Origin of the sequence: Streptomyces thermocarboxydovorans (genome assembly GCF_039524635.1) — a bacterium.
GTDB classification, from domain to species: Bacteria; Actinomycetota; Actinomycetes; order Streptomycetales; family Streptomycetaceae; genus Streptomyces; species Streptomyces thermocarboxydovorans.
Genome location: NZ_BAAAGU010000043.1, coordinates 1 through 55,615 on the forward strand (window position 1 = coordinate 1; position 55,615 = coordinate 55,615).

General features: G+C 71.3%; 57 protein-coding genes and 3 pseudogenes (1 of these 60 cut by a window edge). 30 read left to right on the forward strand and 30 right to left on the reverse strand.

The features are described from left to right. The first annotated feature begins 298 nt into the window (after positions 1-298). Positions 299-763, forward strand: a complete 465-nt coding sequence (locus ABD198_RS20245; protein ID WP_344003742.1) for a hypothetical protein — start codon at positions 299-301, stop codon at positions 761-763. 419 nt (positions 764-1,182) lie between these two features. On the opposite strand, the pseudogene ABD198_RS20250 reads toward ABD198_RS20245, so the two are convergent. Both ABD198_RS20250 and mshA read right to left on the reverse strand, forming a co-directional pair. Then, positions 1,183-1,698 (reverse strand): annotated as a pseudogene (locus ABD198_RS20250) (type III secretion system chaperone family protein); the annotation flags it as partial. Further along, positions 1,691-3,028: a D-inositol-3-phosphate glycosyltransferase gene (gene mshA, locus ABD198_RS20255; RefSeq protein ID WP_344003745.1), complete on the reverse strand. Its 1,338-nt coding sequence runs from the start codon at positions 3,026-3,028 to the stop codon at positions 1,691-1,693. The gene mshA and the pseudogene ABD198_RS20250, both read right to left, overlap by 8 nt. Before the next feature lie 289 nt (positions 3,029-3,317). On the opposite strand from mshA, the gene ABD198_RS20260 reads away from it, so the two are divergent. From ABD198_RS20260 to ABD198_RS20270, 3 genes are all read left to right on the forward strand, one after another. Further along, complete coding sequence (locus tag ABD198_RS20260) at positions 3,318-4,109, forward strand: class I SAM-dependent methyltransferase (protein ID WP_344003747.1); 792 nt, start codon at positions 3,318-3,320, stop codon at positions 4,107-4,109. A 471-nt stretch (positions 4,110-4,580) separates the two neighbouring features. Continuing rightward, positions 4,581-5,702 (forward strand): C40 family peptidase, encoded by a 1,122-nt coding sequence (locus tag ABD198_RS20265; protein ID WP_344003750.1) that lies wholly within the window; start codon positions 4,581-4,583, stop codon positions 5,700-5,702. A 331-nt stretch (positions 5,703-6,033) separates the two neighbouring features. Next, the gene (locus tag ABD198_RS20270) at positions 6,034-7,443 is read left to right on the forward strand and encodes a PP2C family protein-serine/threonine phosphatase (RefSeq protein ID WP_344003753.1); all 1,410 of its coding nucleotides are present in this window, start codon (positions 6,034-6,036) and stop codon (positions 7,441-7,443) included. A 91-nt stretch (positions 7,444-7,534) separates the two neighbouring features. Here ABD198_RS20270 and ABD198_RS20275 read toward each other — a convergent pair whose 3' ends face one another. The 3 genes from ABD198_RS20275 to ABD198_RS20285 all read right to left on the reverse strand — a co-directional run bounded on the left by ABD198_RS20275 (position 7,535) and on the right by ABD198_RS20285 (position 9,313). After that, a complete protein-coding gene (locus ABD198_RS20275; RefSeq protein WP_344003937.1) occupies positions 7,535-7,864 on the reverse strand; it encodes a DUF2516 family protein in 330 nt (109 codons plus the stop codon). Between the two features lie 224 nt (positions 7,865-8,088). After that, positions 8,089-8,742 carry a hypothetical protein gene (locus ABD198_RS20280; protein ID WP_344003756.1) on the reverse strand — a complete coding sequence of 218 codons (654 nt, stop codon included), beginning with the start codon at positions 8,740-8,742 and terminating at the stop codon, positions 8,089-8,091. Between the two features lie 79 nt (positions 8,743-8,821). Next, positions 8,822-9,313: a helix-turn-helix domain-containing protein gene (locus ABD198_RS20285; RefSeq protein WP_344003759.1), complete on the reverse strand. Its 492-nt coding sequence runs from the start codon at positions 9,311-9,313 to the stop codon at positions 8,822-8,824. A 248-nt stretch (positions 9,314-9,561) separates the two neighbouring features. On the opposite strand from ABD198_RS20285, the gene ABD198_RS20290 reads away from it, so the two are divergent. From ABD198_RS20290 to ABD198_RS20305, 4 genes are all read left to right on the forward strand, one after another. After that, complete coding sequence (locus ABD198_RS20290) at positions 9,562-9,972, forward strand: VOC family protein (RefSeq protein WP_344003762.1); 411 nt, start codon at positions 9,562-9,564, stop codon at positions 9,970-9,972. A 94-nt stretch (positions 9,973-10,066) separates the two neighbouring features. Further along, the gene (locus tag ABD198_RS20295; protein WP_344003765.1) at positions 10,067-10,261 is read left to right on the forward strand and encodes a hypothetical protein; all 195 of its coding nucleotides are present in this window, start codon (positions 10,067-10,069) and stop codon (positions 10,259-10,261) included. A gap of 5 nt (positions 10,262-10,266) precedes the next feature. Beyond that, complete coding sequence (locus tag ABD198_RS20300) at positions 10,267-10,923, forward strand: glyoxalase (protein ID WP_344003768.1); 657 nt, start codon at positions 10,267-10,269, stop codon at positions 10,921-10,923. Further along, positions 10,920-11,432 carry a pyridoxamine 5'-phosphate oxidase family protein gene (locus ABD198_RS20305; RefSeq protein WP_425580514.1) on the forward strand — a complete coding sequence of 171 codons (513 nt, stop codon included), beginning with the start codon at positions 10,920-10,922 and terminating at the stop codon, positions 11,430-11,432. The genes ABD198_RS20300 and ABD198_RS20305 overlap by 4 nt, the downstream gene beginning before the upstream one ends. Positions 11,433-11,615: 183 nt before the next feature. Here the strand turns inward: ABD198_RS20305 and ABD198_RS20310 are convergent, their stop codons facing one another. From ABD198_RS20310 to ABD198_RS20325, 4 genes are all read right to left on the reverse strand, one after another. After that, positions 11,616-13,796, reverse strand: coding sequence for a phosphotransferase family protein (locus ABD198_RS20310; RefSeq protein ID WP_344003771.1), 2,181 nt, complete (start codon positions 13,794-13,796; stop codon positions 11,616-11,618). A gap of 256 nt (positions 13,797-14,052) precedes the next feature. Then, on the reverse strand, positions 14,053-14,943 hold the full coding sequence (locus tag ABD198_RS20315) for a GntR family transcriptional regulator (protein WP_344003773.1): 891 nt from the start codon (positions 14,941-14,943) through the stop codon (positions 14,053-14,055). Between the two features lie 397 nt (positions 14,944-15,340). Then, complete coding sequence (locus ABD198_RS20320) at positions 15,341-16,060, reverse strand: HAD family hydrolase (protein ID WP_344003776.1); 720 nt, start codon at positions 16,058-16,060, stop codon at positions 15,341-15,343. A 29-nt stretch (positions 16,061-16,089) separates the two neighbouring features. Next, positions 16,090-16,995 (reverse strand): winged helix-turn-helix domain-containing protein, encoded by a 906-nt coding sequence (locus tag ABD198_RS20325; RefSeq protein ID WP_344003779.1) that lies wholly within the window; start codon positions 16,993-16,995, stop codon positions 16,090-16,092. 196 nt (positions 16,996-17,191) lie between these two features. On the opposite strand from ABD198_RS20325, the gene ABD198_RS20330 reads away from it, so the two are divergent. Then, on the forward strand, positions 17,192-17,380 hold the full coding sequence (locus tag ABD198_RS20330) for a hypothetical protein (RefSeq protein ID WP_344003782.1): 189 nt from the start codon (positions 17,192-17,194) through the stop codon (positions 17,378-17,380). Positions 17,381-17,417: 37 nt separating this feature from the next. On the opposite strand, the gene ABD198_RS20335 is transcribed toward ABD198_RS20330, so the two are convergent. After that, the gene (locus ABD198_RS20335) at positions 17,418-18,335 is read right to left on the reverse strand and encodes a FadR/GntR family transcriptional regulator (protein WP_344003784.1); all 918 of its coding nucleotides are present in this window, start codon (positions 18,333-18,335) and stop codon (positions 17,418-17,420) included. A 174-nt stretch (positions 18,336-18,509) separates the two neighbouring features. On the opposite strand from ABD198_RS20335, the gene ABD198_RS20340 reads away from it, so the two are divergent. Beyond that, complete coding sequence (locus tag ABD198_RS20340; protein WP_344003787.1) at positions 18,510-18,695, forward strand: hypothetical protein; 186 nt, start codon at positions 18,510-18,512, stop codon at positions 18,693-18,695. Positions 18,696-18,922: 227 nt separating this feature from the next. Here the strand turns inward: ABD198_RS20340 and ABD198_RS20345 are convergent, their stop codons facing one another. The 3 genes from ABD198_RS20345 to ABD198_RS20355 all read right to left on the reverse strand — a co-directional run bounded on the left by ABD198_RS20345 (position 18,923) and on the right by ABD198_RS20355 (position 22,055). Beyond that, positions 18,923-20,179, reverse strand: coding sequence for a GNAT family N-acetyltransferase (locus ABD198_RS20345; protein WP_344003790.1), 1,257 nt, complete (start codon positions 20,177-20,179; stop codon positions 18,923-18,925). Between the two features lie 152 nt (positions 20,180-20,331). Continuing rightward, entirely contained in the window at positions 20,332-21,333 is a 1,002-nt protein-coding gene (locus ABD198_RS20350; protein ID WP_344003793.1) for an asparaginase, read from the reverse strand. Between the two features lie 89 nt (positions 21,334-21,422). Beyond that, positions 21,423-22,055 carry an RsiG family protein gene (locus ABD198_RS20355; RefSeq protein ID WP_344003796.1) on the reverse strand — a complete coding sequence of 211 codons (633 nt, stop codon included), beginning with the start codon at positions 22,053-22,055 and terminating at the stop codon, positions 21,423-21,425. 178 nt (positions 22,056-22,233) lie between these two features. Here ABD198_RS20355 and dtd point away from each other — a divergent pair, with 178 nt between their 5' ends. After that, a complete protein-coding gene (gene dtd, locus ABD198_RS20360) occupies positions 22,234-22,659 on the forward strand; it encodes a D-aminoacyl-tRNA deacylase (RefSeq protein WP_344003799.1) in 426 nt (141 codons plus the stop codon). A 45-nt stretch (positions 22,660-22,704) separates the two neighbouring features. On the opposite strand, the gene ygfZ is transcribed toward dtd, so the two are convergent. The 3 genes from ygfZ to ABD198_RS20375 form a co-directional block, all read right to left on the reverse strand. After that, positions 22,705-23,670, reverse strand: a complete 966-nt coding sequence (gene ygfZ, locus ABD198_RS20365; protein WP_344003802.1) for a CAF17-like 4Fe-4S cluster assembly/insertion protein YgfZ — start codon at positions 23,668-23,670, stop codon at positions 22,705-22,707. Between the two features lie 10 nt (positions 23,671-23,680). Then, on the reverse strand, positions 23,681-24,118 hold the full coding sequence (locus ABD198_RS20370; RefSeq protein WP_344003804.1) for a Fur family transcriptional regulator: 438 nt from the start codon (positions 24,116-24,118) through the stop codon (positions 23,681-23,683). 99 nt (positions 24,119-24,217) lie between these two features. Continuing rightward, positions 24,218-24,793, reverse strand: a complete 576-nt coding sequence (locus ABD198_RS20375; RefSeq protein WP_344003807.1) for a heme-binding beta-barrel domain-containing protein — start codon at positions 24,791-24,793, stop codon at positions 24,218-24,220. A gap of 253 nt (positions 24,794-25,046) precedes the next feature. Here ABD198_RS20375 and ABD198_RS20380 point away from each other — a divergent pair, with 253 nt between their 5' ends. Further along, on the forward strand, positions 25,047-25,409 hold the full coding sequence (locus ABD198_RS20380; protein ID WP_344003810.1) for a DsrE family protein: 363 nt from the start codon (positions 25,047-25,049) through the stop codon (positions 25,407-25,409). 27 nt (positions 25,410-25,436) lie between these two features. Here the strand turns inward: ABD198_RS20380 and ABD198_RS20385 are convergent, their stop codons facing one another. The 8 genes from ABD198_RS20385 to ABD198_RS20415 form a co-directional block, all read right to left on the reverse strand. Beyond that, positions 25,437-25,709 (reverse strand): DUF3099 domain-containing protein, encoded by a 273-nt coding sequence (locus ABD198_RS20385; RefSeq protein ID WP_344003813.1) that lies wholly within the window; start codon positions 25,707-25,709, stop codon positions 25,437-25,439. A 133-nt stretch (positions 25,710-25,842) separates the two neighbouring features. Continuing rightward, complete coding sequence (locus tag ABD198_RS20390) at positions 25,843-26,130, reverse strand: DUF1416 domain-containing protein (RefSeq protein WP_028421436.1); 288 nt, start codon at positions 26,128-26,130, stop codon at positions 25,843-25,845. A 42-nt stretch (positions 26,131-26,172) separates the two neighbouring features. After that, a complete protein-coding gene (locus ABD198_RS20395; RefSeq protein WP_344003822.1) occupies positions 26,173-27,018 on the reverse strand; it encodes a sulfurtransferase in 846 nt (281 codons plus the stop codon). A 119-nt stretch (positions 27,019-27,137) separates the two neighbouring features. Continuing rightward, a complete protein-coding gene (locus ABD198_RS30745) occupies positions 27,138-27,218 on the reverse strand; it encodes a putative leader peptide (RefSeq protein WP_350310325.1) in 81 nt (26 codons plus the stop codon). A 288-nt stretch (positions 27,219-27,506) separates the two neighbouring features. After that, a complete protein-coding gene (locus tag ABD198_RS20400) occupies positions 27,507-28,247 on the reverse strand; it encodes an LmeA family phospholipid-binding protein (protein ID WP_344003825.1) in 741 nt (246 codons plus the stop codon). 378 nt (positions 28,248-28,625) lie between these two features. Then, complete coding sequence (locus ABD198_RS20405) at positions 28,626-29,885, reverse strand: hypothetical protein (protein WP_344003828.1); 1,260 nt, start codon at positions 29,883-29,885, stop codon at positions 28,626-28,628. A gap of 8 nt (positions 29,886-29,893) precedes the next feature. Beyond that, entirely contained in the window at positions 29,894-30,148 is a 255-nt protein-coding gene (locus tag ABD198_RS20410) for a MoaD/ThiS family protein (protein ID WP_344003831.1), read from the reverse strand. A gap of 38 nt (positions 30,149-30,186) precedes the next feature. Next, positions 30,187-31,011: an alpha/beta hydrolase gene (locus ABD198_RS20415; RefSeq protein WP_344003833.1), complete on the reverse strand. Its 825-nt coding sequence runs from the start codon at positions 31,009-31,011 to the stop codon at positions 30,187-30,189. Between the two features lie 207 nt (positions 31,012-31,218). Between ABD198_RS20415 and ABD198_RS20420 the strand changes: the two genes are divergently transcribed. The 5 genes from ABD198_RS20420 to ABD198_RS20440 all read left to right on the forward strand — a co-directional run bounded on the left by ABD198_RS20420 (position 31,219) and on the right by ABD198_RS20440 (position 36,773). Beyond that, a complete protein-coding gene (locus ABD198_RS20420) occupies positions 31,219-32,031 on the forward strand; it encodes a response regulator transcription factor (protein WP_344003836.1) in 813 nt (270 codons plus the stop codon). Positions 32,032-32,103: 72 nt separating this feature from the next. Beyond that, positions 32,104-33,126 carry a LacI family DNA-binding transcriptional regulator gene (locus ABD198_RS20425; protein WP_344003839.1) on the forward strand — a complete coding sequence of 341 codons (1,023 nt, stop codon included), beginning with the start codon at positions 32,104-32,106 and terminating at the stop codon, positions 33,124-33,126. A gap of 220 nt (positions 33,127-33,346) precedes the next feature. After that, positions 33,347-34,381 carry a S1C family serine protease gene (locus ABD198_RS20430; RefSeq protein ID WP_344003843.1) on the forward strand — a complete coding sequence of 345 codons (1,035 nt, stop codon included), beginning with the start codon at positions 33,347-33,349 and terminating at the stop codon, positions 34,379-34,381. A gap of 173 nt (positions 34,382-34,554) precedes the next feature. Further along, positions 34,555-35,313 (forward strand): response regulator transcription factor, encoded by a 759-nt coding sequence (locus tag ABD198_RS20435; protein ID WP_344003846.1) that lies wholly within the window; start codon positions 34,555-34,557, stop codon positions 35,311-35,313. Next, positions 35,310-36,773, forward strand: coding sequence for a sensor histidine kinase (locus tag ABD198_RS20440; protein WP_344003849.1), 1,464 nt, complete (start codon positions 35,310-35,312; stop codon positions 36,771-36,773). Before ABD198_RS20435 ends, ABD198_RS20440 begins: the two co-directional genes overlap by 4 nt. Here the strand turns inward: ABD198_RS20440 and ABD198_RS20445 are convergent, their stop codons facing one another. Then, positions 36,774-37,148 (reverse strand): DUF6177 family protein, encoded by a 375-nt coding sequence (locus ABD198_RS20445; RefSeq protein ID WP_344003944.1) that lies wholly within the window; start codon positions 37,146-37,148, stop codon positions 36,774-36,776. Further along, positions 37,132-38,360: pseudogene (locus tag ABD198_RS20450) on the reverse strand (FtsK/SpoIIIE domain-containing protein); the annotation flags it as partial. The gene ABD198_RS20445 and the pseudogene ABD198_RS20450, both read right to left, overlap by 17 nt. A gap of 411 nt (positions 38,361-38,771) precedes the next feature. Here ABD198_RS20450 and ABD198_RS20455 point away from each other — a divergent pair. Continuing rightward, entirely contained in the window at positions 38,772-39,107 is a 336-nt protein-coding gene (locus ABD198_RS20455; protein ID WP_344003852.1) for a hypothetical protein, read from the forward strand. 127 nt (positions 39,108-39,234) lie between these two features. On the opposite strand, the gene ABD198_RS20460 is transcribed toward ABD198_RS20455, so the two are convergent. From ABD198_RS20460 to ABD198_RS20470, 3 genes are all read right to left on the reverse strand, one after another. Next, positions 39,235-39,660 (reverse strand): hypothetical protein, encoded by a 426-nt coding sequence (locus ABD198_RS20460; RefSeq protein WP_344003855.1) that lies wholly within the window; start codon positions 39,658-39,660, stop codon positions 39,235-39,237. 73 nt (positions 39,661-39,733) lie between these two features. Beyond that, on the reverse strand, positions 39,734-41,089 hold the full coding sequence (locus ABD198_RS20465) for a cytochrome P450 (RefSeq protein WP_344003859.1): 1,356 nt from the start codon (positions 41,087-41,089) through the stop codon (positions 39,734-39,736). Between the two features lie 726 nt (positions 41,090-41,815). After that, positions 41,816-43,636, reverse strand: coding sequence for a bifunctional metallophosphatase/5'-nucleotidase (locus ABD198_RS20470; protein WP_344003861.1), 1,821 nt, complete (start codon positions 43,634-43,636; stop codon positions 41,816-41,818). A gap of 171 nt (positions 43,637-43,807) precedes the next feature. On the opposite strand from ABD198_RS20470, the gene mshD reads away from it, so the two are divergent. From mshD to pstB, 12 genes and pseudogenes are all read left to right on the forward strand, one after another. Then, a complete protein-coding gene (gene mshD / locus ABD198_RS20475; RefSeq protein WP_344003864.1) occupies positions 43,808-44,734 on the forward strand; it encodes a mycothiol synthase in 927 nt (308 codons plus the stop codon). A gap of 49 nt (positions 44,735-44,783) precedes the next feature. Beyond that, positions 44,784-44,903: pseudogene (locus ABD198_RS30750) on the forward strand (transposase); the annotation flags it as partial. A gap of 114 nt (positions 44,904-45,017) precedes the next feature. After that, the gene (locus ABD198_RS20480; RefSeq protein ID WP_344003867.1) at positions 45,018-45,335 is read left to right on the forward strand and encodes a hypothetical protein; all 318 of its coding nucleotides are present in this window, start codon (positions 45,018-45,020) and stop codon (positions 45,333-45,335) included. Between the two features lie 343 nt (positions 45,336-45,678). Next, a complete protein-coding gene (locus tag ABD198_RS20485; RefSeq protein WP_425580515.1) occupies positions 45,679-45,891 on the forward strand; it encodes a hypothetical protein in 213 nt (70 codons plus the stop codon). Further along, complete coding sequence (locus ABD198_RS20490; protein ID WP_344003870.1) at positions 45,888-46,022, forward strand: hypothetical protein; 135 nt, start codon at positions 45,888-45,890, stop codon at positions 46,020-46,022. The genes ABD198_RS20485 and ABD198_RS20490 overlap by 4 nt, the downstream gene beginning before the upstream one ends. A gap of 367 nt (positions 46,023-46,389) precedes the next feature. Beyond that, entirely contained in the window at positions 46,390-48,624 is a 2,235-nt protein-coding gene (locus ABD198_RS20495) for an RNA degradosome polyphosphate kinase (protein WP_344003873.1), read from the forward strand. Further along, entirely contained in the window at positions 48,605-49,828 is a 1,224-nt protein-coding gene (locus ABD198_RS20500; RefSeq protein WP_344003876.1) for a CHAD domain-containing protein, read from the forward strand. The genes ABD198_RS20495 and ABD198_RS20500 overlap by 20 nt, the downstream gene beginning before the upstream one ends. Positions 49,829-49,947: 119 nt before the next feature. Then, positions 49,948-50,412, forward strand: coding sequence for an NUDIX hydrolase (locus ABD198_RS20505; protein ID WP_344003879.1), 465 nt, complete (start codon positions 49,948-49,950; stop codon positions 50,410-50,412). Positions 50,413-50,601: 189 nt separating this feature from the next. Then, positions 50,602-51,729: a phosphate ABC transporter substrate-binding protein PstS gene (gene pstS / locus ABD198_RS20510; RefSeq protein WP_344003882.1), complete on the forward strand. Its 1,128-nt coding sequence runs from the start codon at positions 50,602-50,604 to the stop codon at positions 51,727-51,729. Positions 51,730-51,862: 133 nt separating this feature from the next. Then, the gene (gene pstC / locus ABD198_RS20515) at positions 51,863-52,867 is read left to right on the forward strand and encodes a phosphate ABC transporter permease subunit PstC (RefSeq protein ID WP_344003885.1); all 1,005 of its coding nucleotides are present in this window, start codon (positions 51,863-51,865) and stop codon (positions 52,865-52,867) included. After that, positions 52,864-53,922, forward strand: a complete 1,059-nt coding sequence (gene pstA / locus ABD198_RS20520) for a phosphate ABC transporter permease PstA (protein ID WP_344003887.1) — start codon at positions 52,864-52,866, stop codon at positions 53,920-53,922. The genes pstC and pstA overlap by 4 nt, the downstream gene beginning before the upstream one ends. A 75-nt stretch (positions 53,923-53,997) precedes the next feature. After that, a complete protein-coding gene (pstB, locus tag ABD198_RS20525; RefSeq protein ID WP_344003889.1) occupies positions 53,998-54,774 on the forward strand; it encodes a phosphate ABC transporter ATP-binding protein PstB in 777 nt (258 codons plus the stop codon). Positions 54,775-54,904: 130 nt separating this feature from the next. Here the strand turns inward: pstB and ABD198_RS20530 are convergent, their stop codons facing one another. Then, positions 54,905-55,615, reverse strand: the 3' portion of a protein-coding gene (locus ABD198_RS20530) for an inorganic phosphate transporter (protein ID WP_344003892.1). Its footprint extends 288 nt past the window's final position; only the last 711 of its 999 coding nucleotides appear in the window; its start codon lies beyond the right edge, outside the window; its stop codon occupies positions 54,905-54,907.

Genomic DNA, 55,615 nt, shown 5'->3' on the forward strand with positions numbered 1-55,615 from the left:
CGCGGGCCTTCCGATATCGTCACACCGCCGTGACCTGCACACTCACGACGTCACCGCGACTTTGCAATCGCCCTGCGAGGAGGAGCGGCGAGCAGAGGGCCGTCACGAGGGCCGCGGCCGCGGCGAGTGCGGTGCGTGAGGAGGACATGATTCTCCGTGGTCCTGGAAAGCGTCCTGGGGGACGAACGCTGAGCTGCGATCTTGGATGCGCCGGGATCACGGATGGTTGTCCTCGGTCAAGAGCAGTCAAGAAGCGTGCTGCGCGACGGCGACGGCGCACACGGGGGGGCGATGCACTGTGCAGTGGACGGACGAGGTGGAAGCCGTCGCCACGGCCGTGGGAAGTACGGCCGCGCTCATCGGTCTTGCCGCGCTGATCGTGCAGCTGCGTCACCTCGCTGAAGGGCTCCGGGCGTCCGCCCGTCGGGCCACTTACGACATCGGGGTCCAGATCAAGCTGATCCTCATCGAGCACCCCCATCTGCGCCCCTTCTTCTTCGACAACATGCCGGTCCCGCCCGGTCACCCCGACGCCAGCCGGATCGCCTCGCTCGCGGAGCTCTACTGCATCTACTTCCAGGAGATCGCGGAGCAGTGGCACAACGTGAGCCCGCGGAACCGGGCCGCCTGGGAATCGCTCGTGCGGTCCATGTACCGGTCGAGTCCCCCCATCCGGGAGCAGTTCGGCCGCCGGCTCTCCTGGTACTCGGCGGAACTGCGGGAGTTCGTGGAGCTGTTGCAGCGTGAGCCGGCGCCGGGGTGAGCCAGGAGCAGCTGCGTGGCAGGCCCCAGGGGCACGGCTTGGCGAGGCCGCTGCCGCTGGGGCCGCCGACCACGGGCACGCACAGCCGGGCGCGCAGTCCGGGACGCTCGGCGAGCAGCACGGCGACCGCGCGGAGCAGGGTGAGATGCGCCTGGTCGTAGAAGCCGGCCGCCACCGCCACCTCCATCTCACCCGGCACTTCCGCAGGCTGGTGGGGGTCACTCCGGGGCGTTATCGCCCGCGGGGGCGCTGGCGTCCTCGGGAGCGGTGCCGTCCTCGGGGGCGCTGGCGTCCCCAGGGGCGCTGGCGTCCTCGGGTGCGGTGCCGTCCTCGGGGGCGGTGGCGTCCTCAGGGGCGCTGGCGTCCCCAGGGGCGCTGGCGTCCTCGGGTGCGGTGCCGTCCTCGGGAGCGGTGGCGTCCGAGCGCCGGGTGAGGTGGGCGAAGGCCTCCAGGTTGCGGGTCGGCTCGCCGCGGGAGACCCGCCACTCGTACTCCTTGCGGATGGCGGTGGCGAAGCCCAGCTCCAGCAGGGTGTTGAAGGCGCCGTCGGCCGCCTCCAGGACCTGGCCGAGCAGGCGGTCGATCTCCTCGGCGGTGACCGCGGCCAGCGGCAGCCTGGCGGTGACGTACACGTCGCCCATCTGGTCCACGGCGTAACTGACGCCGTAGAGCTTGAGGTTGCGCTCCAGCAGCCAGCGGTGGACGCCGGACTCGTTCTCGTCGGGGTGGCGGATGACGAAGGCGTTCAGCGACAGCGAGTGGCGTCCGACGATGAGGGAGACCGTCGTGGACAGCTTGCGGGTGCCGGGGAGGGTCACCACGAAGGAGCCGGGAGCCGTGCTCTCCCATTCGAGGCCGGCGTCCTTCAGGGCCGCCTCGATCACCTGCGCCGCTCTCTGGTCGTCCTTCTGAGCGTCCTTCTGATCGTCAGCCATGGTGCGAGCGTACGTGACGGCGGTGCGCGTGGGTCGCGGCCGTGTACACGTCGGCGGTGGCGGCGGCGGCCCTGTCCCAGCCGAAGGACTGGGCGTGCCGGGCGGCCGCGGCGCCCATGCGGGAGGACAGCTGGGGGGCGTCGGCGAACCGGCGCAGGACGCGGGCGTAGGCGGCCGGGTCGTGGCCCTGGATCAGAAAGCCGGTCTCTCCGTCCCGCACGGCGACCGGCAGGCCGCCGACGGCGGCGGCGAGCACCGGTGTTCCGGTGGCCTGGGCCTCTATGGCGACCAGGCCGAAGGACTCGCTGTAGGAGGGCATGACCAGCACGGAGGCGGCGCGGAACCAGTCCGCGAGCTGGTCCTGGCCGACCGGCGGTTGGAAGCGCACCACGTCGGCGATCCCCAGGCGGGCGGCCAGCTTCTGCAGCCCTTCCGGCTTGGCGAGGCCGCTGCCGCTGGGGCCGCCGACCACGGGCACGCACAGCCGGGCGCGCAGTCCGGGGCGCTCGGCGAGCAGCGCGGCGACCGCGCGGAGCAGCACGTCGGGGGCCTTGAGGGGCTGGATGCGGCCCGCGAAGAGCGGGATCAGCGCGTCCTGGGGCAGGCCGAGGCGGGCGCGGGCGGCGGCGCGGCCGTCGGCGGGGCGGAAGCGGGCGAGGTTCACGCCGGGGTGGACGACGGCGACCTTGGCGGGGTCGGCGCCGTAGTGGTGGACGAGTTCGCCGGCCTCCTCGTCGGTGTTGGCGATCAGCCGGTCGGCGGCGGCGACGATCTGGGTCTCGCCGATGACGCGGGCGGCGGGCTCGGGGGTGTCGCCGTCGGCCAGGTTGGCGTTCTTGACCTTGGCCATGGTGTGCATGGCGTGCACCAGGGGCACGCCCCAGCGCTGGGCGGCGAGCCAGCCGACGTGGCCGGAGAGCCAGTAGTGGGAGTGGACCAGGTCGTAGTGGCCGGGGCGGTGGCCGGCCCAGGCCTGCATGACGCCGTGGGTGAAGGCGCACAGCTGGGCGGGCAGGTCCTCCTTGGCGAGGCCCTCGTAGGGGCCGGCGTCGACGTGCCGGACGAGGACGCCGGGGGCGAGTTCCACGGTGGGCGGGAGGGCGGCGGCGGTGGCGCGGGTGAAGATCTCGACCTCGATGTTGATGGCGGCGAGGCGCTGCGCGAGTTCCACGATGTAGACGTTCATGCCACCGGCGTCGCCGGTGCCGGGCTGGTGCAGCGGTGAGGTGTGCACCGAGAGCATCGCCACCCGGCGCGGCCTGCGGTGCAGGCGCAGCCGGGGGTGGGCGGTGGGGGAACGCCTGCCGAGCCTGGCGATGTACTGGCTCACGGGCGTTCCTCCTCGCTGCGGGCAGGCCTGGCTGCGGAGGGGGCACGGCTCCTCCGGTGGGTGAACAGCGGAAGGGCTCCGTCCCATTTCCGTGCAGCCACCACGGAACGCTTCTTTGCCGAATCATTACCGGTCATCGCTCAACCGTTCGAGATCGGGGTGCGTAGCGCCGGAGGCAGAGGGCGGGCGCTCCGCCCGGTCCGCGTACCCCCATACCCTCGTACGTATGACAGCCCGCGCCCTTCCCCTCCCCCACGCCCGGCTCCGGTCGCGCGGGAGGGCCCCCGTCGTGGGGAATGTGACGCGGGGGACCACCAGCCCCAACCGGCTGCGCCGCATGGACCGCTGGATCGTGGCCACGCACGGCGCCGAGCTGCGCCGCGCCGCCGATCCGGTCGCCGTCGACCTCGGCTACGGCGCGGCCCCCTGGACGGCGGTCGAGCTGCTGCACCGGCTGCGCGGGGCGGCCCCACGCACCCGTGTGGTGGGCGTGGAGATCGAACCGGCCCGGGTCGCGGCGGCCCTGCCGTACGAACGCGAAGGGCTGCGCTTCCGGCACGGCGGCTTCGAGATCCCCGTCTCCGGCCGGCCGGTGCTGGTCCGGGCGGCGAATGTGCTGCGCCAGTACGACGAGTCCGAGGTGGCCGGCGTGTGGCAGCGCCTGTGCGCCCGGCTCGCGCCCGCCGATCCGGCGACGGGCTCCCGCGGCGGGCTGCTCGTCGAGGGAACCTGCGACGAGATCGGACGCCGGCACGTGTGGGTCGCCCTCGGCCCGGAGGGACCGCGCACGGTCACCTTCGCGACCCGGCTCGCCTCCCTCGACCGCCCCTCCGACCTGGCGGAACGCCTGCCGAAGGCGCTCATCCACCGCAACGTCCCGGGCGAGCCCGTGCACGACTTCCTGCGCGACTTCGACCGCGCCTGGGCCGCCGCCGCGCCCTACGCCTCCTACGGCGCCCGCCAGCGCTGGATCCGCGCGGTGCACGACCTGTCGGCCGACTGGCCGGTGACGGACCGGCCGGTGCGGTGGCGCCAGGGGGAGGTCACGGTGCGCTGGGATGCGCTGGCGCCGTGCGCGTGAATGCTCCGGGGGCGTGCGGGTGCGCGAACGCTCCGCGGGTGTGAGGTTGCGCGAACGCTCCGCAGGCGTGAGGTTGCGCGCGCGTCGGACTCCGCGCACATGAGGCTCCGCGCGCCAGACCTGCCCGGACCGCCCAGTCCGCCCGGTCCGCCCGGTCCGCCCGGTCGGCAACGTGCGTGACACCTGCGAACGGCACCCACAGGCAACACCCATCGGCAGCAAGCGCCGCACACCTGCGGGTGAATGGCGGGAACGATCTCTGTGAGTCGTTCGTCACACCCGCGGGGCGATCACCGCTCACGGGTGTGCGACAGGCGAACAGGCGGGCAGGTACGGGCAGCGGAGCCGGAGAGTCGGTCCGGAGCGCAGGGCCGGACAGGGCGTCCTCTGTACGCGGGACGCATCCCCGTGGCAGCATCCCCCCGGCGACCAGAAGTTACTGACGGTTAATCAGTTTGGGGGACTGAGGGCATGAGGACGGGCAAGGGCAGCTTGCTCACCGCGGCGATCGGCGTGGTCTGCGCGATCACCGTACTGGCGGCGCCGGGCACGGCGTTCGCGGACCCCGGCCCGTCCCCGAGCGCCACCGCAAGCCCGTCCGCGAGCGGGTCGGCGAACGCGTCGGCGAACGCGTCGGCGGACACCCCGGTCACCAACGCCGAACTCGAGGCCGTGCGCAAGAAGCTCGCCCGCCTCTACCGCGCCGCGGCCCGCGCCACCGAGGAGTACAACGCCGCCGAGGAGAAGGCGAAGAAGCAGAACGCCGAGATCGTCCGGCTGGCCAAGAAGATCGTCAAGGGCGAGGAGAAGCTCGAGGAGCTGAAGAAGCGCGCGGGCGCGGCCGCGGCCGCCCAGTACCGCGGCGGCGGGCTGCCGCCCGAGGCGCATCTGATGCTGAGCGACGATCCGCAGGAGTTCCTCGAGGGCACCGACCGGGTGCGCCAGGGCCAGCACGCCGCCAAGGGCCTGCTCGGCGAAATGACCCGCACCCAGGAGGACTTGGAGCGGTACGCCGGGGACGCCCAGGCGCGCTGGCGCAAGCTGGAGGCGGGCCGCAAGGCCAAGGCCAAGGCGCAGAAGAAGATCGAGAAGCAGATCGCGGCGGCGGAGAAGCTCGAGTCCACGCTGGAGAAGGAGGAGCGCGAACGCCTGGCCCGGCTCGAGGAGCAGGCCGCCGAGCGGGCCCAGAGCGCCTGGCTGAGTTCCGGCATCCTGGACGACATCAAGGGCGAGGCCACCGCGCAGGGCAAGAAGGCCGTCGCCTACGCCACCGCCCAGATCGGCAAGCCCTACAAATGGGGCGCCGAGGGCCCGAAGGCGTACGACTGCTCCGGACTCACCTCACAGGCCTGGCTGTCGGCGGGGCGGGGCATCCCGCGCACCTCGCAGGAGCAGTGGAAGCAGCTTGAGCACGTGGACATCCGTCAGATGCGGCCCGGCGACCTCATCATCTACTTCGACGACGCGAGTCATGTGGGGATGTATGTCGGGAACGGGACGATTGTCCACGCTCCGCGCCCGGGGCGGACGGTGACGCTCGCCGGGGCCGGCTCGATGCCGGTCCTCGGCGTGGTCCGGCCGGACGCCGACTGACCGACCGACCGCCCAACGCCCTGGTGACATGGGCCACGTGACACAGTGCACGGCGATCACGCTCCCAAACCCGGCGGGGACGTGACGTTCGTCATCCTCGGCGCGTCTCCGGCCTGTCCAACTGCGGTAGCAAACGCGGCATATGACAATGGCCGGTGGCCAGGCGGCGTGCCTCGCACCATTCCGTTGCGGTGGTGACACCCGCTATGGTCCCCGTTCGAAGGGGCATCCCCTGGCCCGTACGACACGCAGTCGCGGCGTACGCCCCGGGGAAGGGCCGCGATCCCTCGCCCCCGCCATGCCCTCGGGGGGAGGGAAGGAACCCGGAACAATGCCCGTACCCGTACCGCGGCAGAGAGCGATCCCGGCCGCGGAAGGCGGTCAGGCGCACGCCGCTTCCCACAACGGCGGAACCACCCAGGTCTCCGTGGAGGCCCAGGCAGGCGCCCCGCGCACGGCAGGCCCGGCCGGGAGCATCACGGACCAGGCCAGGACCACGCCGGGGAGGGCCGAGACGACCGCCCACACCAACCTCACACTGCTGCTGATCGAGGACGACCCGGCAGGGTCCCCGATCGTGCCGGACCTGCTCGACCAGGCCGGCAAGCCGATCCGGGTCCGCACCGCCCGCAACCTCACCGAGGCCGAGCGGCTGCTGACCGACGACGTGCACTGCATCCTGCTGGACCTCGCGCTGCCCGCACCGGGCCGGACCAGGAACACCGACACCCCCGCCGACGGCAGCGGTGACGCGGACGACCACGACGAGCTCGCCGTGCTCAAGCACGTGCTGCAGCTCGCGCCCCGGCACGCCGTGCTGGCGCTGACCGCGTCCGGCGACGCGGAGCGCGGCGCGGAGGCGGTGCGCGTGGGCGCCCAGGACTACCTCTTCCGCGACGAACTGGACGGCCGGCTGCTCAGCCGCGCCATCCGCTACGCGGTGGAGCGCAAGCGCTCCGACTCCGCGGAGCGGCGGCTGGCCGAGGGCCGGGTGCGCGCCCAGGAGAACCGCCGCCTGGAGCGCGGTCTGCTGCCGACGCCGCTGCTGGAGGGCTCCTCGCTGCGCTTCGCCGCGCGCTACCGCCCCGGCCGCTCCCGCGCCCTGCTCGGCGGCGACTTCTACGACGTGGTGCGCACCTCGGACGGCACCGTGCACGCCATGATCGGTGACGTCTGCGGGCACGGCCCCGACGAGGCCGCCCTCGGCGTGGAGCTGCGGATCGCCTGGCGGGCGCTGACGCTCGCCGGCCTGTGTGGCGACGAGCTGCTGGGGACGCTGCAGCAGGTGCTGGAGCACGAGCGGACGAACGACGAGATCTTCGCGACCCTGTGCACGGTGGACATCGAGCCGGACGGGCGCCGGGCCGGCCTGTGCCTGGCCGGCCACCCCTCCCCGCTGCTGGCCCGGCCGGGCCTCCCCGCGCAGCTGCTCCCCTACGACGACAACGGCCCAGCTCTCGGACTGCTGCCGGGCGCTCGCTGGCCGCGGATGCAGGTGGAGCTGGGCTCCGAGTGGAGCCTGATGCTCTACACCGACGGGCTGATCGAGGGCCGCGTCGGCGACAGCGGTGAGCGGCTCGGCCAGGACGGCATGGTCGAGATGGTGCGCCGGCAGATCGCCTCCGGTCTGCGCGGCGAGCGGCTGCTCCAGGCCGCGGTGAACGAGGTCAGGGAGCTCAACGGGGGCGAGCTGACCGATGACGTGGCGGTGCTGCTGCTGGACCGGGCGGACACCCCCTGAAACCTGGTGGCGGACACCCCCTGAAAGCCTGATGCTCCCCTGGAGCGACTCATCCCCCCTCTGGTGGAGCGCCGCGGCGCCGCGGCTGCGGTCAGCGGCCGTTGTACGGCCCGTAGGGGCCGTCGCTGCTGGAGCCCCTGGTCCTGCGGCCGCCGCCGGGCAGGCCGCGGAGGGCCGGGCGCACGTCGACCATGTAGACGATGATCGCGATCAGGCCGATGATCGGCAGGAGCGACAGGATCGGGAAGATCAGGTTCACCACGAAGGCGAGCCCCAGGATGATCAGCCAGAACGGCTTGGTCTGCTTGTCGGCCGCCCGGTAGGCGTCCTCACGCCGAGTGGCCGCGTCGATCAGCGCGAAGCCGCTGAAAACCATCAGGGCCATGCTCAGCAGCCACATCAACCCCGCGAAGCCCTGCATCAGCACAACATCCACCACCCGAGTCCGCTCGTCCTTACTCGGTCACCGTACCCGCAAGCGCCGGCCGGCTACCCGGAGAACGGGCCGGGCACCGCGAGAGTGCCCGGCCCGTCGCCCGTCATGAGCCCGTTGTCGGTCGTCATGAGCCCGTTGTCGTCATGAGCCCGTTGTCGTCATGAGCCCGTCGTCGTGACGAACCCGTTGTCGTCATGGACCCGTGATCGTCACTTGGCCGGCGGAGTGGTCCTCTTCGCGGCCGTGCTCTTGCGCGCCGGGGCCTTCTTGGTGGCCGGCTTCTTCGCGTCGCCGTTGACCTCGGTCGCGGCGGGCTTGGCCTCGTCCTTCGCCTCGCTCTTCACCTCGGCCTTGGCCTCCGGCTTCGCCTCCTCCTTGACCTCGGGCTTGGCCTCGGTCTTCGGCTCCGCCTTGGGCTCGACGGCCACGGCGATGTCCTCGATGTTCTCCGCGGCCTCGCCGCGCCAGGTCTTCACGGCCTGCTCGCCGTGCTCGGCGACCTTCTCGTAGGTCTCGCGCGCCTTCACCGCGTACTCGGCGGCCACGCCCACGCCGCGCAGGGCGAGGTCCTGGGCGGTCTCACCGAGCTTCTTCAGGTCGGTGTCGAGGGAGCCCAGAATCTCCTGGATCTTGGCCTGGAGGGTCTCCTGGGTCTCCTTCACCCGGGTGGTCGCCTTCTCCTGGACCACCTTCGGGTCGGTCTTGCGCACGGCCTCGAGCCGGGCCGGGGCCTCGGTGCGCAGCTGCTCCACCAGGGCCGGCACCTTCTTGGCCTGCTGCAGAGCCAGGTCGGCGGTGCCGGCGGCGAAGTAGAGCGGCTTCGGGTCGCTGAAGGTCTTGCGCAGGTCGTCGGTGATGGCCATGGTGATGGTCCTCCCGGATATCGTTTTCGGCTGAGGGTTCGTGGTGATCCGCGGCGGGCGGCCGGTGCCCTGGACCGGCTCAGCCGGCCGTCTGCTGCGGATCGCTGTCGCTGCCGCCGCGGTCGCGGCGTCCGGCGGACGTGCCGCCCTTGCTGGTGGAGGAGTCACCCTCCGCTAGGAGCTCCGCCGCCGTCTCCGTCACCTCACCGGCCCCGGAGTCCCCGAAGCCGTTCTCCTTGCGGAACGACTCGTAGATCTGCAGGAGCACCTGCTTCTGACGCTCGGTCAGGCTCGGGTCGGCGAGGATCACAGCACGTGTCTCGACCTCGTCCCGGTCCCGCTCGGCGTCCAGGATCCCGGCGCGGACGTACAGCGTCTCGGCGGAGATCCGCAGCGCCTTGGCGACCTGCTGCAGCACCTCCGCGCTCGGCTTGCGCAGCCCGCGCTCGATCTGGCTCAGATACGGATTGGACACGCCGGCGGCATCGGCGAGCTGCCGCAGCGACAACTGCGCATTGCGCCGCTGCTCGCGCAGGTACTCACCGAGATTGCCGACGTTGAGCGATGCCATGCCTCCACCTTGCCGCGCATCGCTAACTTTTGCAAGCACCCTGCTTGCAAGAGTGCGCTATCCGGTCGGGCGGGGGTCGTGACACCGGGCGCCGGCCGCCCTGCCCCCGTCCTGCCTGTCGTGGCCAGGGCGACGTGCCGTGGACGTGCCTCACCGACCCGGAGGGCCACGAGTTCTGCGTCCTCGCTTGGCCAGGTCGGTCAGGAATCGAGAAGCGGCGCCGGTGGGGGCTGCCTAGCCTGACCGACATGGACATCACGATTCACACCACCGTTCTCCCGCACGACGACCCGGAGGCCTCCCTCGCCTTCTACCGGGACGTTCTCGGCTTCGAGGTGCGCAGCGACGTCGGCAAGGACAAGATGCGCTGGATCGTCGTCGGCCCGCCCCAGCAGCCCGGCACGTCGATCCTGCTGGCCCCGCCGGACGCCGACCCCGGCATCACCGAGGACGAGCGCCGCACCATCCGCGAAATGATGGCCAAGGGCACCTACGGCTGGATCATGCTGGCCACGGCGAACCTCGACGAGACGTTCGAGAAGGTGCAGTCCCACGACGTGGAAGTGGTCCAGGAACCCATGGATCAGCCGTACGGCGTACGCGACTGCGCCTTCCGCGACCCCGCGGGCAACATGGTCCGCATCCAGGAAGTCCGCTGAGCCCCCCGGTACATCGCACCCCTCGCCCGCCCCCGCCCCTGCCCGCGCCCGCGGGCGGGCGGCGGCGTCCCTCCGTCATCCGCAGGAGTCACGCATGTGCCAGCCCGAGTGGCGACGCGCCCGCACCGCGGCCCTCGCCGAGACCGGCCAGGACACCACCACCGACCAGGCCACGACCGGTCAAGGCACCCCCAGCCCACCCCCAGCCCGGCCCCGCCCGGCCATGACCGGCCCCGACCGGACCGGTCAGGAATCAAGAAGCTCCGCCCACCCGTCACCCCTAGCGTGAGAGCCATGACGACCATCGAATCCCTCACCCTCGAGGTGGCCGACACCGAGGCCGCCCACCGCTTCTACACCACCGCCTTCGGCCTGGACTCGCAGCTCCGGCTCCGTACCGCCCAGGCCCCCACCTCCGGCTTCCGCGGGTTCACGCTGTCCCTCGTCGTCTCCCAGCCGGCCGACGTCAACGCCTTCTTCGACGCCGCGATCACCGCCGGGGCCACCGCGCTGAAGCCCGCCGCCAAGTCGCTGTGGGGCTACGGCGGCGTCGTGCAGGCCCCCGACGGGACGATCTGGCAGCTCGCGTCCTCGTCGAAGAAGGACACCGGCCCGGCGACGCGCACCTTCGACGAGCTGGTGCTGCTGCTCGGCGTCGAGGACGTCCCGGCGAGCAAGCGCTTCTACGTCGAGCGCGGGCTCAGCGTCGCCAAGGGCTTCGGCAGCAGGTACGTGGAGTTCGCCACCGGCTCCGCCCCGGTCAAGCTGGCCCTCTACAAGCGCCGCGGGCTCGCCAAGGTCGCCGGCGTCTCCCCCGAGGGCAGCGGCTCCCACTGCCTCGCCGTGAACGGCGACCTCGGCTCCTTCACCGACCCGGACGGGTTCGTGTGGGAGGAGTCCGCCTCGGCGCCGACACTCGCGCAGATCACGGAAGGGATCGGAAGGAGGTGACCCCGGCCGACGCGACGACGAAGCCCGCCGAGCCAGCGAGCACGGATGCTTCGGCGCCCGCCGCCCCGCGCGACCGTGCGCAGCGTCTGCGGGACACCCGCGCCAAGCTGGAGAGCGAGGTCGACCTCTGGGTCGCGACCGCTGACCCCTCCGGCGGCGGCCCCCACCTGATCCCGCTCTCCTGCCACTGGGACGGCAGCACCTTCCTCATCTCCACCCCGCGCACCTCGGTGACCAGCCGCAACCTCCTCGCCGACCACCGGGCCCGCCTCAGCCTCGGCCCCACCCGCGACGTCGTCATCGTCGACGCCACCGCCGAGCCGGTGGACCTCGACGAACTGGGCTCCGAGGCCGCCGACGCCTTCGCCGCCCGCACCGGCTTCGACCCGCGCACCCTCGACACCCCCTACCAGTACTTCCGCCTCCGCCCCCACCGCATCCAGGCCTGGCGCGAGGCCGACGAACTCCCCGGCCGCACCCTGATGCGCGACGGCAACTGGCTCGACTGACCGTCCGCAGTGACGGCGGCAACGACATCACAGCGACCGGGGCGCGACGACAGAGACGACGTCAGAACGGCAACGGACGCGCCGCCACCACCTCCAGCCGCGACACCGCCCGCGTCAGCACCACGTACAGCCGGTGCAGCCGGAGGCGGAGACGTCCTCACCGGCGACGATCTCACCCTTTTCTCACGCCAGAGCCCGTGCGAGATAGGGGTTCACCGTCGAGCGGACCGGGAGGCCGAGGAAGCCGGTGGCCACGGCCAGGGTCACGGCGTAGGAGTCCACCGCGCGCTGGACGTTCGGGGCGTCCATGCCTGCACCCGTGACGATGCGGTCGAGGTCGACATAGGCGGAGCGGACGATCTCCAGTGAGCGGTAGAGCTGCCAGTCCTTGCGCCAGTCGCGGGTGTACTCGGGAGGCAGCCGGCGCTCCCACCGGCGGAACATGCGGTCGCGGATCTCGGGCCGGGTGGGGGTGAGGTGCATGTGGCGGACGAGGTCGTACAGCGGGTCGCCGACCAGGGCCATCTCCCAGTCGATGATGGTCAGCGCCAGGGCGTCGTCACGGCGGACCAGGTTCCACGGGTTGAGGTCGCCGTGCAGCAGCGACGGTTCGCGGTGACTGACCCGATGGCGGGACAGGATCTGGCGCAGGCGCGCGGCGTCCGGCAGCCCCAGATGCCGTGCCAGCTGCTGGGACTTCTTGGGCAGGTCCGCCACCAGAGTGACGAACTGGTCCGTCAGCCAGGAGTAGAAGCCTCGCTCGCCCGCGACGGGATCGAGCTGCCTGTAGTCCACTTTCGTCAGGGCGCACAGTTGGTCGACCAGTCCGTCCGCCTCGTGAGGCAGCAGGCCGTACACCGGATGCTTCGGCGGCCGGTCGATGTCGGCCCCCACATAGGTGTGGATGGCGAAGTGGTCGTCGGGGAAACTCACCCCGAGCGCCAGTGCCCGGGGGGCAGCCACGGAGACCGGTGTTTCCTCGATGGCGCGCAGGACGGCGTGTTCGCTGAGGAAGCTCCACTCGCGGCGGCTGGCCTCCGGCAGTTTGCGCCGGATGACGACAGGGACCTCGAAGCCCGGCACCCGCAGCACGGTGTTGAGGTGCGCGGTCCCCTTGAACACGCGCCCGGCCGGGGCCGCGCCCTCCAGCGCGAGAGCCTCCCGCACGGCGTCCTCGGAGAAGTCATCGGGCAGGGGGAGGCGACGATCCGGCTGCCAGGCAAGGGCTCCCACGGCCAGACGCCCGCCGTGACGCCCCGACCGGGAGGCCAGCCAACGGAAGAGAGCCCCCTCGATCTCCTTCTCTCCCGGCACGTTCCGCAGCCTCAGCGGGCCGGCCGCCGCCTCCAGCGCTCGGCTCACCTCGGCCGTGGCTTCTTCCATGGTCTTCTGGGTGTACGACACCTCCAGCGACCGCGCCGCCCTCATCACGTCCGGGAAGACGGACTGCGCTCGCTCGAAGGCCAGGTAGTGCCGCAGGTCCTTGCTGAGGCCGTTGACGGCGGCCGGACGAACGCGCTGCATCGCCTCCGCCCACGCCTCGACCACCTCGGGACGCTGGTCGAGCGGGTACTGCATCCTCACCAGATGGGTCGCGAGATCGTGCAACGGATCGCCGTATGTGGCCAGCTCCCAGTCGACGCAGATCAGTGGTGGGTCCCCGGCGTACGAGACGATCAGGTTGTCACGGTGGAGGTCGGCGTGGAGCAGGCTGTAGGGCCGCCTGGTCATCGCGGGTACGCAGGCGGCGAACTCGATCAGAGCGTCCTCGGGAATGCCCAGTGCCGCGAACAGTCCACCGAACGCAGCCCAATTGGGCTGCCTGATCTGCCGGTCGGCGAGGTGCGCCAGCGTTCGCAGAAACCCCTGGCTGTCGGTGTCGTTGCTGGGCCACCGCCGCGGAAGCGGCGGCAGCGCGCCCCGCCGCACCTGGGTCATCTGTGCCAGCAACCGGGCGAGCGCCTTGATGAGCAGCGTGTCCACGGGCTTGCCGTTGCCGCACACACTCGACAGGGGGACCCCTTCGACGTAGCTGTGGATCGCGAAGGAATCACCCTTGACCAGGCACTCCGGTGCGTGCGGCAGCACGCCTTTGATCGAGCGCAGGATCTCGGCCTCGTCCGGCCAGGTCCTGATCACCACGGGGAGTGCCTCGGTGCGGCGCAACCGCACCGTCACCGATGTGCCCGGCTCCCGCCCCAGCAGCCGGGCCTCCCGTTCGGGCAGGGCCACGACATAGTTGCGGTTGTGGTGGCCGTTGCTCGCCACCCCCTGCTCGATCGCGTGCCGGACGAGCGCACGGTAGTCGGCGCCGGTGGCGGCGCGTTCCCCGACGTCCGGTCGGGGAATAGGTGGTGCGCCCACGGGCCGCTCCGGGAGGGACGAGAAGAGTCACTGTCGACGGTATGCACGCCGGGCCGGGCACGCATGTCGGCCTGGTCGCATCGGGCATGCCTTATTCACCCGTCCGCGTGAAGACTACGCAAGCCCGTTCGGGTCCGGCTGGGTAAACCTCTATACGAACAGAAGCATGCGGAAGCTCATCGGTGCGCAGATGGTACAGCACTCAACTGGGGTCCCCAGCGCCTCCTGGGCATCCCTTGCTCCATGCGGGCTACGGTCACTTGCCCGGCTCACGCTCGCTGGCGAGCCGCTCCCACACGGAGTCGAACCACAGCCGCATGCTCTCGACGAATACGGACCCTGAGGATTGCGGATCCTGGTCCTTCACGTGATGGGTCAAGGTCGAACCGAGACCGATGACGTCGAGGGCCGTGACCACCTCGCCGCCCTCGAGCTGCATGGGACGTTCCACCACCTCGTACATGCCGTGCAGGGCCTCCATGCCGTTGAGGAGGTACAGCTTGAAGGCCGGCGGCAGCGGGACGTGACGAATGTGCACCTCGACCGACGGGACGAGCTTCTCCGTACGGAGGTCGTTCAACGCCGTCTGGAGCGAGGTGGTGTGCAGCTCGGTGATGGCGCGCAGGCGTTCAAGCGGGCGGGTGTCACTGCGGTCCTCCTTGGCACGGGGGTACGGCAGCGGCAGTGAGGCGTCCGGCAGCAGCATTCGCAGCGTGATGCGCTCGGGAGAGATGGAACCCCGCCGGATGCGCTGGGCCTGCAGACCGATGTGGGCACTGAGCGACTCCGAGGTCAACGTGTAGACGTCCAGGGCGACTTCGGGCGCCTCGAAGGCCTCGCTTATGAACAGGTCCAGCGTCACGCCACGGCTCAACCGGGTGGCCTTGGCGACCGTCGACTGGATGCGCTGAACCTTGATCACGCGAGAGCCGCTGCCCTGCCTGGACTCGATCCATCCCTCGTCGCTCAGTTCCCGCAGGGCTCGCTGCACGGTGTCGCGGGAGATCCCGAGCTCCTCGGCGAGGTCCCGCTGTGACGGCAGAAAGCTGCGCAGGGGGTACAGCCCGTCGGCTATCCGCCCGCGCAGTTCGTCGGCGATAGCACGGAAACCCTTGCCGGCGCCCTCGCCGGCCTCCTGGCCCTCCACGACTGGAACCTACCGCTCAAACGCCGGAGGCAAACGGGCTGCGCACCAACTGCCCGCGCAAATCGGCCGGTTGGTTAAGGGATCAATCAGGCCGGGCAGACAAACTTCACGGGATCCAGTCCAATTGGACCGCCAGTTGGGCGTCTCCCCGGAACTGGACGGGAGTTGGTGGACATGCCTTTGCTCAGCCGGATCGGCGGGTTATGTCTGAGCACGCTCGCGGAGACAAGACTCGGCACACTCGGTGTGGTGCTTCTGCTCCTGATCGGGGCAGCGGTGCAACTACGCCGGAGCGGACTGGCCGTCGGCGCGGCCGTGGTGTTCACGTGGTTGATGATCCAGGCCTAGGGACTCGACGGGCATCTTGTCACGAACCGTGCCCCCGGTCCCCGCACCCTCACCCCGATTCCCGCACCACACTCAGGACCGATTCCAACGACCTGACCACCACCTCCGCCCCCGCGTCCCGCAGCAGCTTGTCCTTGCGGTCGTTGCGGGCGTAGCCGAGGAAGGAGACGCCGGCCGAGCGGGCGGCCTGAAGGTCGGAGGGGGAGTCACCGATCATCAGCGCGGAGGCGGGGGCCACGCCCATGGCGTTGAGGGCTCGGGTGATGCAGCGGGGGTGGGGCTTGAGGTGGTGCAGTTCCTGGGTGCGGCCGTAGATGTGGGGGGCGAAGCAGGCGAGGAGGTTCCGGTCCTCGAGATAGGCGCGACTGACACGCGGTGAGTTGTTGGTGGTGATCGCCAGACGGACGCCCCGCGCGGTCCAGGTGCGGATGAGGGGGTCGGCCCAGGCGGTGGGAAACGCCGTCTTCGCCGCCAGCAGCTCCTCCTTGGTCAGCCGCTCCTCGAGCTCCGCGACCAGGTCGCTGCCGGGGTGACGGCGGTCGACGGCACGGAGGACGACGTGGGGATCCAGGGACTCGCGTTCCCGCTCCGAGAGCAGACCGTGCAGCCCGTTGCTCTCCAGCCACTCGACAAGGTCCCGCGCCACCCGTTCCGCCGAGTGCCCGGCGAACAGGCGGCAGATCGGCCCGTCGAAATCCCACAGCACGACCCGCGCACGCGTGATCAGATCCTGCAGCGCGTTCGGCTCCCTCTCGGTCTCGGCCGTCACCGGATCAGTCTGCGTCGTCTCAGAAGTCACTAGGAGAGTGTCAGGTCCGACGTGATGGTTTCCCAGAGGGCATCGAACCACTTCTGGGATTCCTCCACGAACGCCGCGTCCCTCGGCCCGGCCTGCTTGACGAAGGAGAACAGCAGGGACTTGGAGCCGAGCACGTCGTACATGTCCAGGGTCCGGCTGCCCCACTCCTCCTCACGGCGCACCAGCATGTAGTAGCCGAGCAGCGCCTCCTTCTGGTTGAGCAGGTAGAGCTTGGTGGGCGGGGTGAAGGGCAGGGCGCGGAAGCGGACCTGGACGTCGATGCCGTGGGTGGAGCGGAAAGCCCGCAGGTTGTGCTCCAGCACCTGGGCCTGGGCGTTGCGCATCTGCAGCCACCGCTCGTGCACGGGGTCGGGTACGGAGTCCCGCCCGGCCCCGTCCTCGTCGGCGTCCTGCTCGGCCAGCACTGGGAAGGCGAGATTGATCTTGCGGGACGGCAGAAGTATCCGGAAATCGATCGTCTCAGGCCGGAGGCGGCCCTCGTGGATCAGGCGGAGAGGTTCACCCAGGGCCAGCATCAAGGTCTCGGACGTGTGGCACACGACGTCGACCCGGACGTGGGGCGCGGAGAAGGCCTCCAAGAGCCGAGGGGTCAGGGCGACCATGGTGGGCCGGGGCTCCTCGCGGGCCGGCGGCGGTTCGGCGATCCGCGGCGGGCTTCCCTTGCTGACGTTGCTGAGCAGGCCGTCCTGCTGGAGGGCGCGCAGCGCCTGGCGCACGGTGCCGCGCTCCACGCCGAACTCCTCGGCGAGCTCGGCCTGGGTGGGCAGGCGGTCGCCGGCCCTCAGCTCGCCGGTGCGGATGCGTTCGCGCAGGATGTCGGCGATCTCCTGGGGCGAGAGCCTTCTGCTGCCGTTCACTGCGACGTTCTCCTGGGTCACGACCAAACGCTACAACTTCTATCCATCTATGGGGAGTTGTTTGCGAGTTGTTTATGAGTAGCAGCCAAGTGGGGACAACTTAGGGAAAGTTGGCTACCAACTTCATGAAGTTGGCGGAAGGTTTGCTTCCGAAAGCTGACAGACGCTTCCGAAGACCGCCGAGGGTCTTCGAAGGCCTTCGAAGGCTCCGAAGGAGGAACCCGTGCCCGTCCTCGCCCTCGTCTCCGCCGTCCTGGTCATCACCGTCGAACAGCTCGTCGCCTGGAAGTACGGCGTCACCGGCATCATCGGTCTGCTGCTGCTCACCATAGGCCTCAAGGCCAACAGCCCCGGCGTCAGCTCCACCGGAGCGGTCCTGCTCGCCCTGTTGCTGGCGAGGCCGGCCCTATGAGCCAAGAACGCCGCACGTCCCGGAACTGTGGGAGACGTCAGTTCAGGAGCGCCAGCTCCGAACTGATGGTCTCCCACAGTGCGTTGAACCAGAGGTGCGACTGCTCGACGAACGTGGTGTCACGCAGCGAGGCGCCCTGCTCGAAGGCGAAGAGCAGCGACTGGATGCCCTCGGCGTCGTACATCTCCAGCCGTTCCTGGCCGATCTCCGCCTCCCGGCGCGACAGCGTGTAGTACGCGAACAGCGCCTCGGCGCCATTGAGCAGGTACAGCTTCACCGGCGGGGTGAAGGGCAGGGCACGGAAGCTGACCCGGACATCGACGCCGTGGGTGGCGCGCAGCGCGAGGAGGTTGTGCTTCAGCACTTGGCCTTGGGCGTTGCGCTGGAGCAGCCAGCGCCGGTGCACGGTGTCGGTGTCGTCGCGGTGCCGGCCGTCCACCGGGACGGGAAAGGCGAGGTCGATGTTGCGGCTGGGCAGGAGGATCCGGACGTCGATCTTGGCCGGTTTCAGCCGCCCGGCGTGGATCTGGCGCAGCGGTTCGCCGAGGGCGAGGTTGAGGGAGATGGAGGTGAGGCAGACGGCGTCGACCTCCACCTGCTCTGCCGCGAAGGCGGCGGCGATGCGCGGGGCGAGGCCCACCATCGTGGGCACCGGCGGGGCGGCGGGGCCGGTCAGCGCGCGGCCGGGGTCGGCGGCGACCTTCGCGGGCGCCCCCTTGGAGACCTGGGTGAGCAGTTGCTCGGAGTGCAGGATGCCCAGCGCACGGCGCACCACACCGCGTTCGACGCCGAACTCCTCGGCCAGCCGGGCCTGCGTGGGCATGCGCTCGCCGGCCCGCAGCACTCCGGACCTGATCCGGGCGCGTAGCACCTCGGCCACCTCACGGTGTGTCCGCCGTGGCCGCTGTGGCCTCTTCCGTCCATTGACGGAGGCGTGTTCCGGCTCCACAACCAAACACTACAACTTCCCGCCATCTTTGGGCAGTTCAGCGAGAGGTGGTTATGAGTCGCTTCCAAGTGGAGATAACCATGGAAGAGTTGGTCACCAACTTCAGCAACATGGTCAAACTTTTCAGCGGTTGGCCATCAGGGTGACGGGTTGGGACCACCGAGTCCAAGGGGGACCGCCATGCCGCTTGTCGCCATCGCCCTCGCCGCCCTGGCCATCGGATTCGAGCAGTTCATCGAGTGGAAGTACGGCCCGATGGGCATCATCGCGTTCGTTGCCCTCGCGGTGGGCCTCAAGGCCCGCAACACCCTGATCAGCGGCATCGGCGCGGTCATCCTCGTGATGCTGCTCGCCCAGCCCGGCTGAGGCATCAGCCCTGCTGAGGGCATCAGCCCGCCTGAGGACACCCACAGACGTCTGGCCGGGCTCCCTTCCGGAGGGGAGCCGGGAGACCGGTCAGTCGGCACCACCGCACAACAACCACAACCACAACCAAAAACACAACTGAACAGCTCGCTACGGATGAGCGCCCACCCGCAGTCGTCGGAAGGAGGCAGTGAAGGAGCCAGAGCCGTTCAGCGCGCGAGCCGCGCTCAGAACACGTCCGGGCACCACGGTCGCCTGGAGGTACGCAGCAGGGCGTCGGCCTGACGGGCGGCGCCCGCTCGTTCTTCCCGCACCCGCCCCGCGGCCGCCAGCCGCACCGCCGACTCGTCCCCGAGCCACAGTGCCGCCAACTCGCCGACCTCCAGGCTGAGATCGGCGTTCGCATCGGTGGGCGTGCACGACCCCGCGCCGTCCTCGGACGCCTCCAGCCGGTACCGGCCCCCGGTCAGCCCGCCGCCGTCGGTCACCTCGAGCACCAGCGAGCCGGCCGCCTCGTACGTACGCGCCTCCAGGGCCCGTACGACATCCAGGATCCGCACCCACAGCCAGTCCGCCTGCGTGGTGACGGCGGCGGCTCGCGGGTCCGGCAGGAAGAGCGGAAGCAGGTCGTCGGGGGCACGGCCGCCGCTCTTGACCTTCACCACCCAGTCGATCGAGCACAAGTAGTGCCACAGAGCACGCTCGGCGGCCGGGCTCACCGCGATCAGCCAGCGCACGCTCGCCGTGTTCAGCGGCTGCTTGGCGTCACCCCAGTGATCGTCCACCGTGTAGGAGACCATGCCCTCGACCTCGCCGGAGGCCGAGCGGTACACCGCGTAGAACGGCTCGGTCCACGTGCCGTGGAACCGCAGCGCGCCGGTGTCCAGCTGCCACCACAGCTCGTCCCGGTCGATGACGCCGGGCCGGCTGCGGCGCAGCCGGTCGTGCAGCTCCGGGCCCAGCTTGCGCACGTCCTCGGGGTCGAGGAGGTCGACCCGGCCGCCGTCCTCCGGGCCCGCCCAGCGGGCGTCGAGCCCGGAGCGCGGCACGTCGACCGTCCACTCGGTCGTGGTGGTGGCGGGGCCGAAGCCGTAGCGGCCGTAGATCGGGTACTCGGCGGCGATCAGGGTGGCCACCACGTCCCCGCGCTCCTTCGCCGCCGCCAGGTCCTGCTCCATCATGCGGCTGAGCAGGCCGCGACGGCGGTGGGTGGGGGAGACGGTGACGCTGGAGACCGCGTCGGCCGGCACCGTCCGGCCGCCGACCGCGGTGAGCTCCTGCGGGAACGAACGGAACGTCGCCACACACCGTCCGGCGTCGAAGGCGCCGACCAGCCGGTGGGACGCGAACCGCTTCCGGCGCGCCTCGATCACCTCGTCGGAGCTGTGCGGCTCCCGCAGAAACCCGGTGTTCAGGGCCCGGTTCCAGTCGGCGAAACCGGTCTCGTCGACGGGGCGTACTTCGATGTCTGCGCGGGAGGTCATGGGCTCACGGTAGGTCGCGGAATCGGGCGGTGTCGCGCGGATTTACGGGGGACCGGAGCAGCCGGCGGGACCGGAGCAGCCGACGGGACCGGAGCATCTGGCGGGCCCCGAGCAGCCGGCGGACCCACCGGCCCTTCGGGGATCACCGCGGCTCAGAACGCCGCCCGGACCTCCCCCACCTCACGCCCGCCGCCCAGCAGGGGCGCCCGGCCGATCCGGTCCAGCACGGGGGCGTCCACGCCCAGCAGCCGCAGCGCCCGGGCCAGCACCGGCCCCAGGGCCCGTACCGCCCCGTCCTCCACCTTGAACGCCAGCGCGCGGCCGTCCGGCAGGGCGGCCGCCTGGACCGCCTCGGCGCCCACCTTGGACAGGGCGCCCGGTATCTCCCGCATCAGCCGGGTGTCGGCGCGGCGGGTGCCGGCGACGTACTCGGGGTGGGCGCGCATCGCGTCGGCGACCCGGCGTTCCGGCGTGCCGGGTTCGGCGAGGACGAAGGAGCGGTAGGCGCGGGCGAGTCCGGTGAGGCTGATGGCCAGGAGCGGGGCGCCGCAGCCGTCGGTGCCGGTGGCGGCCACCTTCTCGCCCGCGGCCTCCTCCACACTCCTGTGGATGAGCCGCTGCAGCGGGTGGCCGGGGTCGAGGTAGCCGTCCACCGGCCAGCCCCGCTGCACGCAGGCCGCCAGCATCGCGGTGTGCTTGCCGGAGCAGTTCATGGCCACCCGGCTGCGGCTGCCGCCCGCCGCGAGGTAGGTCTCCCGCTCCTCGGCGTCCAGTGGCAGGTCCGGCGGGCAGCCCAACTGCTCCTCGGCCAGCCCGTGCTCGGCCAGCATCTTGCGGACCAGGTCGCGGTGGAAGCTCTCGCCCGAGTGGCTCGCCGCGGCCAGCGCCAGCCGCTCCCCCGGCAGGTCGAGCCCCGCCCGGAGCATCCCGGCCGCCTGCATCGGCTTGTTGCAGGAGCGCGGGAACACCGGTGCCGTCACATCGCCGAGCGCCAGCCGCACCGAACCGTCCGCGTCCAGCAGCACCAGGCTGCCCCGGTGCCGCCCCTCCACGAACCCCGAGCGGACGACCTCGGCGAGCACCGGCGGTGCGGCGGCGGCGCCGGATATCGACAGCTGGGAGCCGGCGGATGCGGGGGACGTGGATGCGGACATCGGCGGTGGCCTCCGGAAGGACGAACGGACGGAGCCCGCCCGTCGCGGGGAGCCCGGGATCGCCGGGCCGGCTCCCGCCTCGGACGAGCTCAGACGAGCAGGTCGTCGACTTGCGCTTCTCCCTCACGGTACCGGCGGGCGATCTCCGCGCTGCAGTCGTCGGCGGTGCGCTGCAGCCGCTGCCGGCGCCGCGACACCTGCTGCTCGTACCGCACCAGCCGGCCCATCGCCGCGCGCAGCTCCCCGTCGGTGCGGGCGCTCAGGTCGGACAGCTCGACCTCGCCGAGCATGTCGGCGGCCAGCCTCCGGTACTCCTCGCTCTGTGGGGTGCCGAGCGTGACATGGCGGGCGGAGGAGCGCTGCCGGGCCGGGGTGTCCCGCAGGATCTCCGGCAGCCGCTCGACCACGGACGCCTCGGCCGGTGCGGCCACCGACGCCGAGCCCACCGGCGCCCGCCGGGTCAGCTCCGCGCGGAGGATGTCGATACGGCCCTGCAGCAGCCTCCGTACGTAGCTCAGGTCCGCCTCGTCGCGCTGGGCGTCCCGGCGCAGCGTGCGCAACTCGCTCAGGCTGAGCACGCTCAGATCGTGCTCGGGCGGCTCCTGCGGCAGCTCGGGGCTGTCCGTGCGCTGGGTGGGCGGGCGGTGGAACTCCCGTTCGCCCGCGCTCCCCTGGGTCAACGAGACAGCCCCAGGCGGCTGCCCGGTACCTGGTGTGCTCATGTGCCTCTACCGTCCCCTCGACCGGCGTGTGCCAAGCATCGTGCCACCCCAAGTGGTCGCTATGTGACCGAGTGGTCCCGATCAGCCCCAGATGGGGGTTAAGGAGTAAAAATAGCCCGACCGGGGCGGTGCCCCGACCCCGCTCGGGAGCCTGTTCGCCGAACGGCATGATGGTCGTATGCGAGCAGTGGTGCAGAGGGTGGACGGCGCGAGCGTCGTCGTGGACGGCGAGACGGTCGGGGCGATCGAGGGCGAGGGCCTGTGTGTCCTCGTCGGCGTGACCCACGAGGACACCAAGGAGAAGGCGGCGCAGCTCGCCCGCAAGCTCTGGACGATCCGGATGCTCAAGGACGAGCGGTCGTGCAGCGACGTCGACGCCCCGCTGCTGGTCATCAGCCAGTTCACTCTTTACGGCGACGCCCGCAAGGGGCGCCGTCCCACCTGGAACGCCGCCGCCCCCGGCGATGTGGCCGAGCCGCTGGTCGACGAGGTGGTGGCCCAGCTGCGCTCCCTGGGCGCGACGGTGGCCACGGGCCGCTTCGGCGCGCAGATGCGGGTGTCCCTGACCAACGACGGCCCGTTCACCGTGCTGCTGGAGATCTAGACCGCCGGAGATCCGGAAGGCGGGCGCTACGGCCTGTCGTTTGCCCTAAGGCTCGACGACCGTCTCCTGCGCCGCGGCCGTCTCCCCGGCGAGCAGCCGGGCGTCCACCGGGACGTTCCGCTTGACCAGTGCGAGGGCCACCGGGCCCAGCTCGTGGTGGCGTACGGACGTGGTGACGAAGCCGATCTTGCGGCCGTCGGGGCCGTCGTCCGCGAGCCGGATCTCGGTGCCCGGCGCCGGCAGATGGACCTCGCTGCCGTCCAGGTGCAGGAAGACCAGCCGGCGCGGCGGCTTGCCCAGGTTCTGCACCCGGGCGACGGTCTCCTGCCCGCGGTAGCAGCCCTTCTGCAGATGCACCGCGGTGCCGATCCAGCCCAGCTCGTGCGGGATGGTGCGGTGGTCGGTCTCGAAGCCGAGCCGCGGGCGGTGCGCCTCGACCCGCAGCGCCTCGTGGGCGAGGATCCCGGCGGGCGGGCCGGCCTGCCGGGCGAAGGACTCCAGGTCCTCACGGGGCAGGAACAGATCACGCCCGTACGGGGTCTCCCGTACGACCACGCCCTCGGGCGCCTCGGTGATCGAGCCGGCCGGCAGATGGACCACCGCGATGTCGGCGGTGCGGTCGGCGATCTCGACCCGGTAGAAGAACTTCATCGACTCCAGGTACGCGATCAGCGCGTCCTGGGTGCCGGGCTCCACATGCGCCCAGACCGTCTCCCCGTCGTCGACCAGATACAGGGCGTGCTCGATGTGGCCGTGCGCGGACAGGATCAGCGCCTCGGTGGCCTGGTGGGGAGGGAGTTCGGCGACGTGCTGGGTGAGCAGCAGGTGCAGCCAGCCGAGCCGCTCCGGACCGGAGACGGTGACGACCCCGCGGTGGGACAGATCGACGAAGCCGGTGCCGTCGGCGAGGGCACGCTGCTCACGGAACAGGTCGCCGTAGTGGGCGGCCACGCCTTCGTCCACGCCCTCGGCGGGGACGGCGCCGGGCAGGGTCAGCAGGGGGCTCTTCATATCCGTAAGCCTACGACTCGGTATGTGAATGCTTGAGCGAGCAGTCCTTGCACCGGCCGAAGATCGCGAAGTGCTTCATGTCCGTGTCGAAGCCGAACTCCTGCCGGAGCTTGGCGGTGAACTCGTCGGCCACCGACAGGTCCGCCTCGATCACGCTGGTGCAGTCCCGGCAGACCAGGTGGATGTGGTGGTGGCGGTCGGCCAGGTGGTAGGTCGGCGCACCGTGCCCCAGGTGCGCATGACTGACCAGCCCCAGCTCCTCCAGGAGCTCCAGGGTCCGGTAGACGGTGGAAATGTTGACCCCCGACGCCGTCTTTCTCACTTCCGCGAGGATGTCGTCGGGGGTCGCGTGCTCCAGGGTGTCCACTGCTTCGAGGACAAGCTGGCGCTGCGGCGTCAGCCGGTAGCCGCGCTGCCTGAGGTCGCTCTTCCAGTCGGTGCTCACCACACCGGAAAGTCTAGGCGTTGCGGCGGCGGAACCTACGGGGCCGGAACCACTCGGAACGGGACCGAACCGGTGCCGGAACCACTCGAAGCGATGCCGGAACTACTTGAAGAAGGCGATCCCGTCGTCCGGCATGTCGTCGGGCAGGGCCTTGGCCCAGCGCTCGACCTCCTCCGGGGTGACGGCCTTCTTCAGGTGCGCCGACATGTAGGGGCGCAGCGAGACCTCGGGGGTCTGCTTCTCGCCGACCCACATCAGGTCGCTCTTGACGTAGCCGTACAGCCGCTTGCCGCCGCTGTAGGGGCGGGAGCCGGCGGTGCGCGCCACCGCGTCGGTGACCAGGTCGATCTGCGGCTTCTTGTCGGCGAGCTCCCCGTACCAGATCTCGATGACGCCGTCGTCGCGGGTCATCGTCACCTCGACCTTGCGGTCGGAGTCGATCCGCCAGAAGCCGTGCTCCGACTCCAGCGGCCTGACCTTGTTGCCCTCGCTGTCGAGCACCCAGGTGTGCGAGCGGTACTCCAGGAAATCCCGGCCGTCGTGGGTGAAGGCGACCTCCTGCCCGAAATTGCACTTCTCGGAGCCGGGGAAGTCGTGCACGCCCGCGCCGGTCCAGTGGCCCAGCAGGAAGGCGAGCGGCACAAGATCCTTGTGCAGGTCGGACGGGATCTCGATCATGAGCAGTAGTTCCTAGCGTCGTTTCAGCGCTGGCCCTGGTACAGCTTCTTCACGGTCAGCCCGGCGAAGGCGAGCACGCCGACGGCAACCAGGACCAACAGAAGTTCGAACAAGAGTTCCACGGGGTGCTCCTTGAGCGGGGGTGCGGAAGATGTGCACAGGGCCGGACCCCAGCTTACGCGCCCGGGATCCGGCCCTCGGTGTGAGGTAGCTCCGCCCCCGGCGCGCTGGGAAGCCCGCATACGATGCGGGCATGGCGAAGAAGGTCGTGATCAAGGTGACCGCCGGGGCCGACGCCCCCGAACGGTGCTCGCAGGCGTTCACGGTGGCGGCGGTGGCCGCGGCCAGTGGAGTGGACGTCTCGCTGTGGCTCACCGGGGAGTCCGCGTGGTTCGCCCTGCCGGGCCGGGCCGCCGAGTTCGAGCTGCCGCACGCCGCCCCGCTGCCGGAGCTGCTGGAGTCCGTGCTGGCGGCCGGGCGGGTCACCCTGTGCACGCAGTGCGCCGCCCGCCGCGAGATCACGGAGAAGGACGTCATCGAGGGCGTGCGGATCGCGGGCGCCCAGGTCTTCGTGCAGGAGGCCATGGGGGAGGACACCCAGGCGCTCGTCTACTGACGCTCGTGCACAGGAGGGCCGCCCCGGTTACGGAGGCGGGCCGCCGGGGCGCTTCTTGCCGTCCAGCTCGTCCCACCACTCGTCGGACTGCGGATCGCCGGAGGGGTCGTCCCACCAGCGGTCGTCCGGGCCGCGCCGGTTGGCGATCATCGCGGCGAGCGGCGGGATGACCATGGCCACCACGCACATGCCGACGGCCACGGGCACGGACCACAGCCGCACCACGCCCCAGGCCAGGACGAACAGCGCGATGCACGTGCCCATCATGGCGAAGTAGATGCGGCGCCGGTGCGCGTACATACGACCAGCGTATGCCCGTCACCTGCGTGAAGCCGCGGGTGCGCACGCGGAAGGGCCGCACCCCAGATGGCGTCCAACCCACGGGGTGCGGCCCTTGCGCCGTCACCAGCCCTGACCAGGGGCTGCGTCTGTGTCAGACCGCGATCGCGACCTCGGCCAGCCCGCCCTTCTGGGCGACGACCGTGCGGTCGGCGGTGGCACCGGGCACCAGCGCGCGGACGGTCCACGTGCCCTCGGCCGCGTAGAAGCGGAACTGTCCGGTCGCGGACGTCGGGACCTCCGCGGTGAACTCGCCGGTCGAGTCCAGCAGACGGACGTAGCCCGTCACCGGCTCGCCGTCGCGGGTCACCTGACCCTGGATGGTGGTCTCACCCGGCTTGATCGTCGAGGCGTCCGGGCCGCCGGCCTTCGCACCGCACATGTCTTTCTCCTGAAGGGTTCTGAAAAGGTCGGTCGGGTTGGATCACTTGCCGGAGCCGAGCTCGATCGGCACGCCGACGAGGGAGCCGTACTCGGTCCAGGAGCCGTCGTAGTTCTTGACGTTCTCGACACCGAGCAGCTCGTGCAGCACGAACCAGGTCAGCGCGGAACGCTCACCGATGCGGCAGTAGGCGATGGTGTCCTTGGAGAGGTCGACGTCCTCCTCCTCGTAGAGCTTCTTCAGCTCCTCGTCCGACTTGAAGGTGCCGTCGTCGTTGGCGTTCTTGGACCACGGGATGTTCTTCGCGCTCGGCACGTGGCCCGGACGCTGCGACTGCTCCTGCGGCAGGTGGGCCGGGGCGAGCAGCTTGCCGGAGAACTCGTCGGGCGAGCGCACGTCGACCAGGTTCTGCGAGCCGATGGCGGCGACGACGTCGTCCCGGAAGGCGCGGATCGAGGTGTCCTGCGGCTTGGCCTTGTACTCGGTCTTCGGCCGCTCCGGCACCTCGTCGCCGGGCACCAGCTCACGGGCGTCCAGCTCCCACTTCTTGCGGCCGCCGTCGAGGAGCTTGACGTTCTCGTGGCCGTACAGCTTGAAGTACCAGTAGGCGTACGCCGCGAACCAGTTGTTGTTGCCGCCGTAGAGGATCACCGTGTGGTCGTTGGCGATGCCCTTCTCCGACAGGAGCTTCTCGAAGCCGGCCTGGTCGATGAAGTCGCGGCGGACCGGGTCCTGCAGGTCCTTGGACCAGTCGATCCGGATGGCGTTCCGGATGTGGTTCTTCTCGTAGGCGGTGGTGTCCTCGTCCACCTCGACGATGGCGATGGTCGGGTCATCCAGGTGGTCCTGCAGCCAATCGGCGTCGACCAGGACGTCGCTGCGGCTCATGCTCTCTCCTCCGGGGCAGTTGCGGCGGGGCGTGCGTGCGAAAAGGCGTGCACGGCCGTACGGGACCGGCACACGGGTGCCCTCATCCGGGCAGGGGGAATGCGAACGTCGGCGTCCGCTCAGAAGGTGCGACAGAGCATGGCGGCGACACGGCACAGGTCTACTGCCCGCCGCTTCGTGAGATCCGCCTGTCGCTTCATGGCCCCGATCGTAGGGAGCGTGAGGCGGGTGTGTCACCGGTGTGTCGCATGTTGAGATGCGATCGTCCGGATTGCGGGATGTGAAGCTCCTCGGGCCTGGCGCTCCGGGCCCGCGCCGCGCGTGTAGGGGTCGTCACATCTGCTCAGCGGACGCCGTCGTCTCATTTCCCGGACGCCGCACGTCAGCCGGACGCTTTCGGCCGCTTCCGCCCCGGAGACTTTCGGCTGCTTCCGCCCCGGAGACTTCGGCTGCTTCCGCCCGGGAGAAAGCATGCGCCGCGGCGGGACCTACCCAACCAGCCGGACCCCGGAACCCTTCACCGTGATGTGCACGCCGTCCTTGCCCGCCTCGACCTTGTCGAGCTTGATGCCGCCGGGCAGGCCGTCGATCTTCTGCTGGAAGTCGGTGATCTTCCGCACCCGCGACTCGGGCAGCGAGACCGAGCCGAACTTCGGCAGCGCGTCCGCCTTCACGCGCACCGTGTCGCCGTCCACCACCTTCACCGAGCTGAGCACGAACACCGGCTCGGGCAGCTTGGCGCCGAGCACGGTGGCCTCCACCCGTACCTTGATCTTTCCGTTGCCGCCGTCGGAGAGGCCGACGACGTTCGCGGTGACGCCCGGTGCGACCTGGGTGGGCTCGGACTTGGCGGTCTTCAGCAGCTCGTCGTAGGAGATCGTGGCGCTGCCGGTGGCCCTCTGCGCGGTGGCGGAGCTGTAGTCGCCGGAGAACTCCACGCCCTTCATGTCGGCGCGCAGATCGGCGATACGGATCCTCTGGGCGCCGTCACCGGTGCCGGCCTCGTAGTCCTGGATGCCGACCTCGACCTCGTCGAGGCTGCCGCTCGCCACCTGGGTGAGGAAGGGGAAGCCCTTGATGGACACGTCGGGCGTGGACGCGAGGTTCTCGCTCGTCCTCAGCCGGTCAGCGGCCTCGCCCTCGGCGAAGTTGACCGCGACCCGGTCGACGATCACGAAGAGACCGCCCAGGATCACAACGACGACGAGCAGTATTCGCAGTGCGCGCATGCGGTGCTTCCCCCACCAGGCTGACCCCGACGACCGGCCGGCCGCCCAGCGTGAGGGTAACTCCGTGCGGAAGGGGCGCCGCGAAATTGTCGATCATCTGTGACAACGGACGCGCCTCACGAGCCTCGCGGAGCATCTCCCGTCCGGGGCTCGTGGGCCTCGCAGGACACCCTCCGCCGAAGGGCGGCGGGCACGCCCGTGTCGCCGGTCGGAGGGGTCGCGAGGGCCGCGGGCACGCCCGTGTCGCCGGTCGGAGGGGGCGCGAGGGCCGCGGGCACGCCCGTGTCGCCGGTCGGGTGGCCGCGAGGGCCGCGGGCCCGTCCGTCGCGTCCCCTGGCGTCCGTCGCGTCCCCTCGCGTCCGCCGCGCCGTTCGCGGATCAGCCGGCGAGCCGCCCCAGCAGGTACACCGCCGGGGCCGCGGCCGCCAGCGGCAGGGCCACGCCCGCGGTGAAGTGCACGAAGCGGGAAGGGTAGTCGTAGCTCGCCACCCGGTGGCCGACCAGCGCGCAGACCGCCGCGCCCGCGCCCAGCAGCGCGCCCGGCGCCCCGCCCAGGTCCGTCACCGCTCCGGCCAGCGCCCCCGCGCCCGCCGCCGACGCCAGTGCGGCCAGCACACGGGCCGCCGCCGGCAGCGGCAGGGCCCGCGCCACGACGGCCGCCGCCACCGCGCTCGCCCCGGCCGACACCGCGGCCGTGTCCGCCGCGAGGTACCCGGACGCGACGATCGCCAGCGCCGCCGCCGCGACCGTGGCCGTCAGCCCGTACATCCGCTCGTCCGGGTCCGCGTGCGACCTCAGCTGGAGCACCAGCGACAGCAGCACCCAGACCCCGAGCGTGCCCAGGATCGCGGCGGGCGACCGGTCCGTGGCCAGCAGGGCCACGTCCGCCACCAGTGCGCCGAGGAACCCGAGGGCGATGCCCTGCCGGGCCGGCCACATGCCGTTCAGCCGGAACCAGCCCGCGGCCGTGACGCCCTGGAGGATCACCAGGGGCACCAGCAGCGCGTACGTGCCGAGCGCCGCGCCCCCGGCCAGCAGCAGGCCCAGGGCGGCGGTGAGCAGCGCGGGCAGCATCCCGGGCTCGATGATCGGCGAGCGCCCCTCGGCGCGGGCCCGCTGGGCGTCGGTGATCCGGGGGTTCCCGGCGAGCGTCGCGGGACCGTACTCGGGCACGTCGCCCACGGCGGCGGGACCCGGAGCCCCCGGAGCCGGAGCCGCCGGAGCCGGAGCCATGGCGGCCGGAGCCATGGCGGCCGGTGCGGGAGCGCCACCGGGCGGCGGGAACGCCGCCTCGCCGGGCATGGGCACCGGCCCGGGCCGTGCCGGGTCCTGCGGCGGCAGATACGCGGTCTCCTCCGCGGCGGCCGGCGGGACCGGCGGCTGGACGGACGTCTCCCAGGTCTGCCCCTGCCACTGCTGGGTGTGCCCCTGCTCGAAGCCGGGATCGTCGTACCCCGGCCAGGCGCCCATCCAGTGCCCCTGGCCCTGCCCCTGCCCCTGCCCCTGCCACGAGCCGTGGCCCTGGGAGGGCTGCGCCGGGTAGGAGTGCCCCGGGTGAGCCTGACCCTGGTAGCTCCGGCCCTGGCTCTGGTAGGGCTGCCCGTCGTACCGCTGTCCCTCGTACGGCTGGTTCGTCATCGCTCCGCTCACCCTCCCGCGAACGGCGGGAGCACCTCGACCGTGCCGCCCTCGGCCAGCCGTACCGTCTCGTGCGGGCGCTGCCCCGCGGGGTCACCGTCGATGAGGAACGAGCACCGCTGCAGCACACGCGTCAGCTCGCCCGGGTGCCGTTCGCGCACCGCGTCGAGCGCCTCGGCGAGCGTAGCCGCCTCGTACGGCTCCTCGGCCACCCCGGCCGCGGCCTTGGCGGCGGCCCAGTACCGCACCGTGACCTTTGCCATCTGCTGGTCCCAATCCCTTGACGGTGAACACCGTCAGGCTAGCCCGCCCGGCCGGCCGCCCAGTGCCCGATCCGGTGCAGCAGCTCCTCGGGCGCCGCGTTCTCCGCGTGCCCCATCTCCGGCTCCAGCCACAGTTCGCCGTGGTCACCGGCCGCCTCGGCCAGCATCCGGGGGTGGTCCAGCGGGAAGTAGCCGTCGCGTTCGCCGTGCACGATCAGCAGCGGCGTGGGCGCGATCCTGGGCACGGCCTCCACCGGGGACAGCGGCACCGGGTCCCACCGGCGCCGGTGGATGCGGGTGCGCAGCCCGTACCGGCCCACCAGCCGCCCGGCCGGCCGGGTCACCAGCCAGTGCAGCCGCCGCATCGGGGCGGTCCCCCGGTAGAACCAGCGCGCGGGCGCGCTCACCGAGACCACGGCGTCCGTGCCGCCGTCCAGCCCCGCGTGCCGCAGCACCACCGAGCCGCCCATGGAGAACCCGACCGTGGCCACGCGGCTGTGCCCCAGCTCCCGCACCCAGGCGACCACCGCCGCCAGGTCCAGCACCTCCCGGTCCCCGACGGTGGACAGCCCGCCCGAGGCCCCGTGCCCGCGGAAGGAGAACGTCGCCACGGCCCCGTGCCGCGCCAGGGCCCGCGCCACCCGGCGCACATGCGGCCGGTCCGCGTCCCCGGTGAACCCGTGGGCGACGACGAACGCCAGATCACGAGCGCCGGCGCCGGGCTCGTACCGGGCGTCGACCGACACACCGTCCGCCGTCCGCAGAAACGTACGGACGGGCACCCCGGTCAGGGATCCGCCCGCCGTCTCAGCATGCGGACGATGGGTGGAACGCGCCACCCGACCTGCCCGACCGGTACTCATGTCGGCTATTCTCGTGCGAAGAGGACTCGGGCAGCGAAGCCCCCGGGTCCTTTTGTGCTTTCGGAGCGTTGTATACGACGTGTACGACTCGGGCCTCGATCGCACGCAGCAGTGCCGCAAACGTCCTGGAAGGGACCGAGGAGGACCAGACGTTATGGGCGAGCGAACCGTGCACCACCATAGGACGACCCGAGCGGGTGAGACGCGATGAGCTCTCTTCTGCTCCTGACCAACGCCCTCCAGCCGTCGACGGAGGTGCTCCCCGCCCTCGGCCTGCTGCTGCACAACGTGCGGGTGGCCCCCGCGGAGGGCCCGGCCCTCGTCGACACCCCCGGCGCGGACGTCATCCTCATCGACGGCCGCCGCGACCTCCCCCAGGTGCGCAGCCTGTGCCAGCTGCTGCGCTCCACCGGACCCGGCTGCCCCCTCATCCTCGTCGTGACCGAGGGCGGCCTCGCCGCCGTCACCGCGGACTGGGGCATCGACGACGTCCTCCTCGACACCGCCGGCCCCGCCGAGGTGGAGGCACGCCTGCGGCTGGCCATGGGCCGCCAGCAGATCGGCAACGACGACTCGCCCATGGAGATCCGCAACGGCGATCTCTCGGTGGACGAGGCGACCTACTCCGCCAAGCTCAAGGGCAGGGTCCTCGACCTGACCTTCAAGGAGTTCGAGCTGCTGAAGTACCTGGCCCAGCACCCCGGCCGGGTCTTCACCCGCGCCCAGCTCCTGCAGGAGGTGTGGGGCTACGACTACTTCGGCGGCACCCGCACCGTCGACGTGCACGTACGGCGGCTGCGCGCCAAGCTCGGCCCCGAGCACGAGTCGCTGATCGGCACCGTGCGCAACGTCGGGTACCGGTTCGTCGCCCCGGAGAAGGTCGAGCGCGCCGCCGAGGAGGCCAAGGCCGCGGCCGAGCGCGAGAAGACCGGGAACGCCGGGAATCCCGGGAACCGCGGCAACGCGGACTCGGGCGCTGCGTCCGCCGCGGGCGCCGCCCCGGTGCGCACCAAGGCGTGAGCGAGGAAGCGTGCCGCACATAACCTCCCGTACGCCCTGCCCAGAACGGGTATATCCGCGTAGACTCCGCGCGTGGCCAAGGTGACTAGGGATGACGTGGCGCGGCTGGCGGGTACTTCCACCGCCGTCGTCAGCTACGTCATCAACAACGGACCCCGGCCGGTCGCCCCGGCCACGCGGGAGCGCGTGCTCGCCGCGATCAAGGAGCTGGGGTACCGGCCCGACCGCGTCGCGCAGGCGATGGCGTCGCGCCGGACGGACCTCATAGGCCTGATCGTGCCGGACGCGCGCCAGCCCTTCTTCGGGGAGATGGCGCACGCGGTCGAGCAGGCGGCGTCCGAGCGCGGGAAGATGGTGCTCGTCGGCAACTCCGACTACATCGGCGAGCGTGAGGTCCACTATCTGCGGGCCTTCCTGGGGATGCGCGTCTCCGGTCTGATCCTGGTCAGCCACGCGCTCAACGACCTGGCCGCCGCGGAGATCGACGCCTGGGACGCCCGGGTCGTGCTGCTGCACGAGCGCCCCGAGGCCATCGACGACGTCGCCGTCGTCACCGACGACCTCGGCGGCGCCCAGCTCGCCGTGCGCCACCTGCTGGAGCACGGCTACGAGTACGTCGCCTGTGTCGGCGGCACCGCGGAGACCCCCGCCGTCGGCGACCCGGTCTCCGACCACGTCGAGGGCTGGCGGCGGGCCATGGAGGAGGCCGGCGTCTCCACCGAGGGCCGGCTCTTCGAGGCCCCCTACAACCGCTACGACGCCTACGAGGTCGGCCTGGAGATCCTCTCCGGCCCGCAGCGCCCGCCCGCGATCTTCTGCTCCACCGACGACCAGGCGATCGGCCTGCTGCGCGCGGCGCGCGAGCTGCGCATCGACGTGCCCGGCGAGCTCGCCGTGGCCGGCTTCGACGACATCAAGGAGGCGGCGCTCACCGACCCGCCGCTGACGACGGTGGCCTCCGACCGCTCGGCGATGGCCCGTGCGGCGGTGGACCTGGTGCTCGACGACGGTCTGCGGGTGGCCGGGGCGCGGCGGGAGCGGCTGAAGGTGTTCCCGTCCCGGCTGGTGGTGCGCCGGTCCTGCGGCTGCGGCTGAGCCCGGTACAGGGACTGCGGCTGCGGCTGATCTCGGTACGGGCCTACGGCTGCGGCTGGGCCCGGTACGGGACTGCGGCTGCGGCTGACCTCGGCGACGGCCTCTCGAAGGCGCGCCCTTGGAATCGAAGGCGCGTCTTTACATCGGACATACGCCCTTCTGTCGCACTTCTCAAGTCGTCCTCAGACTGCTCTCATCGTCGGGCGCGACGCTCAGTGCCATGACGGACTACTCCTCTCCTGTGAATCCCGGCAGTCCCGTGAACACCGGCAGTCCCGTGAACCCCGAGTGGCCGCCGCCTCCGGCGTTCCCGCCCGGCCGGGCAGGTCAGTTCGATCATCCAGGTGAGCCCGGACCGTCCGGTCAGCCCGGGCAGCCGCGCCGGAAGCGCGCCCGCGGCCCCGTCTCCCTGCTCGCCGCCGTGGCGGTCGTCGCGGCGGCCGTCGGCGGGGGCACCGCCTACGGCATCCAGGAGCTCACCGGTACCGACACCGTCGCCTCCAGCTCCACCAGCACCAATGTGGTGCCGTCGAGCCAGAAGGGCACCGTGGCCGGTGTGGCCAAGGCGGTCAGCCCGAGCATCGTCGAGATCAGGGCCGCGACGAACGCGGGCACCTCCACCGGCTCCGGCGTGATCATCACCGGCGACGGCGAGATCGTCACCAACAACCATGTGATCGCCGGCGCCTCCTCGATCCAGGTGCGTACCAGCGACGGCAAGACCTACGAGGCGGAGGTCGTCGGCACCGACAGTTCCAAGGACCTCGCGCTGATCAAGCTGAAGGACGCCTCGGGTCTGCAGGCAGCGACCCTCGGCAACTCCGACGGCGTGCAGGTCGGCGACCAGGTCGTGGCGATCGGCTCGCCGGAGGGCCTGACCGGCACCGTGACCAGCGGCATCGTCTCCGCCCTCGACCGGGACGTCACCGTGTCCAAGGACGAGAGCCAGGGGCAGCAGCAGTGGCAGCAGGGCGACGGCTGGCCGTTCGAGTTCGGCGGCCGGGAGTTCAACGGCGACACCGGCCGGTCCACGACGACCTACAAGGCCATCCAGACCGACGCGTCCCTCAACCCCGGCAACTCCGGCGGCGCGCTGATCGACATGAACGGCAACATCATCGGGATCAACTCGGCGATGTACTCGCCGAAGGGCGTGGACTCCTCCGCCGCGGGCAGCGTCGGCCTGGGCTTCGCCATCCCGATCAACACGGTGAAGGCGGACCTGGCGAAGCTGCGCGCGGGCGCGACGGACTGAAGCCACGGACTGAGGGAGCGAAGGGGTCGCAGAAGGCCTCGGCAGAAGCCGTCGCAGGCCGGGAGCCCACCGCCTGGGCGGCCCCGCACCCCCGCCTGCGAGGCTCGTGCGAGGCTGAAGACCTCGAGTCTGGCACCTTTGGAACGTCGTCCCACGAGCGAGGAACCCGAGCCATGAGCCCCCTGTCGTCCGCTCCGTCCGCCGCCACGGAAGGCGACCGTGCCCCCCAGCGCATCCTGATCGTCGACGACGAGCCGGCGGTCCGCGAGGCGCTCCAGCGCAGCCTGGCCTTCGAGGGGTACGACACGGAGGTCGCCGTGGACGGCGCGGACGCGCTGGAGAAGGCGGCGGCGTACCGGCCCGACCTGGTGGTCCTCGACATCCAGATGCCGCGGATGGACGGCCTGACCGCCGCCCGCCGCATCCGGGGCTCCGGCGACACCACGCCCATTCTGATGCTGACCGCCCGGGACACGGTCGGGGACCGGGTGACCGGGCTGGACGCGGGCGCCGACGACTACCTGGTCAAGCCGTTCGAGCTGGACGAGCTGTTCGCCCGGATCCGGGCGCTGCTGCGCCGCAGCTCCTACGCGGCGGCGGTGGCCGCCTCGGCCGACTCCGGCGATGTGCTGACCTTCGCCGACCTGAGCATGAACCTGGCGACGCGGGAGGTGACGCGGGGCGAGAGGCAGGTGGAGCTGACCCGCACCGAGTTCAGCCTGCTGGAGATGTTCATGGCGCACCCGCGCCAGGTGCTCACCCGGGAACAGATCCTCAAGGCCGTCTGGGGCTTCGACTTCGAGCCGTCCTCCAACTCCCTCGACGTGTATGTGATGTACCTGCGCCGCAAGACCGAGGCGGGCGGCGAGCCGCGCCTGGTGCACACGGTCCGGGGCGTGGGCTATGTCCTGCGGCAGGGCGGCACGGAGTGAGCAGGCTCCTACGCCGGTTCCGCACGCTGCCGATCCGGGCGCGGCTGGCGCTGCTGGTGGCGGCGGCGGTGGCGTTCGCGGTGGCGGCGGTCTCGGTGACCTGCTGGTTCATCGTGCAGGGCAAGCTGTACGGGGAGCTGGACGAGGACCTTCAGGCGTCGGTGCCGCGGGCGCTGCCGGTCAGCCAGGTGCGCACCACCCTCGACGCCTGCCCTCAGTCACCGTCGGAGAGCCTCCCCTTCGGCGCCCGCGTCAACGGCTACGCCCAGATCGTGCACGCCGACGGCAGGGCCTGCCTGATCGGCAACTCGGCGGCGCTGGTGAAGGTGACGGACGACGACCGGGCCGTGGCCCGCGACCCGGTGATCGGCGAGGGCTCCATCCGCAACGGCACCGACAGCGAGGGCAACCGGGTGCGGGTCCTCACCACGGCTCTGTCCGTCGAGGACCCGGACGCCGGCCGCTACACCGCCGACGACCTCGCCCTGCTCATTGCGGTCCCGCTGGACAGCACGCGCTCCACCCTCAACGAGCTGGCCCTGCTGCTGCTCCTGGTCTCCGGCGTCGGCGTGCTCGGCTCGTCCGCCGCCGGCCTCGCCGTGGCCCGCGCCGGTCTCCGCCCCGTCGACAAGCTCACCGAGGCCGTGGAGCACGTGGCCCGCACCGAGGACCTCGACATCCGCATCCCTGTGGAGGACGAGTCGGAGGACGAGATCGCCCGCCTCTCCCGCTCCTTCAACTCCATGACCTCCGCCCTCGCCAGCTCCCGCGACCTGCAGCAGCAGCTGATCGCCGACGCCGGCCACGAGCTGCGCACCCCGCTGACGTCGCTGCGCACCAACATCGAACTCCTCACCCGCAGTGAGGAGACCGGCCGCCCCCTCCCCGCGGCCGACCGCAAGGCGCTGCTCGCCTCCGTCAAGGCGCAGATGACCGAACTCGCCGCTCTCATCGGCGACTTGCAGGAACTCTCCCGCCCCGAGGTGGGCCAGCACTCCCCCCGCACCCAGATCGTCGCCTGGCAGGACGTCGTCGACTCGGCCATCGGCCGAGCCCGGCTGCGCGGCCCCGAACTGGCCATCACCGCGGACCTGAACCCCTGGTACGTCCGCGCCGAGCCCGCCGCGCTGGAGCGCGCCGTGGTCAACATCCTCGACAACGCGGTGAAGTTCAGCCCCGAGGGCGGCACCATCGACGTCCGCCTCGCCGACGGCGTCCTCACGGTCCGCGACCACGGCCCCGGCATCCCCGCCGACGAACTCCCCCACGTCTTCGACCGCTTCTGGCGCTCCCCCAGCGCCCGCGCCCTGCCCGGCTCCGGCCTCGGCCTCTCCATCGTCGCCCGCACCGTCCGCCAGGCAGGCGGCGAGGTCACCCTGACCCCGGCCCCCGACGGCGGCACCATCGCCACCATCCGCCTCCCGGGCGCACCTACCCCGCCTCCGGCGGAGACGCCGTAGTCAGCTGCCCGGCCGCTGTTCGCCCCGTGCGCTCATCAGCTCGCGCAAACGGGTCCACGCACCGGGGTCCGTTCCGTCGCCCAGCCGGTGGTGGCGTACCGCCTCGTCTGTGTCGGCAACACTGAACGTGACGGGGACGGCCGGTGGTTCGAGGCGGGCGGGGACCGTGAGGTCGCGGCGGGCGGGCCGCAGGCAGGTCAGCAGGCTGACCAGCCCGTGCTCGGCGTGCAACTCGGCCGCCAGCTTCTCGATCCGCTCGAACGGCACGCTCTCGCCGGCGCCGTAGCCGAAGGTGACGGTGATGTCCTCCTCGACGCCCGCGGTCGTCCGCAGCACCCTCACGGTGGCCAGGGCCGGACGGTCGGGCCGCCCCACGGCGATCAGCCACGCGCAGCTCGATACGGGTGCCGAACATCGGCTGGGTGGCGATGCGGACGTCGTTCCAGCGCAGCATGCCCGCCACGACGTGGATGCCGTAGCCGCCGCCGCGCTTGAGGAGATCGGCGATCGGGTCGTCGAGGTCGGCGAACTCGTCGCGCAGGGCACCGAATCCGTCGACGAGCAGGACGACGTCGGTGGAGCCCGCTTCGGGCAGCTCGCCCTGGGCGCGCAGTCGCCGGAACCGGTCCACGGAGTCGATGCCGTGCTCGCGGAAGAGTTCCTCGCGCCGGGCCAGCAGGGCGCGCACCTCGGCGACCGTACGGGCAGCCCGCTCGTGGTCCGCGCGTCCTGCGATCCCGCCGACGTGCGGCAGTTCGGCCAGCGCGGCCAGGCCGCCACCGGCCAGGTCGAGGCCGTAGACGGCGATGTCGTGCGGCGTGTGGGTGAGCGCCAGGGAGAGGGTGAGGGTGCGCAGCAGGGTCGTCTTGCCGGACTGCGGGCCGCCGATGACGGCGATGTGCCCGCCGGCCACGGTCAGGTCGAGCAGCCACGGCTCCTGCCACTGGCGGGCCGGGTCGTCGAGGATGCCGAGCGGGACCCGCAGGCCGCCCTGCGCACGGTCGAGACGCAGCCCGTGGGGTCCTGCCCGCAGGGGACCGGCCACCTGATCGAGGGTGGTGGCGTGGGCAGCGGAGGCAGCCAGATGCGGCGCACGGGAGGAGCCGCGGTGGCCAGCTGGTCGACCATGACGGACAGGACTGTGGGCCCCGTCTCGCGTGCCGCGACCACGGGTTCCTCGTCGGGGGCCGCCGGGTCCTCGGGTGTGCTGTACGCGGGATACGGCAGGACGGACGGCTCGTCGGCCGTGTCGTCGCGCAGATCCGGGCCACGGTAGGCGCCGGAGACGTAGCCGGCCTTGAAGCGCTCGTAGGTCGAGGTGTCGACCTTCAGATAGCCGAAGCCCGGCAGCGGCGGCAGATGGAAGGCGTCGGTGGTGTCGAGGACCGTACGGGACTCGTCGGTGGAGAAGGTGCGCAGACCCAGCCGGTACGACAGATAGGTGTCCAGGCCCTTGAGTCTGCCGCCCTCGATGCGCTGGCTGGACAGCAGCAGGTGGACGCCGATCGACCGGCCGATGCGGCCGATGGACAGGAACGGGTCGATGAAGTCCGGCTTTGCGGTGATGAGTTCGCCGAACTCGTCGATCCACCTGGCCGCCCAGGATCGCGGCCGGCGAGGTGCGGGAGGCGGCACGCCTTCAGCCAGGTCAGCGGGCTGCGCCCGTGTGCGTCTCGCCTCTTGGGAAGGGGACGGGCGCTGTCAGTCCCCACCCCTACGGTGGGCCGCATGAGTTCTTCGCTGAGCGTCTACCTGCTGGATGTCGCCGCCACCCGGGCACTCGTCGGTTCCCGTGACGAGCGGTCATCGGGTTCCGGTCATGAGAGCCCCGGACAGGTCATGAGAACCCTGGATGCAGGGAGTTGAACAAGTCCGCTTTTCAACGGACGATATGGCGCAATCGTGGCTGGCACGGAGGCCCCGGGGCTTCATAGCTTTGCCCCCGACCACGCTCATGCTGAACGCATACGAGCAAGGGGGAAACGAGTGAAACCGTCAGTGAGAAATCTGCTGAGAACCTCGGCCGTTCTCGGCGGTGCCGCACTCCTGGCCATCACCACCGCCACGTCGGCGTCGGCCGTCACCACCGTCAGCCACGGCTCGGACCGTGCCCAGGCCACGCAGTACTCGATGCGGGCCTTCGACGGTGAGCGCGACGGCAACGGGGTCTACGCCGACGCCTACCTGGCCAACGGTGCGCATGTCTCCCAGTGGGACGGCAACGGGGCCAAGGGCGACTGGGGTCCCTGGGCCACGTACAACTCCCCGATCAAGCAGTTCCGGGTCTGCGAGGACCATGTGGGCTGCTCCGGCTGGGTCTACTGGCCGAGATGAGCCGGGGAGCCGGGGAAAGGCACGGTAAGAACTCGGCACAGCGAGGACAGGGCAGCGGCGGCGCCGGAAGGGATTCCGGCGCCGCCGTTCGTCCTGCGATGCGCTCCCGGCCAGAGGCCCGGCCGTTCTACAGCAGCTGTGCCGAGGCGAAGCCGGCCAGCAGAACGGACGTGCCGCCGATCTCTGTGATGATCAGCGCCTCACGCACTCCGCGCAGGATGGGTTTCAGGTCGCGCATCTGGTTGTCGGTGCGGGCCTGGATTCCCAGCCGGACGTAGTTCGTGATCGTCACGGTGAACATGCCGATGACAGCGGCAGCGGCGACGATGTTCACGGCGGACGGCCAGCCCGACAGCTCGACGAGCGGTGCGATGATGGCCGCGATCGCGAACGAGTACATCAGTCCGGCCTGGTGCGCCACATCGACGTAGCGGTGTGCCCTGCCGTCCGGGGACGTGATCGACTGCTGCCACTTCCACACGCCGATCACCAGTGCTGCGACGAAGTACAGGCCTGCGGCGAAGAAGACCCAGGCTGTCTCCTGGCGGATCATTCGAGCCTCCGAAGGCGTGAAAGGGAGCCGCCTGCACTCGGGGCGGGCAGCTCCGTCCGGCGTGCTGCAGACCTCATCCCTTGAGCCAGTTCAGGAACTGGCTCCACCGTCCTCCGCCCTTGCGTGCCGGGCCGCTCTGCCCGGCGTCCGCGTCGGCAGGAGCAGGGGCAGAGGCGGAGGCGGAGGCGGAGGCATGTGCCGGGCCGGGCGCCGGTAGGGCGGTGAAGCGGGCCGGGAACGCGGTGAGACCGCGGGTGAAGGGCCCGGGCCGCCACGTCAGGCTCTCCTCGGGAACAGCGGGCGTGATGTCGGGGATCTTGTTGAGGAGGTTCTCGACTGCGGTCACCGTGATCTGCCGGGCCGGCTCCTTGGAGGGGCAGCTGTGCGGGCCGGCGCTCCACGACAGGTGGGAGCGGTTGCCCCTGCCGGACTGCCGTGCGGCGGCCAGCGAGGGGCTGCTGTTGGCGGCGGCGAAGCTGACCAGGACCAGGTCGCCCGCCTGGAGTTTGTGGCCGGCGAACTCCATGTCCATGGCGGGGTAGTGGGGCGCGAGGTTGGGCACCGGGGGGTTGTCCCACAGGGTGTCCTCCATCGCCTCGTCGACGAGTCCGCCCTGGTGGGCGTACTCGTCGTGGGTGAGGATGCGGTGCAGCGTGTTGCCGATCATGTTGCGCAGCGGATCGGTGCCGGCCCCCAGCAGCAGGGAGAGCTGGTAGACCATCTCCTCGTCGGTCAGGGCGGCCTCGTGCTGCATCAGCCATGAGGCGACATCGTCGCCGGGGCGGCGGCGCTTGAGCGCCACCAGCTCGCCCACGGCGCCGAACAGCACGTCGGCGGCCCGCTCGGCGTTGATGCCGTCGAACATCCCGGAGATGCCGAACAGCACCCGGTCGCCGATGTCGGCCGGGCAGCCGAACAGCTCGTTGAAGACGAACAGCGGGAGCTGCTTGGCGTAGTCGGCCATCAGGTCCGCGGAGCCTCGGGAGGCGAACTGGGAGATCAGGTAGTCGGAGACCTGAGTGGTGGAGCGGGCCAGCTGGGCGCCGTCCACGCGGGCCATGGTGTCGGTGATGGCCTGGCGCAGACGCAGGTGCTCGGCGCCGTCGCTGAACATGGCGTTGGGCCGGTACGCGAGCAGCGGCACGACGGGGCTGTCCGGGGGGATCAGCCCCTCGTTGAAGGCCCGCCAGTGGCGCGCGTCCTTGCGGAAGGAACGGCTGTCGTGGAGCAGGTTCAGCGCCGTGGCGTAGTCGGTGACGAGCGTGGCGTCGACGCCGGGCGCGAGTTCGACGGGGGCGGTGGGGCCGAAGTGCCGCAGGTAGGCGTAGTACGCCTGCGGGTTGGCCGCGAACTCCGGCCCGTACAGAGGTATCCGCCCGTGAGCGGGGCATCCGGGCGGGGGCACCGGAGCGGGGGTGTTGGCGTCCATGAGGGCTCTCTTGCTCCTGTAGGGCGCGGTCCTGGCAGCGGACCGGGGGTGAGTTTTCTGGACGACGGTGGTCCGTCGAGTCGCAGATTACGGCGTGCCGCCGCCGCGCAGGCGAGGGTGTGTCACTTCCTGAGCCAGTTGAGAAGGCGGACCACATCCCTGAACTGCAGTGCGGACGCCGCTCATTGGCGTGGTCGCCCTGGTTGGGCTGCGGGGCCGGCGGCGGTGCGACGTGCGGCTCCCGGGTGCGCGCGATGCCGGAGTTGGCAGCGGCAAAGCTGACCAACACCAGATCACCCGCGGCCAGCTTCCGGCCGGCCGGCATCCGGTCGCCGGACGGGTAATGCGGCGCGAGGTTCGCGATGGGCGGGTGTATGTGTTCCTCGGAGAACGGGTCCAACACGGTGCGGAACCGGAGCAAGCGTCCGTCGTCGGCCCTCTTCGGCGTCCCCGCGCCGGCGTGCACAGGGACGCGAGCGGCCGTCAGGCGGGCCTGACGGACCCGGCGGCGGCAACCCGGGGAGCCGCAAGCGGCCGGCCGTGCCGATGACAGGGCAGCGCCCTCGACGGGACCGCCGCATCGGACGAGACCGGCGCGGAGGAAGTCCTCCGCCCCGGTTTCCTCCGGCGGTCGGTCTCGTCGAGGGCGCCAGGGGTTTCGTACGGTCGCCCCGCGGAATGCGGGAATACTGGTCTTCCCGTGCGACGGGAGCGAGTTGATGCGAGCTAGTTCACGACGGTGATCCGGTCGGCCTTCGGCGGGTCGATCGGGTCCGTGGGCGAGGAGTTGGCCGTCAGGTACTGCTCGAGTGCCTTCAGATCGTCGTCGCCGACCAGGGGGTTGGTGCCCTTGGCCAGGGTCGGGAAGCCGTCGCCGCCGCCCGCGAGGAAGCTGTTCATCGCGACGCGGTAGGTGGCGGACTCGTCGATCGGCCGGCCGTTGAGCCTGATGGAGTCGGTGACGACGCGGTCGGCGCCCGACTTCGTCAGGTCGAGGGTGTAGGTGAAGCCGTCCGAGACCTGGAGGATCTTCGGCGCGGCCTCGTTGGCGCCGCTCACCTGCTCCTTGAGCACCTGGATGAGCTGGGCGCCGGTGAGGTCCTGGAGGTTGACGGTGTTGGCGAACGGCTGGACCGTGAACGCCTCGGCGAAGGTCACCACGCCGTCGCCCTCACCGGATTTGGCCGCGTAGGTCAGCGGGGCCCGGATGCCGCCGGGGTTCATCAGCGCCAGGTCGGCCTCGGCGTCCAGCGTCTTGGCGTACGTCAGCTGGGCGTCGGCGATCAGGTCGCCGAGCGGGGACTCGGTGCCGGTGTTGCCGATGTCGGCGGAGATGTGGCCGACGGGGCGGTTGCCGATCGGGGCGGCCAGGGTGTTCCACTTGTCGATCAGCTCGGTCATGTCCGCCGCCTTGGCGACGTCCCGGGTGACCACGTGGTTGGCGGACTTCACGGCCGTGCGCACGATGTCGCCGGTCGCGCGGTCGTAGGTCAGCGTGGTGTCGGTGTAGAGGCGGCCGAAGGACGCGGCCGAGGTCACCATGCGGGGCTTGCCCGCCGGGTCGGGGACGGTGCAGACGTAGGCCGCGTGGGTGTGGCCGGTGACCAGCGCGTCCACCTCGGAGGTGACGTTCTTGGCGATGTCGGTGATCGGGCCGGAGATGCCGTCGCCCGCCCCCGGGGAGTCGCAGTCGTAGTTGTACGACGTCGACGCCGGGAAGCCGCCCTCGTGGATGAGCGCCACGATGGACTTCACGCCCTTGCGGCGCAGCTCCTTGGCGTACTTGTTGATCGTCTCGACCTCGTCCTTGAAGGACAGGCCCTTGACGCCCTCCGCCGAGACGATGTTCGGGGTGCCCTCCAGGGTCACGCCGATGAAGCCGACCTTGACGCCCTGCTTCTTCCACACCCAGTAGGGCTTGAGGATGGGCTTCTTGGTCTTCTCGTCCAGGACGTTGGCGGCCAGGTACGGGAAGTCGGCGCCCTTGAACTTCTTGTCGCTGTAGCAGCCGTCCGTCGGGTGGCAGCCGCCCTTCTGCAGCCGGCTCAGCTCCTTGGCGCCCTCGTCGAACTCGTGGTTGCCGACGGAGGTGACGTCCAGGTCGAGCTTGTTGAGCGCCTCGATGGTGGGCTCGTCGTGGAAGAGGCCGCTGATGAGCGGGGAGGCGCCGACCATGTCGCCGCCGGCCGCGGTGATGGAGTAGCGGTGGCCCTTGCGGGCCTCGCGCAGATGGGTGGCGAGGTACTCGGCGCCGCCCGCGTCGATGGTCTTCGTGGTGCCGTCCGGCTGGAGTTCGGTGACCCGGCCGGAGGAGCCGGTCGGGGGCTCCAGGTTGCCGTGCAGGTCGTTGAAGGAGAGGAGCTGGATGTCCTGGTAGCGGCCGGGGTGGCCGTGCCTGCCCTGGTTCGCGTGCTGCTCGCCCGCGTTGGCCGACCCGGGCAGGGCCGCCGCGGCCAGCGCGCCGGCGGTGAGGACTCCGGCGGCGGTCGCGAGAAGACGGTTGGTACGGCGTCTGCGGCGCGGGTGCGCCGGGGATGTGGCTGGCATACGCCCCCCTGAGGGTCTGAGTGGGTCCGGGCGCAGCCTAGAGTCAACGCGCGTAGCGCGGCAGGGGTTTCGGGGTTACATCCCGGTTTATCTTTCGCCGGCCGCGGCCGGCGGATTTCCCGGCGGGCGATACCGTCCGTTTTGCACGGGCCTGGCTTTACCCTCGTACGCATGACCAGCGACGACATCGCACTGCCCGGCCACCCCCGCTCGCTCCAGTCCTACACCGCGCTCTCCCCGGAGCAGGTCGAGGCGGTGCTCTCCCTGCTCGCGGAGGCCGCCGCCCACGACGGACAGCAGGCGGTGTCCGAGCAGGGACGGCTGCAGCTGCGCGGCGGCGAGCGGGAGGGCGTCTCCCACCTGCTGCTGACCGTCGACGGCGAACTCGTCGGATACGCCCAGCTGGAGGACACCGACCCGGTGGAGCCGCCGGCCGCGGAACTCGTCGTGCACCCCGCGCACCGCGGGCACGGGCACGGGCGGGCGCTGGGGGCCGCGCTGCTCGCCGCATCCGGCAAGCGGCTGCGGGTGTGGGCGCACGGCGGCCACCCCGCCGCCCGCCACCTGGCCCAGGTCCTCGGTCTCACCCTCTTCCGCGAACTGCGTCAGATGCGGCGCCCGTTGGCCGGTCTCGACCTGCCGGATCCGGTGCTGCCGGAGGGCGTGACCATCCGCACCTTCGTGCCCGGCCAGGACGACGCGGCCTGGCTCGCGGTGAACGCGGCCGCGTTCGCCCACCACCCCGAGCAGGGCTCCCTCACCCAGCGCGACCTCGACGACCGCAAGGCCGAGCCCTGGTTCGACCCGGAGGGCTTCTTCCTCGCCGAACGGGAGGGCCGGATCGTCGGCTTCCACTGGACCAAGGTGCACGCACAGGAGCGGCTGGGCGAGGTGTACGTGCTCGGGGTGAGCCCGGAGGCCCAGGGCAGCGGCCTCGGCAAGGCGCTCACCACGATCGGGCTGCGCCATCTGGCGGGGCTGGGCCTGCCGACGGCGATGCTGTACGTGGACGCCGACAACAAGGCGGCGGTGTCGGTGTACGAGCGGCTGGGGTTCGTGACGCACGAGGTGGACCTGATGTATCGCACGGAGACATGAGTGCAGTGACCTGAGAGTGCAGTGACCTGAGAGTTCGGTGAGCTGAGAGTTGGACGCGGTCCGCTATGTAGTCGACAACGGCGTCAAGTGGGCCAACCTGCCCTGTGACTTCCCGCCGTACCGGCGGGTGCACGCGTTCGCCCGCCGCTGGCAGGTGATGGGCCTGCTCGCCGAGCTCCACGACCGGCTGCGCGACACCTTCCGTTCCCCTTCGGTGGGTCCTGGCCGTTCGGCTGGGGTCTTGGCGTGTCCGTTTCCGATCACCGTGGGATGGTCCCCCGTCATGGGGAGACACATCCGTGAGTGCCTGGAGGTCACCGGAGGGGCCGGAAAGCCGGAGTGGGTGGAGCCGGACGTGCTGACCGAGCACGGGGTCGCCCAGTGGACAGAGATGCCGCTGTGGCGGACGCGCGCGGGCGTGTGGGCGGTCGACTCCAGCCGGGCCGTGGCCGCGGGGCTGCACTGCCGGCCGATCGCCGAGACGATCCGCGACACCTGGGCGTGGCTGGCTGCCGACGGGCGCCCCGTGGACCACCCGAGGTGGGCGGAACACGGGATCGCCCCGGAGAAGGAAGCGAAGATCCTCGCCTCCCTGAGCTGACTGCTCAGGCTTCCAACTGGAGGAGCGCCGAGCGGGTGCTGAGCTGGTGCGCGCTCGCGGTGCGGGTGAAGTCCTCGACGCGGTCGCGCAGCCCGCGCGGCAGCGTCGAGGACCGTCGTCGAGCACATCCGCAGCGTTCTCGTCGCTACCGGTGTCCTGCCCCGGCGGGATGAGCGGATGGTCCGTCTCGAACGGCACGTGGCTCCGGTGAGCTGAGACCCAGGTGATGTGAGACCTGGGGTGACCTGAGACTTCGGTCAGCCCGCCGGCTGTCCCCGGCGCCGCGCGCCCAGGTGCCGCAGTACGCCCCGTCGCCGGACCGGTTCCCTCACGCACAGCCCCCATGCCGCGGCCGCCGAGCACAGCAGCAGCGCCCAGCGCGGTCGTGGAGGCCCGCACCACCGGCCGCCAGCTCAGCGCCCTGATCCGCCCCGCCGGCCCGCTGCCCGGCGACTGGCGCGCTTCCGCCCCCTCGCTGGAGGAGCTGCTGCTGTCCTGTCTGCGCAACCCCGAGACCCCCTCCTCGGCCGACACCACCACGGAGGCCGCCGCGTGACCGCCACCCTGACCACCCCGGCGGTGGTCTCCGAGAGTCACCGCACCCCGCGCCAGCTGCGCTGGCTGCTGCGGCTGCACCGCCCGGCCGCGCTCGCCTGGACGTGTTCGTGCTGCTCACCGCCCTGCTGATCCTCGCGGCCCCGCGCCTCCTGCGCCGCCGCACCGCCTGAGCACCGCTGCCGCGCGCCGCCCGGCCGAGCGGCCCGTACGCCCCCGTCCCTGACGTGCGGGCGTACGGGCCACCCCCCCCCGTGAAGGGCGTACGGGCCACCGCCGTGCAGGGCGTACGGGCCACCGCCGTGAAGGGCGTACGTCATGTCGCCGTAACCGCCGATTCAGACGGGCTTGCGACGCTCGGCCAATGCATCGCGCCGCGCCAGAGCCTTCGCCGCCCCGCAGGGGCGCCGGGCGGAACGGGGACGCCTCAGGGGCACCACCGCTCCCGCCGGCGCTTTCCGACGCGCCCGTGACGCGGTCGGCGCGGAAGAATGGGTATATGAGCCAGCCGAATGCCCAGGCACAGGTACAGCACGCCCAGCCCTCCGTGGGCTCCATAGCCGCGCACCGCCCGCACACCGTCGCGGCCGTGGTCTCCGATCTCGAACCCGACATCGACGCGGACCTGGACGGCTACGAGGAGGCACCGCACGACGGCGCCGCCCCGCTGCCGCAGGGACGTTTCCTGGACCGTGAGCGCAGCTGGCTGGCGTTCAACGAGCGCGTCCTGGAGCTCGCCGAGGACCCGGCCACGCCCCTGCTGGAGCGCGCCAACTTCCTGGCGATCTTCGCCAGCAACCTGGACGAGTTCTTCATGGTCCGGGTGGCCGGTCTCAAGCGGCGCATCGCCACCGGCGTCGCCACCCGCTCCGCCTCCGGCCTGCAGCCGCGCGAGGTGCTGGAGATGATCTGGGCCCGCTCCCGCGAGCTGATGGCCCGGCACGCCGCCTGCTACCACGAGGACATCGCCCCGGCCCTGGCCGAGGAGGGCATCCACCTGGTCCGCTGGAGCGAGCTGACGGAGAAGGAGCAGGCCCGCCTGTTCACGCTCTTCCGGCACCAGATCTTCCCGGTGCTCACGCCCCTCGCGGTCGACCCGGCGCACCCCTTCCCGTACATCTCGGGCCTGTCGCTGAACCTGGCCGTGGTCGTGCGCAACCCGGTCACCGGCCACAAGCACTTCGCCCGGGTGAAGGTGCCGCCGCTGCTGTCCCGCTTCCTGGAGAGCTCCCCCGGCCGCTACGTGCCCATCGAGGACGTGATCGCGGCCCACCTGGAGGAGCTGTTCCCGGGCATGGAGGTGCTGGAGCACCACGCCTTCCGGCTCACCCGCAACGAGGACCTCGAGGTGGAGGAGGACGACGCCGAGAACCTCCTGCAGGCGCTGGAGAAGGAGCTCATGCGGCGCCGCTTCGGCCCGCCCGTCCGGCTGGAGGTCGAGGAGTCCATCGACCGCGAGGTGCTGGACCTGCTGGTGCGCGAGCTGAAGATCAGCGAGGCCGAGGTGTACCCGCTGCCGGGTCCGCTCGACCTCACCGGCCTGTTCCGCATCCACAGCCTGGACCGGCCCGAGCTGAAGTACCCGAAGTTCGTCGCCGGCACCCACCGGGACCTGGCGGAGGTGGAGTCCGCCTCGGCGCCCGACATCTTCGCCGCCCTGCGCAACCGGGACGTGCTGCTGCACCACCCCTACGACTCCTTCTCGACCTCCGTACAGGCCTTCCTGGAGCAGGCGGCGGCCGACCCGGACGTGCTGGCCATCAAGCAGACCCTGTACCGCACCTCGGGCGACTCCCCGATAGTGGACGCCCTCATCGACGCCGCCGAGTCCGGCAAGCAGGTCCTGGTCCTGGTCGAGATCAAGGCCCGCTTCGACGAGCACGCCAACATCAAGTGGGCGCGGAAGCTGGAGGAGGCCGGCTGCCATGTGGTGTACGGCCTGGTCGGTCTGAAGACCCACTGCAAGCTGTCCCTGGTGGTCCGTCAGGAGGGCGACACCCTGCGGCGCTACAGCCACGTCGGCACCGGCAACTACCACCCGAAGACCGCCCGCCTGTACGAGGACCTCGGTCTGCTCACGGCCGACCAGCAGGTCGGCGCCGACCTCTCCGACCTGTTCAACCGCCTCTCCGGCTACTCCCGCCGGGAGACCTACCGGCGGCTGCTGGTGGCGCCCAAGTCGCTGCGCGACGGCCTGATCTCCCGCATCGAGAAGGAGGCCCAGCACCACCGGGCCGGACGCCCCGCCTACGTACGGATCAAGGTCAACTCGATCGTGGACGAGGCGGTCATCGACGCCTGCTACCGGGCGTCGCAGGCGGGCGTGCCGGTCGACATCTGGGTGCGCGGCATCTGCGCGCTGCGGCCGGGTGTCGAGGGACTGTCGGAGAACATCCGGGTGCGGTCCATCCTCGGCCGCTTCCTGGAGCACTCGCGGGTGTTCGCCTTCGGCAACGGGGGCGAGCCCGAGGTGTGGATCGGCAGCGCCGACATGATGCACCGCAACCTCGACCGGCGTATCGAGGCACTGGTCCGCGTCACCGACCCGGCCCACCGGGCGGCCCTCAACCGCCTGCTGGAGACCGGCATGTCCGACACCACCGCGTCCTGGCATCTCGGCCCGGACGGCAACTGGACCCGGCACGCCACGGACGCGGACGGCCAGCCCCTGCGCAACATCCAGGAGATGCTCATCGAGGCCCGGAGGCGCCGGCGTGGCTCAGCAGCACCCTGACCCGACCGCCCCCTGGGACCGCCCGGTCCCCGCGGACGCCCTGACCGGCTACCTGCGGGCCCGGGCCACCGAGTTCCTCCGCGCGCTGCGCCGGCACCGGGAGACCGGCGCGGGCGCGGCCGGCCCGGGCGGTTCCCTCGAGGCGGCCAGGGCGCTGCGCCGCGCGGCCCGCCGCATCAGCGGCACCCTGCACACCTTCCAGCCCCTGCTGGCCCCGGAGTGGTCCGAGTCCCTGCGCCCCGAGCTGGCCTGGATCTCCAGCACCCTGGCCCACGAGGACGCCTGCGCGGCCCGCCTGGACCGCCTGCTGCACGCGCTGCAGCGCCTGTCCGGCGCACCGGTGGCGCCGTCCCAGGGGGCCGGCGCGGTGAGCGGACGGACGGCACCGGTCCGGACTGGGCCCGGCCCCTCGGGGATGCCGGGCTCCGGTGGCGTACGGGCCGCCATCCCGGGCGAACGCACCACAGCGACCGGCGCCGCAGCGATCAGCACCGGCACGGTCGGCACCCTCCCCCACGCCTCCCCGGGCACCCGCACCGCCGCCGCCCCCGCCGACCACCTCACCGTGGGTGCCGCCAAGGCCGGCGCCCTGCTGGACCGGCAGCTCACCCTCGCCCGCACCCGGGCACACTCCACCGCGCTGCAGGCCCTCGACTCGTCCCGCTTCCACGCGCTCGCCGACAAGGTGGCCGTCCTGGCCAGCGAGGTGCCGCTGGCCCCGGCCGCGGGCGACGCCGATCTGCGGCCGCTGGCAGGGGCGGCCGAGGAGCGGCTCACCGACGCCGTGGCCGCGCTGCCGCTGGTCACCGCCGGCAGCCCGTACAACGCGGAGGCGCTGATCCACGGGCTGTCCCCGGACCCGGCACCGCATCCGCAGGACACCCCCTGGCACCAGGCCCGCCTGCTGCTGCGGCTGCACCGCTACGCCCGCGAAGTGCTGCTCGCCGCCCACCCCGGCGGCGAACCGCCCGCCGAGGCCCGGCTGCGCGCCGCGAGCGAGGCCCTGGACCGGCACCGGGACGCCGCCGAGGCGGCCGCGGCGGCGGCGCAGGCGGCCCGCACCCCGCGCATCGCCCCGGCGACGGCGTACGCGCTCGGCGTGCTGCACGCCGACCAGCGGCATGAGGTGGAGGCGGCACGGTACGCGTTCCAGCGCTGCTGGCAGCAGGAGCGGGAACGGAAGGAAGCGATCGGCACCGCGTAACGCGGGAAGCCGAAGAACGTACTCGCTGTACTCGCCGTACGCGCCACCCGCACCCGCACCCGCACTCGTACTCGCACTCGTACTCGCACTCGTACTCGCACCAAGGAGGCACACGCATCGTGGGCACCCCCGGCACCTCCCCCCGCCCTGGCTCCCTGGTCGTCCGTGCCGCCGGGTGCGTCCTGTGGCGCCACCATCCGGTGACCGGCGTCCTCGAGCTCTGCCTGGTCCACCGCCCCCGGTACGACGACTGGTCCTGGCCCAAGGGCAAGCTGAAGCGCGGCGAGGACCCGCTGGCGGGCGCGTTGCGCGAGGTCGCCGAGGAGACCGGCTACACCGCCGTGCCCACCGCCGAGCTGCCCACCGTCCGCTATCTGGCGAAGGGCCGCCCCAAGGAGGTGCGCTACTGGGCGGCCGAGGCGGCCGCCGGTTCCTTCTCCCCCAACGCCGAGGTCGACCGCATCCTCTGGCTGCCCCCGTACGTGGCCCACGCCCACCTCACCGCGCCGCGGGACGCGGATCTGATCCCGGCCCTGCTGGCGACCCTGCGGGAGAGAAGTGACGCCCTCGCCCTGCTGGTGTGAGCGTTCCGCGACCTCACCGCCCCGTCCACAGGGGTTCACCCCTCGTTCATTCACGCCCTTCGGCGCCGTCACCTGTTCTGCCTAATTTCGGCCGTACGCGATGCGGATCGCCCGAAGAAGGAAGCATCCGCATCACTGACACCTCGCACGCCGCCGAATGCAGGACGGCGGCTCCTGGAAGGAACTCAAGTGAAGCTTCAGCGCAAGAACCGGCGGGCCCTCGCTCTCGGTGCTCTCGCCGTCTCCGGCGCCCTGGCCCTCACGGCGTGCGGCTCCGACGACACCGGCAACGCGAACGGCGGTGACGCCTCCGCCACCGCCGCGGCCGGCAGCATCAAGTGCGACGACGCCCAGGGCCGGCTGCAGGCATCCGGCTCCTCCGCGCAGAAGAACGCCATCGACGCCTGGGTGAAGCAGTACACCGCCGTCTGCAAGAACGTGCAGATCAACTACCGCCCGGACGGCTCCGGTGCGGGTATCACCGCGTTCACCCAGGGCCAGACCGCCTTCGCGGGTTCCGACTCGGCGCTGAAGCCCGACGAGGTGGAGGCGTCGAAGAAGGTGTGCTCCGGCGGCCAGGGCATCGACCTGCCCATGGTCGGCGGCCCGATCGCCGTCGGCTTCAACGTCCCGGGTGTGGACTCCCTCGTCCTGGACGCGCCGACGCTCGCCCGGATCTTCGACAGCAAGATCACCAACTGGAACGACGAGGCGATCAAGAAGCTCAACCCGGGCGCGGACCTTCCCGACCTGAAGATCCAGGCCTTCCACCGCTCCGACGAGTCCGGCACCACGGACAACTTCACCAAGTACCTCAAGGCCGCCGCGCCCGAGGACTGGAAGTACGAGCCCGGCAAGGCCTGGGGGGCCAAGGGCGGCCAGTCCGCGCAGGGCTCCTCCGGTGTCGCCCAGCAGGTCAAGCAGACCAGCGGCGCCATCTCCTACTTCGAGCTCTCCTACGCCAAGGACGGCATCAAGACCGTCGACCTGAAGACCGAGGCCGCCGAGCCGGTCAAGGCCAGCGTGGAGAACGCCACCGCGGCCATCGGCGCCGCCAAGGTCACCGGCACCGGCAAGGACCTCGCGCTGCAGCTGGACTACACCCCGTCCGCCGAGGGTGCCTACCCGATCGTCCTGGTGACGTACGAGATCGTCTGCGACAAGGGCAACAAGGCGGAGACCCTGCCGGCCACCAAGTCCTTCCTGAACTACATCGCCTCCGAGGAGGGGCAGAGCCTGCTCGCCGGGGCCGGCTACGCCCCGATGCCCGAGGAGATCATCACCAAGGTCCGCGAGACCGTCTCGGGCCTGAGCTGATCCGAGCGTGCGGCCCGGCGCCGGTGACGGGGCCGGTCCGCACCGTCCGGTGCACCGCCCCGAGGAGCCCCCGGACGCCGGGCGGCTCCGACCGAGCCGCCCGCCCCGGCGGCTCCGCAGACCGGAGACCCCGATGGACATGACGACTCAGCAGACACCTCCTCCACCCCTTCCACCACCCGCACCACCGGAGCGCCGGCCCGCCGCGCGTGGCGCCACCCGCCCCGGCGACCGGATATTCCTCGGGCTCTCCCGCGGCTCCGGCATCCTCGTCCTGGTGATCATGGCCGCCATCGCGGCCTTCCTCACCTACCGGGCGGTCCTCGCGATCAGCAAGGACGAGGCCAACTTCTTCACCGCCTTCGAGTGGAACCCCAGCGGCGTCCCGCCGCAGTTCGGCATCGCGGTGCTGGCCTTCGGCACCGTCGTGTCCTCGGTCATCGCCATGATCATCGCGGTGCCGGTGGCCGTCGGCATCGCCCTGTTCATCACCCACTACGCCCCCCGCCGCCTGGCCGGGCCCATCGCGTACGTGATCGACCTGCTGGCCGCCGTGCCGTCCATCATCTACGGCCTGTGGGGCGCCCTGGTCCTGGTGCCGAACCTGGACGGCCTCTACGGCTGGCTCGACGCATACCTGGGCTGGACCGGGATCCTCGAGTGGAACCAGGGCGCCCCGCGCTCGCTGTTCACCGTCGGGATCCTGCTGGCCATCATGATCCTGCCGATCATCACCAGCGTGAGCCGCGAGGTGTTCGGGCAGGTCCCGCGGATGCACCAGGAGGCGGCCCTGGCCCTCGGCGCCACCCGCTGGGAGGTGATCCGCATGGCGGTGCTGCCGTTCGGCCGCTCCGGCGTGATCTCCGCCTCCATGCTCGGCCTCGGCCGGGCGCTCGGCGAGACCATGGCCGTCGCCATGGTGCTCTCCCCGAGCTTCGACATCGACGCCAGCCTGCTCGACCCCGGCGGCGGCACCTTCGCCCAGAACATCGCCGGCAAGTTCAACGAGGCGACCGAGATGGGCCGGGACGCGCTGATCGCCTCCGGTCTGGTCCTGTTCGTCATCACCCTGCTGGTCAACGGCGCGGCCCGGCTGATCATCGCCCGCCGCAAGGAGTACTCGGGGGCCGCCGCATGAGCCACGCACTGCACGAAAAGCCCGCCGCCGGCAGCCTGCGCGGGGCGCGCCTGCCCCGGTGGTTCCCGTGGGCGGCGGCCGCCGGTTCCGTCGCCGCCGGCCTCGGCATCAGCACCGCCGCCGGCCTGCACAGCGACATCCAGTGGGCGCTGATCGCCGCCGCGCTGTTCGTCCTCGGCTCCTACGCCCTCGCCGCCAAGGTGGAGGGCCCCCGGCAGGCCCGGGACCGCACCGCGACCAGCCTGGTCTGGGTGGCCTTCCTGCTGGCCGTCGTCCCGCTCGCCTCCCTGACCTGGGAGACGGTCGAGCAGGGCGTGAAGGTCCTGGACGGCTACTTCCTCAGCCACTCGATGGGCGTCGTCGCCGACAGCGAACCGGGCGGCGGCATCTACCACGCGATCCTCGGCACCCTGGAGCAGGTCGGCCTCGCCACCCTGATGTCCGTGCCGGTCGGTGTCCTCACCGCCGTCTACCTGGTCGAGTACGGCCGGGGCAGGCTGGCCAGGGCCGTCACCTTCTTCGTCGACGTGATGACGGGCATCCCGTCCATCGTGGCGGGCCTGTTCATCCTCAGCCTGTGGATCCTGATCCTCGGCATGGGCTACTCCGGCTTCGCCGGCTCGATGGCCCTGTCGATCCTGATGATCCCGGTGGTGGTGCGCTCCACCGAGGAGATGCTCAAGCTCGTCCCGAACGAGCTGCGCGAGGCCTCGCTCGCCCTGGGCGTACCGAAGTGGCGCACCATCCTGAAGGTGGTCCTGCCGACGTCCATCGGCGGCATCACCACCGGCGTGATGCTCGCCATCGCCCGCATCACCGGTGAGACGGCCCCCGTGCTGCTGCTGGTCTGGGGAACGAACTTCATCAACGCCAACCCGTTCCAGGACCCGCAGGCGTCGCTGCCGATGTACATCTACCTGCAGTACACCAACGGCTCGGACGCGGCCTACGACCGGGCCTGGGCGGCGGCTCTGACGCTCATCGCCTTCATCATGATCCTCAACCTGGTGGCCCGCGGCATCGCCCGCTGGAAGGCCCCGAAGACGGGTCGCTGACCCGGACACCACGACCGACCAGACCCGTCAGCGGCACCGGCAGCGACCCGCGACCCGAAAGAAGCAGTGATTGCCATGGCCAAGCGCATCGACGTCAGCGGCCTGAACGCCTACTACAACTCCTTCCTGGCCATCGAGGACATCTCGATGACCATCGAGCCCCGCTCGGTGACGGCCTTCATCGGCCCCTCCGGCTGCGGCAAGTCCACGTTCCTGCGCACCCTCAACCGGATGCACGAGGTCACCCCCGGCGGCCGGGTCGAGGGCAAGGTCATGCTGGACTCCGAGGACCTCTACGGCAGCGGCATCGACCCGGTGGCCGTGCGCCGCGAGGTCGGCATGGTCTTCCAGCGCCCGAACCCGTTCCCCACCATGTCGGTCTACGACAACGTGGCGGCCGGCCTGCGCCTGAACGGCAAGTACAAGAAGCCGGAGCTGGACGACATCGTCGAGAAGTCCCTCAGGGGCGCCAACCTCTGGAACGAGGTCAAGGACCGGCTGCACAAGCCCGGCACGGGCCTGTCCGGCGGTCAGCAGCAGCGGCTGTGCATCGCGCGGGCGATCGCCGTGGAGCCGAACGTGCTGCTCATGGACGAGCCCTGCTCGGCCCTGGACCCGATCTCCACCCTCGCCATCGAGGACCTGATCGGGGAGCTGAAGGAGCGCTTCACCATCGTGATCGTCACCCACAACATGCAGCAGGCGGCCCGGGTCTCCGACCGCACCGCCTTCTTCAACCTGGCGGCGGTCGGCAAGCCCGGCAAGCTCATCGAGATCGACGACACCGAGCGGATCTTCTCCAACCCGTCTGAGCAGGCCACCGAGGACTACATCTCCGGCCGCTTCGGCTGAGCGGTCCCCCTAGGGCCTGCCCCTGGCCCCTCGCGGTGCTGCATGGCGGTGCCACCGCGAGGCCGCAGAAAGAGCCCGCCCCCGGGACCCGGGGGCGGGCTCATGCGTTTTGCGTGCGGCCGGAGGCGTCCTACAGGACCGCCAGCTTCACTATCCAGAAGGAGGCGGCGGCGACCACCGCGGCGGCCGGCATGGTGATGAACCAGCCGAGGATGATGTTCTTGGCCACGCCCCACCGCACGGCGTTGATCCGCTTGGTGGCGCCCACACCCATGATCGCCGAGGTGATCACGTGGGTGGTGGAGATCGGGGCGTGGAAGACGAACGCCGAACCGAACATGATCGTCGCGCCGGTGCTCTCCGCCGCGAAGCCCTGCGGCGGGTCCAGCTCGATGATCTTGCGGCCCAGGGTCCGCATGATCCGCCAGCCGCCGGCGTAGGTGCCCGCGGACAGCATCACCGCACAGGCGATCTTCACCCAGACCGGGATCGGGTCGCCGTAGTCCTCGACATCCGCGATGACCAGCGCCATCACCACGATGCCCATGGTCTTCTGCGCGTCCTGCAGACCATGGCCGAGCGCCATGCCCGCCGCGGACACCGTCTGCGCGATCCGGAAGTCCCGCTTGGCCTTGTGCGGGTTGGACCGCCGGAAGATCCACATGATCGCCGCCATCACCAGATAACCGGCGACCAGACCGACCACGGGCGAGACGAACATCGGGATGACGATCTTCTCCAGCACACCGTCCCAGTACACGGCGGTGCCGCCGGCCAGGGCCGCGCCCACCATGCCGCCGAACAGCGCGTGCGAGGAGGAGGACGGCAGCCCGAAGTACCA

Excerpts from the sequence above, each read along its gene's own strand:
- ABD198_RS20405 (WP_344003828.1), bottom strand. The coding sequence starts at position 29,885 with ATGACGAACCAGCCGTACGAGGGACAGCGGTACGACGGGCAGCCCTAC.
- ABD198_RS20300 (WP_344003768.1), top strand. The coding sequence starts at position 10,267 with ATGACGACCATCGAATCCCTCACCCTCGAGGTGGCCGACACCGAGGCC.
- ABD198_RS20275 (WP_344003937.1), bottom strand. The coding sequence starts at position 7,864 with ATGCAGGGCTTCGCGGGGTTGATGTGGCTGCTGAGCATGGCCCTGATG.
- ABD198_RS20345 (WP_344003790.1), bottom strand. The coding sequence starts at position 20,179 with ATGACCTCCCGCGCAGACATCGAAGTACGCCCCGTCGACGAGACCGGT.
- ABD198_RS20410 (WP_344003831.1), bottom strand. The coding sequence starts at position 30,148 with ATGGCAAAGGTCACGGTGCGGTACTGGGCCGCCGCCAAGGCCGCGGCC.
- ABD198_RS20380 (WP_344003810.1), top strand. The coding sequence starts at position 25,047 with ATGGCGAAGAAGGTCGTGATCAAGGTGACCGCCGGGGCCGACGCCCCC.
- ABD198_RS20375 (WP_344003807.1), bottom strand. The coding sequence starts at position 24,793 with ATGATCGAGATCCCGTCCGACCTGCACAAGGATCTTGTGCCGCTCGCC.
- ABD198_RS20340 (WP_344003787.1), top strand. The coding sequence starts at position 18,510 with ATGCCGCTTGTCGCCATCGCCCTCGCCGCCCTGGCCATCGGATTCGAG.
- ABD198_RS20265 (WP_344003750.1), top strand. The coding sequence starts at position 4,581 with ATGAGGACGGGCAAGGGCAGCTTGCTCACCGCGGCGATCGGCGTGGTC.
- dtd (WP_344003799.1), top strand. The coding sequence starts at position 22,234 with ATGCGAGCAGTGGTGCAGAGGGTGGACGGCGCGAGCGTCGTCGTGGAC.
- ABD198_RS20385 (WP_344003813.1), bottom strand. The coding sequence starts at position 25,709 with ATGTACGCGCACCGGCGCCGCATCTACTTCGCCATGATGGGCACGTGC.
- ABD198_RS20470 (WP_344003861.1), bottom strand. The coding sequence starts at position 43,636 with ATGCCAGCCACATCCCCGGCGCACCCGCGCCGCAGACGCCGTACCAAC.
- ABD198_RS20295 (WP_344003765.1), top strand. The coding sequence starts at position 10,067 with ATGTGCCAGCCCGAGTGGCGACGCGCCCGCACCGCGGCCCTCGCCGAG.
- pstA (WP_344003887.1), top strand. The coding sequence starts at position 52,864 with ATGAGCCACGCACTGCACGAAAAGCCCGCCGCCGGCAGCCTGCGCGGG.
- ABD198_RS20465 (WP_344003859.1), bottom strand. The coding sequence starts at position 41,089 with ATGGACGCCAACACCCCCGCTCCGGTGCCCCCGCCCGGATGCCCCGCT.
- ABD198_RS20270 (WP_344003753.1), top strand. The coding sequence starts at position 6,034 with ATGCCCGTACCCGTACCGCGGCAGAGAGCGATCCCGGCCGCGGAAGGC.
- ABD198_RS20395 (WP_344003822.1), bottom strand. The coding sequence starts at position 27,018 with ATGAGCCGCAGCGACGTCCTGGTCGACGCCGATTGGCTGCAGGACCAC.
- pstB (WP_344003889.1), top strand. The coding sequence starts at position 53,998 with ATGGCCAAGCGCATCGACGTCAGCGGCCTGAACGCCTACTACAACTCC.
- ABD198_RS20480 (WP_344003867.1), top strand. The coding sequence starts at position 45,018 with ATGGGGAGACACATCCGTGAGTGCCTGGAGGTCACCGGAGGGGCCGGA.
- ABD198_RS20390 (WP_028421436.1), bottom strand. The coding sequence starts at position 26,130 with ATGTGCGGTGCGAAGGCCGGCGGCCCGGACGCCTCGACGATCAAGCCG.
- mshD (WP_344003864.1), top strand. The coding sequence starts at position 43,808 with ATGACCAGCGACGACATCGCACTGCCCGGCCACCCCCGCTCGCTCCAG.
- ABD198_RS20435 (WP_344003846.1), top strand. The coding sequence starts at position 34,555 with ATGAGCCCCCTGTCGTCCGCTCCGTCCGCCGCCACGGAAGGCGACCGT.
- ABD198_RS30745 (WP_350310325.1), bottom strand. The coding sequence starts at position 27,218 with ATGAAGCGACAGGCGGATCTCACGAAGCGGCGGGCAGTAGACCTGTGC.
- ABD198_RS20495 (WP_344003873.1), top strand. The coding sequence starts at position 46,390 with ATGAGCCAGCCGAATGCCCAGGCACAGGTACAGCACGCCCAGCCCTCC.
- ygfZ (WP_344003802.1), bottom strand. The coding sequence starts at position 23,670 with ATGAAGAGCCCCCTGCTGACCCTGCCCGGCGCCGTCCCCGCCGAGGGC.
- ABD198_RS20485 (WP_425580515.1), top strand. The coding sequence starts at position 45,679 with ATGCCGCGGCCGCCGAGCACAGCAGCAGCGCCCAGCGCGGTCGTGGAG.
- ABD198_RS20285 (WP_344003759.1), bottom strand. The coding sequence starts at position 9,313 with ATGGCATCGCTCAACGTCGGCAATCTCGGTGAGTACCTGCGCGAGCAG.
- ABD198_RS20430 (WP_344003843.1), top strand. The coding sequence starts at position 33,347 with ATGACGGACTACTCCTCTCCTGTGAATCCCGGCAGTCCCGTGAACACC.
- ABD198_RS20355 (WP_344003796.1), bottom strand. The coding sequence starts at position 22,055 with ATGAGCACACCAGGTACCGGGCAGCCGCCTGGGGCTGTCTCGTTGACC.
- ABD198_RS20400 (WP_344003825.1), bottom strand. The coding sequence starts at position 28,247 with ATGCGCGCACTGCGAATACTGCTCGTCGTCGTTGTGATCCTGGGCGGT.
- ABD198_RS20350 (WP_344003793.1), bottom strand. The coding sequence starts at position 21,333 with ATGTCCGCATCCACGTCCCCCGCATCCGCCGGCTCCCAGCTGTCGATA.
- ABD198_RS20290 (WP_344003762.1), top strand. The coding sequence starts at position 9,562 with ATGGACATCACGATTCACACCACCGTTCTCCCGCACGACGACCCGGAG.
- pstC (WP_344003885.1), top strand. The coding sequence starts at position 51,863 with ATGGACATGACGACTCAGCAGACACCTCCTCCACCCCTTCCACCACCC.
- ABD198_RS20460 (WP_344003855.1), bottom strand. The coding sequence starts at position 39,660 with ATGATCCGCCAGGAGACAGCCTGGGTCTTCTTCGCCGCAGGCCTGTAC.
- ABD198_RS20280 (WP_344003756.1), bottom strand. The coding sequence starts at position 8,742 with ATGGCCATCACCGACGACCTGCGCAAGACCTTCAGCGACCCGAAGCCG.
- ABD198_RS20420 (WP_344003836.1), top strand. The coding sequence starts at position 31,219 with ATGAGCTCTCTTCTGCTCCTGACCAACGCCCTCCAGCCGTCGACGGAG.
- ABD198_RS20415 (WP_344003833.1), bottom strand. The coding sequence starts at position 31,011 with ATGAGTACCGGTCGGGCAGGTCGGGTGGCGCGTTCCACCCATCGTCCG.